Source organism: Deinococcus rhizophilus, from assembly GCF_030271215.1.
GTDB lineage: Bacteria > Deinococcota > Deinococci > Deinococcales > Deinococcaceae > Deinococcus > Deinococcus rhizophilus.
This window is the reverse complement of sequence record NZ_JASNGB010000008.1, coordinates 1-40,992: the sequence shown is the minus strand read 5'-3', so window position 1 is coordinate 40,992 and position 40,992 is coordinate 1. Positions and strand designations below refer to the sequence as shown.

General features: G+C 69.8%; 50 protein-coding genes and 1 pseudogene. 36 read left to right on the top strand and 15 right to left on the bottom strand.

The genetic code is table 11. From position 1 onward, the window contains the following. Positions 1–9 precede the first annotated feature (9 nt). Positions 10–2,346 (bottom strand): DNA methyltransferase, encoded by a 2,337-nt coding sequence (locus tag QOL99_RS02315; RefSeq protein WP_326522566.1) that lies wholly within the window; start codon positions 2,344–2,346, stop codon positions 10–12. Positions 2,347–2,685: 339 nt separating this feature from the next. On the opposite strand from QOL99_RS02315, the gene QOL99_RS02310 reads away from it, so the two are divergent. Next, positions 2,686–2,868, top strand: a complete 183-nt coding sequence (locus tag QOL99_RS02310) for a hypothetical protein (RefSeq protein ID WP_285521005.1) — start codon at positions 2,686–2,688, stop codon at positions 2,866–2,868. A gap of 52 nt (positions 2,869–2,920) precedes the next feature. Here QOL99_RS02310 and QOL99_RS02305 read toward each other — a convergent pair whose 3' ends face one another. Further along, positions 2,921–3,187 (bottom strand): hypothetical protein, encoded by a 267-nt coding sequence (locus QOL99_RS02305; protein WP_285521004.1) that lies wholly within the window; start codon positions 3,185–3,187, stop codon positions 2,921–2,923. A gap of 86 nt (positions 3,188–3,273) precedes the next feature. Here QOL99_RS02305 and QOL99_RS02300 point away from each other — a divergent pair, with 86 nt between their 5' ends. Beyond that, positions 3,274–3,570 (top strand): hypothetical protein, encoded by a 297-nt coding sequence (locus tag QOL99_RS02300; RefSeq protein ID WP_285521003.1) that lies wholly within the window; start codon positions 3,274–3,276, stop codon positions 3,568–3,570. Positions 3,571–3,944: 374 nt separating this feature from the next. Here the strand turns inward: QOL99_RS02300 and QOL99_RS02295 are convergent, their stop codons facing one another. Both QOL99_RS02295 and QOL99_RS02290 read right to left on the bottom strand, forming a co-directional pair. Next, on the bottom strand, positions 3,945–4,661 hold the full coding sequence (locus QOL99_RS02295) for a CAP domain-containing protein (protein ID WP_285521002.1): 717 nt from the start codon (positions 4,659–4,661) through the stop codon (positions 3,945–3,947). A 27-nt stretch (positions 4,662–4,688) separates the two neighbouring features. Continuing rightward, a complete protein-coding gene (locus QOL99_RS02290) occupies positions 4,689–5,234 on the bottom strand; it encodes a hypothetical protein (RefSeq protein ID WP_285521001.1) in 546 nt (181 codons plus the stop codon). A 61-nt stretch (positions 5,235–5,295) separates the two neighbouring features. Between QOL99_RS02290 and QOL99_RS02285 the strand changes: the two genes are divergently transcribed. Beyond that, entirely contained in the window at positions 5,296–7,398 is a 2,103-nt protein-coding gene (locus QOL99_RS02285) for a tetratricopeptide repeat protein (RefSeq protein ID WP_285521000.1), read from the top strand. Positions 7,399–7,430: 32 nt separating this feature from the next. On the opposite strand, the gene QOL99_RS02280 is transcribed toward QOL99_RS02285, so the two are convergent. The 4 genes from QOL99_RS02280 to QOL99_RS02265 all read right to left on the bottom strand — a co-directional run bounded on the left by QOL99_RS02280 (position 7,431) and on the right by QOL99_RS02265 (position 10,864). After that, positions 7,431–7,838: a hypothetical protein gene (locus tag QOL99_RS02280; protein ID WP_285520999.1), complete on the bottom strand. Its 408-nt coding sequence runs from the start codon at positions 7,836–7,838 to the stop codon at positions 7,431–7,433. A gap of 53 nt (positions 7,839–7,891) precedes the next feature. Further along, the gene (locus QOL99_RS02275) at positions 7,892–8,794 is read right to left on the bottom strand and encodes a tyrosine-type recombinase/integrase (RefSeq protein ID WP_285520998.1); all 903 of its coding nucleotides are present in this window, start codon (positions 8,792–8,794) and stop codon (positions 7,892–7,894) included. Positions 8,795–8,964: 170 nt separating this feature from the next. Then, entirely contained in the window at positions 8,965–10,134 is a 1,170-nt protein-coding gene (locus QOL99_RS02270) for a glutamate ligase domain-containing protein (protein WP_285520997.1), read from the bottom strand. Positions 10,135–10,159: 25 nt separating this feature from the next. Continuing rightward, positions 10,160–10,864 (bottom strand): creatininase family protein, encoded by a 705-nt coding sequence (locus QOL99_RS02265; protein ID WP_285520996.1) that lies wholly within the window; start codon positions 10,862–10,864, stop codon positions 10,160–10,162. 76 nt (positions 10,865–10,940) lie between these two features. Between QOL99_RS02265 and purE the strand changes: the two genes are divergently transcribed. Genes purE through QOL99_RS02250 form a run of 3 tightly spaced genes read left to right on the top strand, consistent with a single transcriptional unit; the run spans position 10,941 to position 13,116 of the window. Continuing rightward, positions 10,941–11,438, top strand: coding sequence for a 5-(carboxyamino)imidazole ribonucleotide mutase (gene purE, locus QOL99_RS02260; protein WP_285521007.1), 498 nt, complete (start codon positions 10,941–10,943; stop codon positions 11,436–11,438). Then, a complete protein-coding gene (gene purK, locus QOL99_RS02255) occupies positions 11,435–12,547 on the top strand; it encodes a 5-(carboxyamino)imidazole ribonucleotide synthase (protein ID WP_285520995.1) in 1,113 nt (370 codons plus the stop codon). Before purE ends, purK begins: the two co-directional genes overlap by 4 nt. Then, on the top strand, positions 12,544–13,116 hold the full coding sequence (locus QOL99_RS02250; RefSeq protein WP_285520994.1) for a GNAT family N-acetyltransferase: 573 nt from the start codon (positions 12,544–12,546) through the stop codon (positions 13,114–13,116). Before purK ends, QOL99_RS02250 begins: the two co-directional genes overlap by 4 nt. A gap of 6 nt (positions 13,117–13,122) precedes the next feature. Here QOL99_RS02250 and argB read toward each other — a convergent pair whose 3' ends face one another. Further along, on the bottom strand, positions 13,123–13,872 hold the full coding sequence (gene argB / locus QOL99_RS02245; RefSeq protein WP_285520993.1) for an acetylglutamate kinase: 750 nt from the start codon (positions 13,870–13,872) through the stop codon (positions 13,123–13,125). 45 nt (positions 13,873–13,917) lie between these two features. On the opposite strand from argB, the gene QOL99_RS02240 reads away from it, so the two are divergent. Then, positions 13,918–14,517 (top strand): NUDIX domain-containing protein, encoded by a 600-nt coding sequence (locus tag QOL99_RS02240; protein WP_285520992.1) that lies wholly within the window; start codon positions 13,918–13,920, stop codon positions 14,515–14,517. Continuing rightward, positions 14,514–15,134: an IMPACT family protein gene (locus QOL99_RS02235; protein WP_285520991.1), complete on the top strand. Its 621-nt coding sequence runs from the start codon at positions 14,514–14,516 to the stop codon at positions 15,132–15,134. Before QOL99_RS02240 ends, QOL99_RS02235 begins: the two co-directional genes overlap by 4 nt. 13 nt (positions 15,135–15,147) lie before the next feature. On the opposite strand, the gene QOL99_RS02230 is transcribed toward QOL99_RS02235, so the two are convergent. Then, the gene (locus QOL99_RS02230) at positions 15,148–15,339 is read right to left on the bottom strand and encodes a hypothetical protein (RefSeq protein WP_285520990.1); all 192 of its coding nucleotides are present in this window, start codon (positions 15,337–15,339) and stop codon (positions 15,148–15,150) included. 19 nt (positions 15,340–15,358) lie between these two features. Here QOL99_RS02230 and ispF point away from each other — a divergent pair, with 19 nt between their 5' ends. Further along, the gene (gene ispF, locus QOL99_RS02225; protein WP_285520989.1) at positions 15,359–15,853 is read left to right on the top strand and encodes a 2-C-methyl-D-erythritol 2,4-cyclodiphosphate synthase; all 495 of its coding nucleotides are present in this window, start codon (positions 15,359–15,361) and stop codon (positions 15,851–15,853) included. Further along, on the top strand, positions 15,843–16,322 hold the full coding sequence (locus QOL99_RS02220; RefSeq protein WP_407650134.1) for a tRNA (cytidine(34)-2'-O)-methyltransferase: 480 nt from the start codon (positions 15,843–15,845) through the stop codon (positions 16,320–16,322). Before ispF ends, QOL99_RS02220 begins: the two co-directional genes overlap by 11 nt. A 10-nt stretch (positions 16,323–16,332) precedes the next feature. Here the strand turns inward: QOL99_RS02220 and QOL99_RS02215 are convergent, their stop codons facing one another. Then, entirely contained in the window at positions 16,333–16,623 is a 291-nt protein-coding gene (locus tag QOL99_RS02215; protein WP_285520987.1) for a hypothetical protein, read from the bottom strand. Positions 16,624–16,714: 91 nt separating this feature from the next. Here QOL99_RS02215 and QOL99_RS02210 point away from each other — a divergent pair, with 91 nt between their 5' ends. The 6 genes from QOL99_RS02210 to prmC all read left to right on the top strand — a co-directional run bounded on the left by QOL99_RS02210 (position 16,715) and on the right by prmC (position 21,013). Continuing rightward, complete coding sequence (locus QOL99_RS02210; RefSeq protein WP_285520986.1) at positions 16,715–16,954, top strand: hypothetical protein; 240 nt, start codon at positions 16,715–16,717, stop codon at positions 16,952–16,954. Further along, positions 16,951–17,565 (top strand): DUF2087 domain-containing protein, encoded by a 615-nt coding sequence (locus tag QOL99_RS02205; RefSeq protein ID WP_285520985.1) that lies wholly within the window; start codon positions 16,951–16,953, stop codon positions 17,563–17,565. Before QOL99_RS02210 ends, QOL99_RS02205 begins: the two co-directional genes overlap by 4 nt. Positions 17,566–17,570: 5 nt before the next feature. Next, a complete protein-coding gene (locus tag QOL99_RS02200) occupies positions 17,571–18,806 on the top strand; it encodes an aminopeptidase (protein ID WP_285520984.1) in 1,236 nt (411 codons plus the stop codon). Between the two features lie 73 nt (positions 18,807–18,879). Beyond that, positions 18,880–19,467, top strand: a complete 588-nt coding sequence (locus tag QOL99_RS02195) for a peptidylprolyl isomerase (protein ID WP_285520983.1) — start codon at positions 18,880–18,882, stop codon at positions 19,465–19,467. 63 nt (positions 19,468–19,530) lie between these two features. Then, entirely contained in the window at positions 19,531–20,121 is a 591-nt protein-coding gene (locus tag QOL99_RS02190) for a Jag family protein (RefSeq protein ID WP_285520982.1), read from the top strand. Between the two features lie 16 nt (positions 20,122–20,137). Then, complete coding sequence (prmC, locus tag QOL99_RS02185; RefSeq protein ID WP_285520981.1) at positions 20,138–21,013, top strand: peptide chain release factor N(5)-glutamine methyltransferase; 876 nt, start codon at positions 20,138–20,140, stop codon at positions 21,011–21,013. On the opposite strand, the gene ribH is transcribed toward prmC, so the two are convergent. Next, positions 20,979–21,452, bottom strand: a complete 474-nt coding sequence (gene ribH, locus QOL99_RS02180; RefSeq protein ID WP_285520980.1) for a 6,7-dimethyl-8-ribityllumazine synthase — start codon at positions 21,450–21,452, stop codon at positions 20,979–20,981. The genes prmC and ribH overlap by 35 nt on opposite strands. Positions 21,453–21,640: 188 nt before the next feature. Here ribH and purC point away from each other — a divergent pair, with 188 nt between their 5' ends. The 10 genes from purC (at position 21,641) to QOL99_RS02130 (ending at position 29,837) form a co-directional block, all read left to right on the top strand. Beyond that, positions 21,641–22,357, top strand: a complete 717-nt coding sequence (purC, locus tag QOL99_RS02175) for a phosphoribosylaminoimidazolesuccinocarboxamide synthase (RefSeq protein ID WP_285520979.1) — start codon at positions 21,641–21,643, stop codon at positions 22,355–22,357. A 31-nt stretch (positions 22,358–22,388) separates the two neighbouring features. Next, positions 22,389–22,655 (top strand): phosphoribosylformylglycinamidine synthase subunit PurS, encoded by a 267-nt coding sequence (gene purS, locus QOL99_RS02170; RefSeq protein ID WP_285520978.1) that lies wholly within the window; start codon positions 22,389–22,391, stop codon positions 22,653–22,655. After that, positions 22,652–23,023, top strand: a complete 372-nt coding sequence (locus tag QOL99_RS02165) for a cupin domain-containing protein (protein WP_285520977.1) — start codon at positions 22,652–22,654, stop codon at positions 23,021–23,023. The genes purS and QOL99_RS02165 overlap by 4 nt, the downstream gene beginning before the upstream one ends. Further along, positions 23,020–23,691 (top strand): phosphoribosylformylglycinamidine synthase subunit PurQ, encoded by a 672-nt coding sequence (purQ, locus tag QOL99_RS02160; protein WP_285520976.1) that lies wholly within the window; start codon positions 23,020–23,022, stop codon positions 23,689–23,691. Before QOL99_RS02165 ends, purQ begins: the two co-directional genes overlap by 4 nt. Further along, entirely contained in the window at positions 23,688–25,943 is a 2,256-nt protein-coding gene (purL, locus tag QOL99_RS02155) for a phosphoribosylformylglycinamidine synthase subunit PurL (protein ID WP_285520975.1), read from the top strand. The genes purQ and purL overlap by 4 nt, the downstream gene beginning before the upstream one ends. Next, complete coding sequence (gene purF, locus QOL99_RS02150) at positions 25,940–27,358, top strand: amidophosphoribosyltransferase (protein ID WP_285520974.1); 1,419 nt, start codon at positions 25,940–25,942, stop codon at positions 27,356–27,358. The genes purL and purF overlap by 4 nt, the downstream gene beginning before the upstream one ends. A gap of 76 nt (positions 27,359–27,434) precedes the next feature. Continuing rightward, on the top strand, positions 27,435–28,970 hold the full coding sequence (locus QOL99_RS02145; RefSeq protein WP_285520973.1) for a hypothetical protein: 1,536 nt from the start codon (positions 27,435–27,437) through the stop codon (positions 28,968–28,970). Between the two features lie 66 nt (positions 28,971–29,036). Beyond that, on the top strand, positions 29,037–29,273 hold the full coding sequence (locus QOL99_RS02140) for a ribbon-helix-helix protein, CopG family (protein WP_285520972.1): 237 nt from the start codon (positions 29,037–29,039) through the stop codon (positions 29,271–29,273). After that, positions 29,267–29,611, top strand: a complete 345-nt coding sequence (locus tag QOL99_RS02135; RefSeq protein ID WP_285520971.1) for a type II toxin-antitoxin system PemK/MazF family toxin — start codon at positions 29,267–29,269, stop codon at positions 29,609–29,611. The genes QOL99_RS02140 and QOL99_RS02135 overlap by 7 nt, the downstream gene beginning before the upstream one ends. Positions 29,612–29,636: 25 nt before the next feature. Continuing rightward, a complete protein-coding gene (locus QOL99_RS02130; protein ID WP_285520970.1) occupies positions 29,637–29,837 on the top strand; it encodes a YwbE family protein in 201 nt (66 codons plus the stop codon). A 58-nt stretch (positions 29,838–29,895) separates the two neighbouring features. Here the strand turns inward: QOL99_RS02130 and QOL99_RS02125 are convergent, their stop codons facing one another. After that, positions 29,896–30,672: an SDR family oxidoreductase gene (locus tag QOL99_RS02125; RefSeq protein WP_285520969.1), complete on the bottom strand. Its 777-nt coding sequence runs from the start codon at positions 30,670–30,672 to the stop codon at positions 29,896–29,898. A 242-nt stretch (positions 30,673–30,914) separates the two neighbouring features. On the opposite strand from QOL99_RS02125, the gene QOL99_RS02120 reads away from it, so the two are divergent. Further along, entirely contained in the window at positions 30,915–31,832 is a 918-nt protein-coding gene (locus tag QOL99_RS02120) for a manganese catalase family protein (RefSeq protein ID WP_285520968.1), read from the top strand. A 71-nt stretch (positions 31,833–31,903) separates the two neighbouring features. Here QOL99_RS02120 and QOL99_RS02115 read toward each other — a convergent pair whose 3' ends face one another. Continuing rightward, positions 31,904–32,779: an SMP-30/gluconolactonase/LRE family protein gene (locus tag QOL99_RS02115; protein WP_285520967.1), complete on the bottom strand. Its 876-nt coding sequence runs from the start codon at positions 32,777–32,779 to the stop codon at positions 31,904–31,906. 168 nt (positions 32,780–32,947) lie between these two features. Between QOL99_RS02115 and QOL99_RS02110 the strand changes: the two genes are divergently transcribed. The 6 genes from QOL99_RS02110 (at position 32,948) to QOL99_RS02085 (ending at position 37,548) form a co-directional block, all read left to right on the top strand. Then, a complete protein-coding gene (locus QOL99_RS02110; protein WP_285520966.1) occupies positions 32,948–33,781 on the top strand; it encodes an AfsR/SARP family transcriptional regulator in 834 nt (277 codons plus the stop codon). A gap of 389 nt (positions 33,782–34,170) precedes the next feature. Beyond that, positions 34,171–34,611 (top strand): CBS domain-containing protein, encoded by a 441-nt coding sequence (locus tag QOL99_RS02105; protein WP_285520965.1) that lies wholly within the window; start codon positions 34,171–34,173, stop codon positions 34,609–34,611. Beyond that, the gene (locus tag QOL99_RS02100; RefSeq protein ID WP_285520964.1) at positions 34,608–34,784 is read left to right on the top strand and encodes a hypothetical protein; all 177 of its coding nucleotides are present in this window, start codon (positions 34,608–34,610) and stop codon (positions 34,782–34,784) included. Before QOL99_RS02105 ends, QOL99_RS02100 begins: the two co-directional genes overlap by 4 nt. A 1-nt stretch (position 34,785) precedes the next feature. Next, on the top strand, positions 34,786–35,367 hold the full coding sequence (locus QOL99_RS02095; RefSeq protein ID WP_285520963.1) for a cytochrome c oxidase subunit II: 582 nt from the start codon (positions 34,786–34,788) through the stop codon (positions 35,365–35,367). Positions 35,368–35,386: 19 nt separating this feature from the next. Then, complete coding sequence (locus QOL99_RS02090) at positions 35,387–37,129, top strand: b(o/a)3-type cytochrome-c oxidase subunit 1 (RefSeq protein ID WP_285520962.1); 1,743 nt, start codon at positions 35,387–35,389, stop codon at positions 37,127–37,129. Then, complete coding sequence (locus tag QOL99_RS02085) at positions 37,129–37,548, top strand: c-type cytochrome (RefSeq protein ID WP_285520961.1); 420 nt, start codon at positions 37,129–37,131, stop codon at positions 37,546–37,548. The genes QOL99_RS02090 and QOL99_RS02085 overlap by 1 nt, the downstream gene beginning before the upstream one ends. A gap of 89 nt (positions 37,549–37,637) precedes the next feature. On the opposite strand, the gene QOL99_RS02080 is transcribed toward QOL99_RS02085, so the two are convergent. Continuing rightward, a complete protein-coding gene (locus QOL99_RS02080; RefSeq protein ID WP_285520960.1) occupies positions 37,638–37,832 on the bottom strand; it encodes a hypothetical protein in 195 nt (64 codons plus the stop codon). Between the two features lie 73 nt (positions 37,833–37,905). Between QOL99_RS02080 and mutY the strand changes: the two genes are divergently transcribed. The 3 genes and pseudogenes from mutY to QOL99_RS02065 all read left to right on the top strand — a co-directional run. Further along, a complete protein-coding gene (gene mutY, locus QOL99_RS02075; protein ID WP_285520959.1) occupies positions 37,906–38,943 on the top strand; it encodes an A/G-specific adenine glycosylase in 1,038 nt (345 codons plus the stop codon). Between the two features lie 57 nt (positions 38,944–39,000). Next, a complete protein-coding gene (locus QOL99_RS02070) occupies positions 39,001–39,831 on the top strand; it encodes an isoprenyl transferase (protein WP_285520958.1) in 831 nt (276 codons plus the stop codon). Positions 39,832–40,059: 228 nt separating this feature from the next. Next, positions 40,060–40,992, top strand: a pseudogene (locus QOL99_RS02065) (HRDC domain-containing protein); the annotation flags it as partial.

Sequence of the window (40,992 nt, the reverse complement as noted above, 5' to 3'; positions counted from 1 at the left end):
CCTGAGTCTCTAGTCCTGACCGTCCAGTTTTCGGGGGGCACTCCAGTAGGTCGTATCCACATGGGGCCGCTGCGTGAAGAGGCTGGGGATCTCTGCGAACCTCTGAATGATGGGCGATTTGCTGCCCTCACGCGCCTCCTTGACCTTCCGCACGCGCTCCATGACACGGGGCAGCTTTTGCAACTCGGCGGGCGTGGCGCCCACCAGCCACAGGCACCAGCGCGTCTGGCCCCGCAGGAAATCCTGGGCGTCGAGCATCCGCTTGATGAACTTCGCCGCGCCCGGCTCGGCAGCTAGGAACCCGTCCAGCTCTGCCTGGCTGTGGAAAATTAAATGCCCTCCATCAACCGGTTTGTTGCCGTAGACCAGCGGCGGCACCCCTGGCACCAGCGGCTCGCGCTGCTTCCTGACGATGATTTCCGGCCCTTCGATGAGGTAGGGGCTGATTCTCTGGGCAGCGTGCTCCGTGGGCAGCCCCTTCGGACTGGCGTAGCTGAACAGCCGGCGCTGCGCCGGTGCCCTGCCAGCCGGCTCCAGCTGGATGATGACGCAATGCACGGCCGCCCGGCCGGGGGCCTCGTTCGTCCAGGCGAAGGTCTGGTGCGCTGCGGTGATGACGTTCTCGGAGTTCTCCAGCAGCTCAGTCCAGAGGGGCGGCACCTGCTCGCCCTGCGTGATGCTGTTGGTAGAGACCAGCGAAGCAGCGGCCCGCAGATGCGGCCCGGTCTTGTCCAAGTGCCGCAGCAGCTGGGCGCTTTTGAGATACCAGGCGGCCACGTAGTCCAGCACCCCGGCCTCCTTGTTGCCGGCAAACAGCGCCAGCATCTGCCGTTTCTGCTCTGGCGACATGAGGTAGCTGCCGATGAAAGGGGGGTTTCCCATGACGAATAGCGCGCCCAGATTGGGAGCGTCCTGAGCCAGACTCAGGTGCTCGGCCCAGTCCACCTCCAGGGCGTCCCCGTGCCGGATGTGGGCCGCCTGCGTCAGTGGCAGGTTGACGAAGTTCTGCCCCAGCAGGCGGCTGGCCTCAACGTTCATCTGGTGGTCTGCCAGCCACAGGGCAACCCTGGCAATCTGCGAGGGGAACTCGTCGTATTCGATGCCGTAGAACTGCTCGACGCTGACGCGCAGCCGGTAGGAGATGTCCAGCAGCACCTGGCCGCCGGCGCTGCGCCCCTCCAGGGCCAGTAGCTCCACCAGGGCGCCGAGTTCCAACCAGCGCAGCTCACGGTAGCCGACCAGAAGGAAATTGCCGGAGCCACAAGCCGGGTCGAGGAAGCGCAGGGTGGGCAGATAATCGAGGAACGCCTGGAGCCGGCGGCGGTCGCCGCGCGCGGCCTTGCGACGGGCTTGGAGGTCGTCGAGGAACAGCGGCCCCAGCGCCTTGAGAATGTTCTCCTCGCTGGTGTAGTGGGCGCCGAGGTTCCGGCGCTCCTCCGGGTCCATAACGGCCTGGAACATGCTGCCGAAAATGGCGGGGGACACGGCCCCCCAGTCGAGCGCCGAGGCGTCGAGCAGCATCTGGCGCATCTCCGGCGAGAACTCGGCCAGGTCCAGGCGCTCGCGGAACAGCTCGCCGTTGACATACGGGAACGCAGCCAGCCAGGCGGGCAGGCCAGCCTGCCGGCGCTCGCGGGGCGTGTCCAGTGTCTGGAACAGCCGGGCCAGGGTCGCGCCCAGGTCCTCGCCGTCGCTGCGGGTATGGTCGGCCAGCACGTCGTAGAACAGCCCGGACTCATCCCAGAGGCCGGTGTCATCGCCAAACAGCAGGAATAACATTCTGACCAGGAGCAATTCCAGGTCGTGGCCCTGATAGCCGCTCTTCTCCAGCAGGTCGTGAAGGCGCGCCATCTCCTGGGCAGCCTTCACGTTCACGGGGTCGCTGGGGACCTGGTGGCGCAGCTGCCGGCCGATCAGGAATGCGAAGTGCTCCACGCGCTGGGGCAGCTCGGAAAGAGAGAACTCCTGGGCCTCCCCGGTCGCCACCTCGTGAAGCCGGACGCGCTCGAAGTCTGACAGTGCTACCCAACGCGGGCGCTCGTGCGCCTCCAGGGCATCCACGTATTCCAGCGCCTGCACGGTCGCCTCGCCCAGGTCGCGGCCCTTGCTCTTGTGCTCGGCCATGAACGTGCCGGGCCACAGCAGGTCAATCCGGCCCCGGCCGCTGGCACTGCTCAGCCCGTCCACCCGGCGCTCGAAGCTCGCCACGCGCCGGCGGGTGATGCCGAACACCTGCAAGAACTCATTCCAGAACGTCTGGGCCTCCGCGTTCTCTTGAGTGGCGTCCTGCCACTCGCGGGCGAACCCGGCAGCGCGGGTGCGAATCTCATTCCAGCTCAGGTGCATACGGGTCACTCTGTCACGCCCTCAGCGCGTCCGCGTCCGAGTCTGCAGAGAGTTGCTGCCCGCCCTCGAACAACTGCGGCGGTGCGCAGTGCACGGCACCGAATCGTGTGTGCCTCAGCTGGGGCCAGGGCCTCTTTACCTCGAGAAGTCGCAGCGTGGTACACGCTGCGACCAAACCCGACCCTGGCTCCTGCCCCAGCCTGGGCTTGAGCGACCTGCGCCGGCGGGCAGACAGACGCGGCCCGGCATCTCTGTTCAGTGTCGTGCGCCATGCCCAGGCCGAACTTGAGGTTTTGATCGAGACGCTGGCCGGCACGGGTGCCATGGTGCAGCAATGGCTTGTCCGGAGAACTCGTCGACCAACTGGCCCGGCGCTTCTATGACGTCGAGATCCTGAAGAAGATGCATGGCTCGTTCAGCACCTTGGGCGGCAAGAAGAAGGGCCAGGGCACCCGCCTGACCCGGCAGGAGTCAGTGAACTCCTCTTCGTCATGCGGCCCCGGCAAGGCGCACTGGCGCTAGGGAACAAGAAGGGTCGCCTCGTGCGACTTGCCGAACCCGTGGCGTAACTTGCCTACGCCTCCAGCCCCATGACTGCCCCCATCGCCTCCACGTCTACTTCCGTCAGCTCACTCAGCACCCCCGCCGACGCAGGCAGTCCCGAGAGCCGGCGCGCCTGCCGGATGAGTGCCTGCTCGAACAGCTGGCGCATCGCGCGCCCGTTGCTGCCCGCCGTCTCGCCCCGGTCAGCCATCCCATGGACCTGGGTCCGCAGGATAGCCACGGCATTGGGCGTGAGCCGGTAGCCGTAGCGGGAGCAGAAGNCGCGCTTTCTGGGCATCTATGCCCACAACCCGGGGCACGCGCTGCTGACCTGCCGTGCGGCGGGCGGAGAACTGACCGGCCGGGTGCGTTCGCCTGGGCAGGGTGGTGTTCGCGCCGTACGGCGCGAACACCACCCTGCCCAGGCGAACGCACCCGGCCGGTCAGTTCTCCGCCCGCCGCACGGCAGGTCAGCAGCGCGTGCCCCGGGTTGTGGGCATAGATGCCCAGAAAGCGCGCGCCGAGGCTGCCGGCGTGCACGCAGCTGAGTTTGCGCTCGAGGTAGGCCGCGCCGATGTCCCGGCCCCGCACGAGCCTCATCTGCCCCTGCGCGTCATCCAGCAGTTCGCCGAGCGTCTCTCGGACCCCGGGGTCGCGCCACAGGTCGAGCGTTTCGGGTGAGCGCACCGCTGCGCGGCAGATCGCCTGACTGAGCGCCGAGAGGCCCAGGGCCTCCGCGTTGCCTGCTTCGGAAGTCAGCCTCAGCAGGGCCCCGGCCCCGTGAAGCCGGCGCAGGTGCTCGGGACTCTGTGACAGCGGCGCGCCGGACATCATCCAGGCGCGTTTCAGGGGCGTGGGAGCGAGCAGGGGCGGGCCCGCATGGACCTGCAGGCCGCGTGCGGGGGCGTGCAGGGGAAGGGGGCGGTCAGGGCTGGCGGCGTGAGGCAGGGGATTGGGCATGGGGGTCTTTCGTGTTGGGAGAGGGGGCAAGGCAGCTGCTCCGCCTTCCTGGGCGGGAAGGCGGAGCAGCGGGGGTGGGGACGGCGGTGGGGGGCCTACTTGCCAAACAGCTGGACCCAGGTGTTGGGGCCCAGGGAGACGCCTGGAGCGGGATAGCTGACCGTCGAGGGACCGGTGTGATAGCCCATGCCCATGGTGCGGTTTCCAGGCTCCATGATGCCTCGGCAGTGGCCAGGGCTCTCGATCCAGGCGTGCATCATGTCGGCGGCCTTGGAATAGCCGAAGCCAGCATTCTCCTGGCCCCAGGTGAAGGCGATGTTTTGACCGGTCAAGTCCCTGTAGGCGCGCTCGACCCGCTCTTTGGAGGTCGTCCCGTAGAAGTTCGGATGTGTCGGCTGGGTCTCAGCGTGTGCTTCATAGCCGTAGGTGCCGTTGTAGGTCGCGTGCTTCCTGGCCGCGTAGGCGAGCACGCCGTTGTAGGTCAGCTCGCTCAAGGTGCCTGGCGTGAAGGTGCCGTCGACGCAGGTGCCTTTCAGGGCCGGGACGCCGTTGATGGTTCCCTTGGTGCGCACCTCGTTGACAAACTGCATCAGGGCGACTTCCTGGGTGTTGGGCGAGACGTAGACGGTGCCCAGCTTGCTGCCGTCGCCGCTGCCCACAGCCGCGCCGACCTGGGGGATGAAGATGGCGGTGGGTGCGGGGGGCGCGGGCGGCGCAGGATTGGTGCCGCCGCCGGTGCCAGGTCCGCCGATGCCGCCGCCGCCGCAGGCTGCCAGGGCCAGCATGGGCAGGATGAAGAGGATCTTCTTCATGGGCGCTCCTTCGAACTCAACAGCAGGTCAGCGGCGGGGGGTAAGGGTCGCCGTGCAGGTCAGCGTGCCGTTCGCGCCAGCCTTGCAGTTGGTCATCACGGCGTTGTAGTTGCCCGTGTTGGCAGGGGCGGGAGTGGCCGTAGCGGCCTGTCCCTGAAGACGGATTGAAACGTTACTCAGGACGTGATCAAAGTAATTGAGACGTGCGACGGTGGAGATATTAACAGGGATAGTCATGTTGACTATTACATTGATGGGCAAGTCCTTGTATGCTACCTGTTCCTGATAACCGTTGGAGCTCTTTCCCGCTACGGTGATGGTTGAGCCTTTGACTTGCATCCCACCATTGAGAACAGCAATAACCCTGTCAGGCTGCCAACTGCCATCTCTTGTGCTGTCTGGCCCAACGTAAGTATCAGTAAAGCTACACCGAACTTCAGTGCTGCTCGCAGAAACTCGGACGCAGCCCTGGAAGGTAGCTCGCCAGTTATTGTTGCTGTAAGTCCAGGTTGACTGCGCTGCGGCTGTCCCAGTGAGAATCAAAGCTGTCAGCCCTAAAATGGTTTTCTTCATGTCCCACTCAGCGTAGGCACATCAGGGGGAAAAAGGGGGGAAAACCGGGTAGCCTCAGCCCATGCCCCCGGTAGAGGACGCGTCGGCGTTTGCAGCCCTGCCCGGCGCCCTCCAGCTTGCCCTGCTCCCCCTCGCCTTTGAGCGTGTGTGGCACCCTGTCCGGTCATTGCAGGTCGCGCCTGATCTCCCCGACGGCTGGTGGCAGGCCGTCATCACAACCCTGCATCTGACCCCGAGCCCAGACGGGACAGTAGAGGTGCCTGAGTCGCTACGAACCCAGCTCACCCAGCGATTGGCCACCGAACAGCCCCACGTCTACCGCGAAGCCGCCCGCCGCGCCAGCCGTGAGGCCCATCAGCAGGGCGACATCAGACGGGCTGTAGCACTCCTCCACGACATCGGGGACGCTGAGGCCGCCGACCTGCTGCTGGAGGACTGGCTCAGTGACCGCATCAACGCGAGCGAGCACGAACTCGCACAGCACACGATAGAGACCCTCCTTCCTCAACAGGTCGGACCCCGCGCACGCGCCGCCTACTGGATCAGCGTGATGGTCAGCGCCCCCCGTGAACAGGCCGCAACTGCCCGCCATGAGGTGCAGGCTGCCTATGATGCCGGCGAGCACAACCCACGCCTGCTGCACACGCTCAGCTACGCCCTGCAATATGACGGGCATTACGCGCTAGCCCTTCAAGTCGTCGAACAGGGCCTCAAAGCTGGGGCAACCGGCCTGGACCGGCTCCGGCTGACCCATCAGAAAAGCATGTGCCTGAGCTACCTCGCGCGGCACGAGGAACATCTCGCCGCAGCCCAGGATCTGTTGGAAGAGGCCCAGCGCCAGGGGAACGTCTCGTTTACCGCCTCGGCCCACGCGACCCTGGCCTATGCCCACGAGGACCTGGGCGACTGGGATACCGCCGAGGTCCACTATCAGCGGGGTGCCCAGCTGTTCCGCCGTATCTCGCAGACCCGGCTGCTTGCGACCCTGCTGAACAACTACGCGCAGTCTCTCGCCGGCCGAGGGCGTCCAGTGGAGGCGTTTCAACTGCTGGATGAGGCCGACGCCCTGCCCGAGACCACCCTGATCCACCACGCCTGGATTGCCCTCAGCCGGGCCATCGTGCAGCACCACTCCGGCCTGCACAGCGAGGCTCTCGTCACTGCGCGGCGTGCCTCCGAGCTCCTGGCAGAGGCTCATCTCCCCGGAGACGAACTCGTGGCCCTGCTGATCGAAGCCGAGCGGCTCGCTCTCGACGGACAGCTAGAGGAGGCCCAGCAGCGACTCCGCGAAGCCCAGGCAATGCGCTCTGACGACCCAGCCAACGTCGCCGCCTTGGATCTCACCGCCGCCGTGCTGGCCTACGTCACAGGACAGATAGAGAGGGCAAAGGCGCTGTTAGAAGCCAGTCTCACGCCCGACTTGCCAGCCTGGGATCAGGCACGAGCGCATGCCTACCTCGCGGCCATCGCGTACCGAGAAGGCCAGTCGCCTGACCTGGACGCACTGGCTCAGGCGCTCACCCTCACGGACGCTCCCCTGCTCACCGACGCCTTGGCTCTGCGGCCGTTTCTGAGTTGGCTCGGCACTCAGCCGGAGTGGGCGGAGCGGGTGACCCAGGTGTTTGCCCAGTCGCGCCCTGCTGGACAGATTCCACTGCGGCTGGAGCTGTTCGGCCCGATCGAGGTTCACGGCCCCAGCAGACGGGTCGCCTTCAAGACCAGGCGTGCGGCGGAATTGCTTGCCTTCCTGGCCCTGAACGGCCCAGCTCGACGTCGGGACCTTCTGGCAGGGCTGTGGGAAGGGATTCCGGACAAACTCACGGTCGACCTGTTCAAGAAGACACTGAAGCACCTGCGGGTGGCGCTGGATGAGCTGCTGCCACCCGAGGCTGATCCTGTCCCGGTCTCGAGCGGCATTTACAGCCTCCATCCCCTGCTAGAAATCCGCACGGCCTGGCTACCTGGGGGACTGTTCCCGGCTCCAGACGTGCGGCAGAGCGGGGAGCTGACCATCCGGGGCGCGTTCCTCGCCGATGCTCAGGGACCGTGGGCGGATGACCTGCGCGAGGAGGTGCACCAGCAGTTGCGGACCGCGTTGGCTGAGAGGGGGACGGCTGGGGATCCTACTGCGACGCGGCTCCTGGCTCAAGTGCGGGGGCTCTAGGCTCTCGACCAGCCGCGTGCGAGGGGGGCTACTCAGTTGAGCGGCAGCTTTCCGTCCCGTATCCGCTCCTCGCGTCTGACCTGCTCATCCGCTTCGACCAACATCCGCCACAGACCCTCGGGCGCAGGACGCACACGACCCTTGAACGACGCGATACACACGCACGGAGCTTTGTTGCCCACCATGCGAGGGATGTATGGCCGCACCAGCTCGGGGTCCACCCTCTTGAGCTGGTGCATCGCGTCAATAGCAGCATCCACATGCTCCTCGGACACCCCGTCTGGCGTCACCCCGAGCATGATCCACTCTCCCGGTTCGAGGGGCTCAGACGTAGGCAGATTCTCCAACACGGCGCTCGTGACTCCGTCCACGCGTTCGATCTGCTGAACCCACTGCTCTATCTGTGTTGCGTCCGGATCCTGCTGGTTGTTTGTTTCCATGCCCCACCTCCGTGTGCATGTCTCCGTGCCTTCTTCCTATCGGGGGCTGGGGGTCACAGCCGGTCCGCCGGGCTTGCGCGCAGGTGCTGAACCTGGATGTCGTTGGGCAGATACTTGACGTAGCGGCGGGTCATCGACAGGTCGGTGTGCCCCAGGATCTGCTGCAGCGAGAACATGTCTCCCCCGTTACGCAGGTATTGCACCGCGAAGCCGCGCCGCCACGCGTGAGGAGCCACGTGGTCCCTGGGCAGCCCAGCCTCCTCTGCCACCCGGTTGAGCAGCTGGCTAAGACCAGACTTGGTCAGGGGTGCCCCGCCGCGCGCGATGAACAGCGTGGGCACGTGAGGCAGCAGTGGCCGGCGTTCCAGCCGCTCGTATTTCGCCAGGGCCTTGGCACTCTTGATGCCCAGCGGCACCGTCCGCTGAGCGTCCACCTTCGAGGTCTCGGCGCGCACCCGCATGACACCGGCCGTCATGTCCACATCGTCCGAGTTCAGCCCGATGACCTCGCCCAGTCGGAGTCCTGTGTCATACATCAGCATCAGGATGGCGGTGTTCCTCGCCGGGAAGGGCATGCCCTGCACGGCCTTCAGGCAGCGGGAGACCTCATCTGGCTGGATGGCTGGCGGCACGTCGCCGCCGATCGATGGCAGCTTGAGCTTCAGCGTGGGGTCACGCGTGATCAGGTCCTCGTCGACGGCCCAGCGAAAGAGGGCCCTGAGACCCCGCATGAAGGCATGCACCGCGCCGGGCTTGAGATCCCGGGCCTGCATCGCCCCCTGGCACTCGATCAGGACCGCTCGCGTGACCAGCTCGGCTTTGGGATCCATCCCCTGCGACTGCATAAACCGTTCCAGGTCCAGCACGGCCTGCCGGTAGAACCTGACTGTCTCCGGTGAGCGCCGCAGCGCCCGCAGGTGCCGCGCGTGCATCTCGTGCAGCGTCATCAACTCCATGCCCACCCCCCTTGCCACTGGGGATTTGAGCAGTGAACGATTGTTGCCAATCGCTCACCTGGAACCGCGAAGAAAACAGCAAAAACCCGAGTCAGCACGTGCTCGGGCGAGGGCATCTTAAGAGTCAGCTGCTCTGCCAATTGAGCTAACGACCCAGAGCGGAAAGGAGTCTAACCGCCCGCCCGCCCGCTGTCAAGCAGGCCGCGCACCGCCCCCGCCAGATAGAGGCTGCCCGCCACCAGCAGCGTGCCGCCGGGCGGCGTCTGGGCCAGAGCCAGGGCCAGGGCCTCCGCCACGTTGGGCACGGCCGCGCCGCCGTAGTGGGCCCTCAACTCCTCCGGGGGGGCGGCCGGATCGCCGGGGGACGTGAAGACGCGGCTCGGGGCCAGCCCCAGCAAAGGCTCCAGCGTGGCCGCCGTGTCCTTGCGGGCCAGGCCGCCGAAGAGCAGCACGTCCGCGCCTCCTGGCAGACTGGCCGCGAGGGCCAGGGCCGCGTGGGGGTTATGCGCCCCGTCCACCCAGACGGTCTTGCCCCCGATCTCGAAGCGTTCCAGGCGGGCGGGAAAGGTGGCGTTCAGGGCGGCCTCCACGCCCTCCGGGTGCCCCAGCGTTCGCAGGGTGACCGCCGCGAGAGCCGCGTTGGCGTGCTGGTGCGGCCCGGGCAGGCGAGGCGGATGCGGCAGGGCGAAAAGCTCGGGGTGGGTGTCGGGCGTGAGGAGGGGGGCGCCAACTTCTCCTGACACCTCGCGCACGACCCCCAGGGCCTCGCCCGTCGCGGTGGTCAGGAAAGGCACGCCGGGCCGCGCGGCTCCCGCCTTGTCGCGGGCGATGTCCGCCAGGGTCGGCCCCAGGGTGGCGACGTGGTCCAGCGCCACGTTCGTCAGCGCCACGGCCCGCACGTCCGTCAGCGCCGCCATCGCGTCGGAGGCTCCGCCCACTCCAGCTTCCATCACGGCGATCTCCACCCCGTCTTGGGCGAAAACCTGACACGCCAGCGCCAGGGTGAGGTCGAAGAAGGCCGCGTCCGGCACGTGGACCTTCGCCCATTCGATAAAGGCGGCGGTGCGGGCGGGGTCCAGTTCCTCTCCTCCCACCCGGACGCGTTCCTCGTAGCGCTGGAGGTGCGGGCTGGTGAAGCGGCCCACGCGAACCCCGGCGGCCAGCAGCCCAGCCTCCAGCATCGCGCAGGTGCTGCCCTTGCCGTTGGTGCCGACGACCCGCACCGCACCGAAGACGGCGTCGGGGTGCCCCAGGCGGTCCAGCAGCGCCCGCGCTCCCCCCGGTCCCCGCTCGCGGCCCGCGCGGGTGCGGGCATACAGCCAGTCGTAGTCGGGCCTCATGGGGGGAGGGTAGCGCCCGTGCCGGTCAGGGGGCCCAGCCCCCTTCCAGCAGGTCGCGCGTCTCCCGCACCGCCTCCCGCCAGATCGCCTCCATCTCGGCGTCGGGGCGCTGCGGCAGGCCGCCGAAGTTGCCGTCGCCCAGCAGCGCCCGCACCTCTGCCGGGGGAAGCTGCCGCATCCGGGCGAGGTCCACCACCGGCTTGCGCTCGGCAGAAACGCTCACATCCTCCAGCCGGGTCCAGGGGAAGTTCTCCATCCAGCTCGCGTGGCTGGCAAGGGGGTCGGTGGCCTGCACCGCCGCCCAGGTGCGCGGGGCGTTCCACCAGTTGTGCCACTGCACCCGCGCGTCCGGGTGCCGTGCGAGCCATTCGCCCAGCCAGCCCTGGCCGGGGCTGTTGCCGCCGTGCCCGTTCACGATCAGCAGGCGCCGGAAGCCCTGCGCGTGCAGCCCGGACAGCAGGTCGTCCAGCAGGGCGAGGTAGGTGCTCACCCGCAGGCTGACGGTGCCGGGGTACGCCGTGAAGGTCGGCGTGATGCCGTAGGGCAAGGCGGGGAAGACCGGAATGCCGAGGGGGTCGGCAGCCTCCACGCTCACCCGCTCGGCCAGCAGGCTGTCGGTGGCGAGGCTGAGGCGGGCGTGCTGCTCGGTGCAGCCCAGCGGGAGCACGGCGCGGTCGTCGCGGCGGAGGTAAGCTTCCACACCCTCCCAGTTCAGGTCCTGTACGCGCATGGGGCAGGATAGGCCGGATACCATGCCTCCCGTGACGGACCTTCCGGCGACAGGCGAGACGGGGCAGCGGCCCCGCGTGGGCGTGGTGATGGGGTCGCGCAGCGACTTCGGGACGATGGAGGGAGCGCTGGAGCTGCTCGCCCGGCTGGGGGTGCCCTACGAGGTCCGGGTGCTCTCGGCGCACCGCACGCCGGGGCTGCTGGCATCCTACGCGGCGCGGGCCGAGCGCCTGAACCTGGGCTGCATCATCGCCGGGGCGGGGGGCGCGGCGCACCTGCCGGGGATGCTGGCGGCCTTCACGCGGGTGCCGGTGCTGGGGGTGCCGGTGCAGAGCCGGGCGCTGTCGGGCAAAGACAGCCTCCTGAGCATCGTGCAGATGCCCGCCGGGGTGCCCGTGGCGACCTTTGCCATCGGGGAGGCGGGGGCGAGGAACGCGGCCCTGTTCGCCGCGGCGCTGCTCGCCACCACCGACGAGGGGGTGCGGGCGCGGCTGGACGCCTTCCGCGCGGCGCAGACGCAGGCGGTGCTGGACAACCCCCACTTCGACGGCCATCCGCAGGCGGGGGCACAGTGAGCGCTCCGGGCCGGACCCTGGGCATCCTGGGCGGCGGGCAGCTCGCGCAGATGCTGGCCCTGGCCGCCCTGCCCCTCGGCGTGCGCTGCGTCGTGCTGGAACCCGACCCCCAGGCCCCCGCCCGGCTGTGCGCCGAGCACCTCCAGGCCCCCTACACCGATCCCGCCGGGCTGGAGCGGCTGGCCGCCTGCGACGCGGTGACCCTGGAGTTCGAGAATGTGCCCGTGGAGGCCCTCGCCGCGCTGGAGGGCCGCGTTCCGGTGCGGCCCGGCGGCGCCGTGCTGGCCCGCTCCAGGCACCGCGCCCGCGAGAAGGAGGCGTTGCGGGCGGCAGGGGTGCCCACCGCGCCCTTCGTGGAGGTGCGCGGGGAAGATGATCTCGCCGGGGCGCTGGAGGCCGTGGGCGGGCGGGGCCTGCTGAAGACCTCCGAACTCGGCTACGACGGCAAGGGGCAGCGCCGGGTGGGCAGCGGGGCGGAACTGCGGGCGGCCTGGGCCGAGCTGGGGAGCGTGCCCGGCGTGCTGGAGGGACTGGTGCCCTTCGAACGCGAGGTCAGCCTCGCGGTGGCCCGCAACGCGGCGGGCGAGGTGGCGTTCGGGCCGCTCGTCGAGAACGTCCACCGGGACGGAATCCTACGGACGAGCGTCTGGCCCGCCGCCGTGCCCGCCGGGACCGAAGCGCAGGCCCGCGCCCTGGCCGGAGCAGTGGCCGGGGCCTGGGGCCTGGAAGGGCTGCTGACCCTGGAGTTCTTCGCGCTGCCGGGCGGTGAGCTGCTGGCGAACGAGGTCGCCCCACGTGTCCACAACTCCGGGCACCTCACCCAGGACGGGGGCGGGGTCAGCCAGTTCGGGGCGCAGGTGCGGGCGGTGCTGGGCCTGGGGCTGACCGACTGGGCCCCCCTCCACCCCACGGCGATGGTGAACGTGGTGGGCACCCCAGGCGGACGGGAGCCCGACTGGGCGGCGGTGGACGCGCTGCCGGGCACCCGCGTCCACCTCTACCACAAGGCCACCCGGCCGGGGCGCAAGGTGGGACACGTGAACCTCGTCGCGCCGGATGGGGACACGCTGCGCGACCGGCTGGCGCAGCTGGAGGCGCTGATTCCGTGAAGCCTCCGATTCTCCCCAGCGAACTGCGAACTCCCCGCCTGCTCCTGCGCCCGCCCCACCCGGGCGACGCCCCGGCGGTTCACGCCGCGATTCAGGCGTCCCTCCCCGAGCTGCGGCGCTGGATGGTCTGGGCGCAGGACCCACCGGACCTCGCCGGGACGGTGGAGAACCTGACCCGTGCGGCCGAAGCGTATGCGGCGGGCGAGAACCTGCGGCTGCACGTCTGGAGCGCGGACGGGCGCGAACTGATCGGCAGCAGCGGCTACCACGCGCTGGACTGGCGCGTCCCCCGGGGCGAGATCGGGTACTGGATCGCCACGCCGCACGCCGGGCAGGGCTACGCGACCGAGGTGGCCCGTGCCCTGACCGACTTCGCCCTGCGCCCGCAGGAGGACGGCGGCCTGGGCTTTCGCCGCCTGGAACTCCGCACGGACGCCCGCAACGAGCGCAGCGCCCGCATTCCCCGCGCCCTGGGCTATGCGCTGGACGCGACCCTGAAGAACGACGACGTGGCGGCCGATGACCCCACGCAACTGCGGGACACGCTGATCTTCAGCCGGGTCCGCTGAGGCCGCTCAGGGCGTCAGCCGCGTGCCCGCCTCGCCCCGCACGGCCGCCGCGAGCACGCCCTCCCGCATCCCGCTGGCGATCACCGCGAAGGGGGCTCCGGCCTCCAGCGCCTCCAGCGCCGCCCGCACCTTGGGAATCATGCCGCCCGCGATCCAGCCCTCCGCGATCCCGGTCTCCGCCTCGGCGCGGGTGAGGTGCCCGGCGAGGCTCCCCGGATCGGGGTAGGCCCGGTAGATGCCGTCCACATCGGTCAGGAAGACGATGCCCTCGCCCAGCGCCCCGGCGACTGCCCCCGCCGCCGTGTCCGCGTTGACGTTCAGCGCCCCGCCGTCCGGCCCGACCGCCACGCAGCCCACCACCGGGGTGAGTCCGGCCCCGAGTAAAGTCCGCAGCAGGTCAGCATTCACCCCGGTCACCCGGCCCACCCGCCCCAGCGCGGGGTCGAGCACCTCGGCCCGCAGCAGTTCGCTGTCGCGGCCCATCAGGCCGACCGCGCCGCCGATCTCCTGGCTGAGCTGCTTGCCCAGCTGGCCCAGGGCCATCTCCACCACGTCCATCGCTTCCGGCGAGGTGACCCGCAGCCCGGCCCGGAACTCGGAGGGAATCCCGCGTGCCCCCAGCTCGCGCTCGATGGCCGGGCCGCCCCCGTGGACGACCACGACGGGTACCTCGGCGCGGAGGGCCGCGATCTCGCGGGCGACGGCGCGGCGCAGTTCGGGGCTTTTCATGGCGTTGCCGCCGTACTTGACGATCACGCGGAGCAGTCTAGCGGGGCCGGGCCTCTGCGCTAGCCTCTGGCCATGATCCCCGAACCGCCGGAACACCCCAACTGGGCCGCGCTCGTGCCCGGCGGGGTGCAACCCTGGAAGACGCTGTCGTCGCGCGTGCTGGTAGACGGCTTCCGGGTGGTGCTCGAAGACCGGGTGCAGACCCCCTCGGGCGCGGAGGTGCGCTACCAGTACCGCCCGCGCGGTCCCCGCGCCACCTTCGTGCTGCCGGTGACGCCGGAGGGCGAGGCCGTGCTGATCCGGCAGTTCCGCTACCCACTGGGGGCGACCGTCTGGGAGGTCGTGGCCGGGGGCGTCGAGCGCGGCGAGGATCTGCTGGAGGCCGCCCGGCGCGAACTCGCCGAGGAGGTGGGCGGCGTGGCGGGGGAATGGGTCGCGCTGCCCGGCTTCTACCCGCAGCCCAGCATCAGCGGGGTGGTCTTCTACTCGATGCTGGCGCTGGGCGTGCGGCTGGGCGACACCGCCCACGAGGAGGGCGAGGTCATCGAGCGGGTGACGCTGCCCCTCCCGGAGGTCTACCGGATGCTGGAGGCGGGCGAGATTCACGACGGCCCCAGCAGCCTGACCCTGTGGCACGCGCGGCGGCATCTGGTGGAGCGCGGCCTGCTGTGACCGAACTCCCCGCGCCCTTCACCACCCTCGCGGGGCCGCACCGCCACGACGCGGTCGTCGAGAACAGCGAATTCCTGGCCTTCGCAGAGCGGGCCGACACCCCGGAGGAGGCCCTCGCGCAGCTCTCGGCCCTGCGGGAACGTTACCCGGATGCCACCCACCACTGCTGGGCCTACCGCATCGGGGCGCTGTACCGCTTCAGCGACGACGGCGAGCCGGGCGGGACGGCGGGTGCCCCGATCCTGCGGGCGACCGAGGGGCAGGGGGTGGACCACGTGATGGTCGTCGTCGTGCGCTTCTACGGCGGCGTCAAGCTGGGGACGGGCGGGCTGGTCCGCGCCTACGGGGGCACCGCCGCCGAATGCCTGCGCACCGCCCCCCGGCTGGAGGTGCGGCCCCGGCAACCGCTGAGGGTGCGGGTGCCCTTCGAGCACCTCAGCGTGCTGTATCACCTGCTGGGCACCTTCGACACCGTGCGCGGCGAGGAGACCTATACCGCTTCCGGCGTGGAACTGACCGTGGAGGTCTACCCCCAGGACGCGGCGGCGTTCGCGGCGGCGTTACGGGACGGCACGCGGGGAGCGGGAGAGGTGGAGGAGGCAGGGGCGCGGGGCTGACCCGAAGCCGCTCTTACGGGATGGTCAGGCCGAGCAGGTAGGAAAGGACGCCCATCAACACGGCCGGGACCCCACATACCGCGCTGGCGATCACCAGGCTCCTCCGGCGGGTCCGGTCCGCCAGACCGCCGAGGACAACGCTGCCCAGGAGCAAGACCAGGGCAACGGGCACAGTGAGATTGAGCAGCATATAGGGCTGGGACATCCTCGCCTAAGCTACTCCCATGACCCTCCCCTCTCCCCTTCCCTACCGCATCGGCTACGGCGAGGACGCACACCGGCTGGAGGCAGGCCGTCTCCTGGTGCTGGGCGGCGTCCCCATTCCGCACGCGGCGCGCGGCGCGGTGGCCCACTCGGACGGGGACGCCGTGCTGCACGCGGTCGCGGACGCCCTGCTCTCGGGCCTCGCGCTGGGGGATATCGGGCACTACTACCCGGACACGGCCGCCGAGCACGCGGGGCTGGATTCGCGGGTAATTCTCCAGGACAGCCTCGCGCTGGTGCGGGAGTGGAAGTACCGCCCGGCGAATGTGGCCCTGGTGGTCACCCTCGACCGCCCCAAGCTGGGGCCGCTGCGGGCCGAGATCGCCCGCACGGTGGCGGGGCTGCTGGGCCTCCCCGAAACGGAGGTCGGCGTGAGCTTCAAGACCTCCGAGGGGCTGGCCCCGGACCACGTGCAGGTCCGCGTGACCGCGCTGCTGGTGCGCGATGGGGACTGAACCGCCCGTGGGTGACCCCCTCCTCCACGTCGTGCTGTTCGAGCCGGAAAAGGCCGGGAATGTCGGCAACGTGGCCCGCACCTGCGCTGTCCTCGGGGCCGAGCTGCACCTGATCCGGCCCTTCGGCTTCCACCTGCACGACCGCGAGTTTCGCCGCGCGGTGATGGACTATCTGGAGGGCGTGACGCTGCACGAACACGCGAACTGGACGGCGTATCAGGCCAGCCTGCCCGCACAGGCGCGGGTGTGGGCCTTTTCCACCCACGCCGAGACGCTGCACACGCGGGCGGGCTTTCAGCGGGGTGACCACCTGCTGTTCGGCCCGGAGTCACGCGGCCTCCCCTCCTGGCTGCGGGAGGGCCTGCCCACGCTCAAGCTGCCCCAGCCCGGCGGGGGCCGCAGCCTGAACCTGGCGGTGGCGGCGGGAATAGCGGCGTTCGAGGCAGGGCGGCAGATCGAGGGGTGGTGAGGCAGGGGACCTAGCGGCGCTGGCCCAACCTGCGGCGGGCCGCGAGCCATACCACCAGTCCGGCGGCTCCCAGCGCCGCCCCCAGCGGCAGGGTCAGCAGCATCAGCCACCCCATCACGAACAGCGTGGACAGCAGGCCCCCCACGTCCACCCCGGCGACTACGCAGGGATAACTTCCGGCCTCGTCCAGTCGGCAGCCAAAGGCCCCCGCCACCACCGAGGCGATCAGCACCCCCAGCAGCGGCCCGAAGGTCAGGAGCGCCCACAGCAGGGCAGCCAGAATGGGCAGGCGGCGGCGCATGAACCAGCGTACCGGAGGCAGAACCGCTAGGCCATCTGTCTTATTTCGATAAGTCTCGAAACGTCTTAGATTGGGTTCGAGAGGAGTCGAAATGGAACAGGAGCAGATGAACGCGCAGGCCCATATGAACACCCAGTACCGCCGCATTCTGGACGGCCTGCTCACGAATGCCGAGCGGGACGTGCGCCTGGCACGGGCGGAGGGGGACCGGGGGGGGCAGGCCAGGGCGCAGGCCCGGCTGGACACCCTGCGGGCTGCCCTGGAGATCTACGCCGCGTCTCACCTCGTCGCGCACGGGGAGCGGCCCTGGCCCCGGGAGGTGGCCCGGTGAGGGCCTCCGCGAACGATCAGGCCGCCCTCTTCCGCGCCCTGTCCCACCCCGCCCGGGTGACCCTGCTGCGGCTGACCTGGGAAGAGGCCCTGTCCGGCGAGACGCTGGCCCGGCTGCTGAACCTCGCGCCCGCCACGGTCAGCCACCACCTCTCGCACCTGACCGAGGCCGGACTGATGACCGTGCGGCCCGACGGCCACCACCGCCTGTTCGGAGCGAACCGCCCCGCCCTCGACCTCACGCTGAGCGCCCTGGTGCGCGGCGAGGCGGCCCCGCCTGCCCCCGAGGACCCCTACCGGGCGCGGGTGCTGCGGGCCTTCATGCGGGACGGCAAGCTCACCCGGATTCCCGCCCAGCGCAAGAAACGCGACGTGATCCTCCGCGAACTCGCCGCCCTGTTCGAGCCGGGGCGCACCTACAGCGAGCGCGAGGTGAGTGACGCGCTGGCCGAGTACCACCCCGACTTCTTCACCCTGCGCCGCGAACTGATCGGGCTGGGCCTGCTCGCGCGCGAAAAGGGCGTGTACTGGCGGGTCACGCAAGGAGCCGCGCCGCGCACGCCCCAGATGGCCGACGACCTCACGCTGAGGCTGCCGGGGGCCGTAGAGTGACGCCCATGACCCTTTCCTTCGACGACAAACTGGCCCGCTACGCCGAACTCCTCGTGCGGACGGGCGTGAATCTGCCCGCGGGCGGCAAGCTGCTGGTGCAGGCACCCCTCGAGGCCGCGCCCCTGGTACGGCTGGTGACGCGCTCGGCTTACCGGGCGGGGGCGCTTGACGTGCGCGTGAACTACAACGACGCGCACCTCGGGCTGGCCCTGTTCGAGGACGGCAGCGACGAGGCCGTGGATTTCCTGCCCGACTGGCACGCGGCCCAGCGCGAGGCGATGGTCGCGGACGGCTACGCCTCGATCGGCATCGTGGGCGAGGACCCCTCGCTGCTCGCGGGCGTGGACCCCTCGCGCATCGCCCGGCGCTCCAAGCTGCTGGCACAGGCGATGAAGGCCGTCTCGGAGGCGACCGGCGGTTTTCAGGTCAACTGGACCGTCGCCGCGATGAGCACCCCCGCCTGGGCCGCCCGCGTCTACCCGGAGCTGCCCGAGGCCGAGGCCGTCGCCCGGCTGTGGGACGACATCTTCGCGGTCACGCGGGCCGACCATACGGACCCGGTGGCTGCCTGGGACGCGCACCTCGCGCGGCTGGAGCGCCTGACCGCCCTCCTGAACGCGAAGCAGTACGCGGCGATTCACCTGCGCTCCGAACTGGGCACCGACCTCACCGTGGGGCTGGCGGAACACCACATCTGGCAGGGCGGCGCGGAGACGGCGAAAAACGGCGTGCGCGGCGTGCCCAACCTCCCCACCGACGAGGTCTTCACGGCGCCTCACCGCGAGCGGGTGGACGGCGTGGCGGTGGCCTCCAAGCCGCTCTCGGCGCGTGGGCAACTGATCGAGGGCATCCGGGTGCGCTTCGAGGGGGGCCGCGCGGTGGAGGTCAGCGCCGGGAAGGGCGAGGAGACCCTGCGAGGCCTGATCGACACCGACGAGGGCGCGGCCCGCCTGGGCGAGATCGCCCTGGTCCCGGCCAGCGCCCCCGTGTCGCGGACGGGCACCCTCTTCCTGAACACCCTCTTCGACGAGAACGCGGCCTCGCACATCGCCCTGGGGCGCTGCTACCCCACCAACGTGCAGCACGGCGAGAACCCCGAGGCCCTGCTCGCGGCGGGCGGCAACGACAGCCTGATCCACGTGGACTGGATGATCGGCACCGCCGGGACCGACGTGGACGGCGTGACGCAGGGTGGGGACCGCGAGCCGCTGATGCGCGGGGGGGAGTGGGTGGTGGAGTGAAGAGCCTCGCGGTGGGGCTGGCCCTTCCTGGCGACTGGGGGCGGGCGACGGGCAACCCGTTACAATGCCCCCCATGAGCGACTACACCGCCGACGGGTTCCAGGCCACGCCCTACCTGAGCGACGAGCGCAAGACCAGCTTCTCCCAGCTGCCCGAACTCGGAGACGGCATCGAGCCGGGCAAGAGCTACCGCGCCGTCATGGAGACGAGCAAGGGCCGCCTCGTGATCGACCTGTTCGCGGACGACGCGCCCGTCACCGTGAACTCCTTCGCGTACCTGATCCGGCACCACTACTACGACGGGATCAAGTTTCACCGCGTGATCGACGGCTTCATGGCGCAGGGCGGGGACCCCACGGGCACGGGCACGGGCGGCCCCGGCTACACCTTCGACGACGAGATCAACACCCAGCGCCACGACGCCAAGGGCGTGCTGAGCATGGCGAACGCGGGCACGCGCATGGGCCAGGGCACCAACGGCTCGCAGTTTTTCATCACCTTCGGGCCGACCCCGCACCTCGACGGGCGGCACACGGTCTTTGGGCGCGTGGTGGAGGGGCTCGACGTCCTTGACCGCCTCACCCGCATCCAGCCCGGTATGCCCGGCACGCCCGACGTGATCGAGCGGGCCTACCTCGTGGAGAAGAACGCGGAAGGCTGAACGCGGCAGATGGGCAGGGGGCAGAGGCGGCGGCTTCTGCCCCCTGCTCTGTACACTGCTCTCATGGACAACCGCACGAACCTCGACGACTACCTCGCCGGGCTGGGCATCGCGGGCGCGGACGAGACGGAGGCGCCCCCGCCCGCGCCGGAGGTGACCGCTGGTCCCGTCCCCGCGCCCGAGCCCACCGACGAGGACCCCCGCGCGGTGCTGGAGCGCTTTCTGGGTGGCCTCACCGCCCGCGTCGACCCCGACCTCGCGGTCACGGTGCGCGAGGGCGAGGGCGCCCTGGAGGCCGAGATCACCGGCGAGAGCGCCGGGCGGCTCGCGGGCCGCGACGGGCGCACGCTGGGGGCCATCGAGGTGCTGGCCTACACGGTGCTCGCCAAGCAGGCGGGCCGCACCGACCTGCGGGTGCGGGTGGACGTGGGGGGCTTCCGCAAGCGGCAGGCCGACACGCTGGCCAAACTCGCCGAGCGCCTCGCCGTGCAGGTCGCCAAGAGCGGCGAACCCCACGAACTCCAGCCCATGCCCGCCGCCGACCGCCGGGTGCTGCACATCGCCCTCAAGGAACATCCCGACGTGACCACCGAGTCGGTGGGCGAGGGCCCGGCGCGGCGCCTGATCATCAAGCCGAGAAGCTACGGGGAATGAGGCGGGGGCCGTCCGCGTGCCGACCCTTCACACTCTGCTGACCGGGGCCCGCGAGCGGCTGCGCGAGGCGGGCGTCCCCTCCCCGGAGGCGGACGCCCGCGCCCTGGTCACGCACGCGCTGGGGCTGACCGGAGCCGCGCTGCTGACCCGCGCGGGGGAGGCGGTGCCGGACGAGGGCGCCGCGCGGCTGCGGGCGCTGCTGGAACGCCGAATCGCGCGGGTGCCCCTCCAGCACCTGCTGGGTGAGGTGGAGTGGGGTGGCGTGCGGCTGCGGACCGACGGGCGGGCGCTGGTGCCGAGGCCGGAAACCGAGTGGTTGCTGCACCTCGCGCTGGAGGCGCTGCGCCCCCTGGCGGCTCCCCGCGTGCTGGACGTGGGCACGGGGACGGGTGCCCTCGCGCTGGGGCTGAAGGCGGCCCGGCCAGACGCACACGTCACCGCGACCGACCTCAGCCCACAGGCGCTGACGCTGGCCCGCGAGAATGCCGTGCTCAACGGGTTGGACGTGGCCTTCGTGGAGGGCAGCCTGCTCGCGGGGTTGCCCGGTCCCTTCGACCTGATCGTGAGCAACCCGCCCTACCTCCCCGACGGGGACCGCGCCGGAGCCGACCCCGAGGTCAGGTTTGATCCCGACCTCGCCCTCTACGCGGGACCGGACGGGCTGGACGTGGCGCGGCCTCTGGCGGCGGAAGCGCAAGCGGCCCTGACTGCAGGCGGCGCCTTGCTGCTGGAACTCGACCCGCGCAATGCCCCCACGCTGGCCGGGGAGTTGCGGGCTGCGGGCTGGGAGGCCGAGGTGCTGCCCGACCTAGCTGGGCGGGAACGCTTCGTGCGGGCCACTCCCCCGCCGCCCGGAATCAGGCCCGCTCGGGAATCTGGCGCAGCAGGTTGACGGTCTCGATCATGGCGAGGACGGCCTCGCCGCCCTTGTTGCCGGCCTTCGTTCCGGAGCGCTCGATCGCCTGCTCGGTGGTGTCGGTGGTCAGCACCCCGAAGGCGATGGGCACGCCCGTGTGCAGCATCGAGTTCAGGATGCCGTTCGTGGCCGCGCCCGCCACGAAATCGTAGTGGTCGGTCGCCCCCCGGATCACCGCCCCCAGGCACACCACCGCGTCGTAGCGCCCGCTCTCGGCCAGCCGCCGGGCGACCAGCGGCACCTCGAAGGAGCCGGGCACCAGGTAGTGGTCGAGGTCGGCGCTGTCGCCGCCGTGCTGCACGAAGGCCGTCTGCGCCCCCTCCACCAGCCGGTCCACCAGAAAATGGTTCCAGCGCGTGCTGACGATGGCGAACTTGAGCCCGGTCGCGATCAGGGTGGCTTCGGTGCGGTTCATGGGGGGCATTGTGCCGTGTCCGAGCGGCTGGGACGCCTGACCCGCGCGGCTTAACACGGTGTTAAGGTGGAGCACGGCAGCCCCCCGGCTGCGTTCCCTCTCCCTCTCTCTTCCACCCGCGTCCCGCGAGACGCCCCACGCCCCCCAGCGTGGTAAGCCCGCCCGAGAGGCGGCGATGGAGGCCCCACATGAAGCTTGAGCAGCGTTACGAGGGCAAGGCCAAGCGGGTCTACGCCACCGCCAACCCCCACGAGTACGTCGTGGAGTACAAGGACGACGCGACCGCCTTCAACGGGGTGAAAAAGGCCCAGGTCGCGGGCAAGGGCGAGATCAACAACGCGATCACGGCGCACCTCTACCCCCTGCTGGAAGGGGCCGGGATTCCAACACACTTTCTGGAGCGGCTCTCGGAGCGCGAGCAGCGGGTGCGGGCGGTGGAGATCATCCCCGTCGAGGTGATCGTGCGCAACGTGGCTGCCGGGAGCTTTTGCAAGCGGCTGGGGCTGGAGGAGGGGACAGAGTTGGCCCGCCCGGTCGTCGAATACTGCTACAAGAGTGACGCGCTGGGTGACCCCCTGATCAACACCGACACGGCGGTGGCGCTGGGCTGGGCGACCGAGGAGGAGCTGACGCGCCTCCGCGAGCTGGCGCTGAAGGTCCGCGATTTCCTCACGCCTTATTTCACCGCTCGCGGCATTCGCCTGATCGACTTCAAGCTGGAATTCGGCCGCACCCACGACGGTCAGGTCGTGCTGGCCGACGAGATCAGCCCCGACACCTGCCGCTTCTGGGACGCGGCGACCGGAGAGAAGCTCGACAAGGACCGCTTCCGCCGCGACCTCGGCGGCGTCGAGGATGCCTACGCCGAGATGCTGCACCGCGTAACTGCCCCCGCCCACGGCTGATCCTCGCCCCCTTTTCCACGGAGTGTGTTGCATGCCCACCTACCACGCCAAAGTGTTCGTGACCCTCAAGCCCTCCATCCTCGATCCGCAGGGGCGCACCGTCGAGCGGGCGCTGTCGCATCTGGACCACACCAACGTCTCGGGCGTGCGGGTGGGCAAGCTGATCGAGCTGACGGTCACGGGCGAGCGTCCCGAGGTCGAGGCCCAGCTCGCCGCCATCACGCGGGACGTGCTGAGCAACCCCGTGATGGAGGACGCCCGCTGGGAACTGGCCGAGCCTGATCCGGTGGGCGCATGACCCACCCCGAGACGGTGAATCTGGAGGAGAAGTTCGGCCGCTTTACCGAGGCGTGGAGTCCCAGGATCGTCGGGGAGCTGAACGGCCAGCAGGTCAAGCTCGCCAGGTTCCGGGGCGAGTTCCTCTGGCACGCCCACGAGCACGAGGACGAGCTGTTCCTCGTCGTACGCGGGACGATGCGGATGGGCTTCCGAGACGGCGACGTGCTGGTGCGGGAGGGCGAGTTCCTGATCGTGCCGCGCGGCGTGGAGCACTGCCCCGCTGCCGAGGGCGACGAGACGTGGGTGATGCTGCTGGAACCCGCCTCGACCGTGAACACCGGCACGGCGGGCGGCGAGCGCACTGTGACCGACCTGGAGCGCCTGTGAGGACCGCCGTCATCCAGTTCCCCGGCTCCAACTGCGACGCCGACGCCCTGCACGCCGCCCGCCTGACCCTGGACCCGGACGCGCGGTTCGTGTGGCACACCGAGGCTGGGCTGCCCGAGGGCACCGAGCTGGTGTTCCTGCCCGGCGGCTTCTCCTACGGCGACCACCTGCGCTCCGGGGCGATCGCGGCCCGCAGCCCGATCATGGCGGCGGTCAAGGCTCACGCCGAGCGCGGCGGCTATGTGCTGGGCGTGTGCAACGGCTTTCAGGTCCTCACGGAGGCGGGGCTGCTGCCGGGAGCCCTGTCGCGCAACCGCGACCTGCACTTCCACTGCGCTCCGGTTCACCTGCGGGTGGAGAATGCGCACACGGCCTTTACGGGAGCGTATGAGCCGGGCCAGACCATCGAAATCCCCATCGCGCACGGCGAGGGCAACTACTACGCCGATCCGGAAACGGTGGCGCGGCTGGAAACCGAGGGACGCGTCGTCTTCCGTTATGTGGACAACCCTAACGGCTCGCTGAACGACATCGCCGGAATCGTCAACGAGCGCGGGAACGTGCTGGGCATGATGCCCCACCCCGAGCGGGCGGTGGAGCTGCTGCTGGGCGGCGAGGACGGGCGGGGGATGTTCGAGAGCCTGCGGGCCGCAAAGGTGACGACATGACGACGACTTCCTCCCTCCGTTCCCGGGCCGCCACCTTCGGCCTGACTGCCGAGGAATACGACCTCCTCGTGTCCGGCATCGGGCGCGAGCCCAACGCGCTGGAAGCCGCCATCGTGGGCGCGATGTGGTCCGAACACTGCGGCTACAAGAACTCGCGGCCCCTCTTTTCCGCCTTTCCCACGACCGGGCCGCAGGTCCTCCAGGGTCCCGGCGAGAACGCGGGCGTGGTGGACATCGGGGAGGGGTGGGGCGTGGCCTTCAAGATGGAGAGCCACAACCACCCCTCCGCCGTCGAACCCGTGCAGGGCGCCGCGACGGGTGTGGGCGGCATCCTGCGCGACATCTTCGCGATGGGCGCGCGGCCTTTCGCGGTGCTGGACTCGCTGCGCTTCGGGAATCCCGACTCGCCCCGCACCCGCTTTCTGCTCAACGGCGTGGTGGAGGGCATCAGCCATTACGGCAACGCGATCGGGGTGCCCACCGTGGGCGGCGAGGTGACCTTTCACCCCAGCTATCAGGAGAACCCGCTGGTGAACGTGATGGCCCTGGGCCTGCTGCGCCACGAGGACCTGGCGAAGGGGACGATGGGCGAGGTCGGCAACCAGATTGTCTATGTGGGGTCCAAGACCGGGCGTGACGGGCTGGGCGGCGCGGTGTTCGCCTCCGCCGACCTCAGCGACGCCTCGCAGGCCGACCGCCCCGCCGTGCAGGTGGGCGACCCCTTCATGGAAAAGCTGCTGCTGGAGGCCACGCTGGAGGCCATCGAGTCCGGGCTGGTCGCGGGCGTGCAGGACATGGGCGCCGCCGGGCTGGTCAGTTCGACGTGCGAGATGGCCTACCGCGCGGGGCTGGGCATCACCATGAACCTCGACCTCGTGCCCACCCGCGAGTCGGGCATGGTCCCGATGGAACTGTGCCTGTCCGAGTCGCAGGAGCGCATGATTCTGGTGCCGGTGCCGGGGCGCGAGCAGGAATTGCTGGACCTCCTCGCCAAGTGGGAACTCGACGTGGTGACGATTGGCGAGGTGGAGGCGCACGACCGCTACCGCCTGACCTGGAGGGGCGAGGTGGTGTGCGACCTGCCCGTCGCCCTGCTGAACGAGGCGCCCAGGTACACCCGCGAGGGCGTGGAACTCGACGAAATCCGGGCGAGGCGCGAGCGCGACCTCAGCGGCGTGCCCGTGCCCGGCGACCTCGGCGCGGTGCTGGTGGACCTGCTCTCGCACCCCACCATCGCCTCCAAGCGGCCCATCTTCGAACGGTACGACCATCAGGTCATGACGAACACGGTGGTCGTGCCGGGCGCCGCCGACGCCGCCGTCATGCGGGTGAAGGGCAGCGGCATGGGCGTGGCCGCGACCTCGGACTGCAACCCCCGCTTCGTGTATCTGGACCCCTACACCGGGGCCGCCGCCGCCGTCGCGGAAGCCGCCCGCAACCTCGCTTGCGTGGGGGCCACCCCGCTGGCGATCACGGACAACCTCAACTTCGGCAACCCACACGAGCCGGGCGTGTACTACCAGCTTGGGCAGGCAGTCCAGGGCATCGCGGACGCCTGCCGGGCGCTGAACACCCCGGTGACGGGCGGCAACGTCAGCCTCTACAACCAGTACACCGAGGCCAGGGAAGACGGACAGAGCCACAAGGTCGCCATCCACCCCACGCCCACTATCGGCATGGTGGGCGTGCTCCCCGACGTGACCGTGCGGGCGACGCTGGACCTCAAGGCCGGGCCGCACACCCTCTACCTGCTGGGCGAGCACGCGACCACCATCGGCGCCTCGCAGTACCTCGAAACGGTGCATGGGCTGGAGGCGGGGCGGGTGCCGGGGCTGGACCTGGAGCTGGAGGCGAAGGTCATCGCGGGCACGCTCGCCCTGATCCGCGCGGGCCTGACGACGACCGCCCACGACGCCTCGGAGGGTGGGCTGGCGGTGGCCCTTGCGGAGATGGCGATCGCGGGCGGGCAGGGCCTGACGGTCACGCTGACCGCGCCGGAGAGTGTGCGCCCCGACGCCCTGCTGTTCGGAGAGGCGCACAGCCGCGTGATCGTGGCGGTGCCGGTCGGCCACGAACAGGCCGCGCAGGACGTGCTGGAGGGCCTGGGCGTGCCCTTCACGGCGCTGGGCGAGAGCCTGCCCGGCAGTGACCGGGTCACCATTGCGCTGAGCGGGGCGAACGTACAGTTGAGCGTGACCCTCGACACGCTGAAGCACGCCTTTGAGACGCCGCTGCGGGAGATCCTGGGATGATCTTCGACCCGGCCACCGACAAGCCGCAGGACGAGTGCGGCGTCTTCGGGCTGTACTCGCCGCAGCCCAACGACCTCGCGTGGCTGACCTACCTGGGCCTCTTTGCCCTGCAACACCGGGGGCAGGAGGCGGCGGGCATGTGCGTCAGCGACGGGGACAAGTTCCATGTGGACAAGGACCTGGGACTGGTCACGCAGGTCTTCGACGAGCGGCGGCTCGACGGCCTGCGTCTGCCCAACGCCCGCGTGAGCATCGGCCACGTGCGCTACTCGACCACCGGCTCGAACCTGCGCTTCAACGCCCAGCCGCTGACCACCCGCACGAACAAGGGCATCCTGGGCCTCGCGCACAACGGCAACTTCGTGAACGCCCGCGAGGTCCGGGGCGGGATGCTGATGGAAGGGGCGCTGTTCCAGACCACCAACGACTCCGAGGTCATGCTCAACCTGATCGCCCGCGAGTCGCATATGGACCTGATCGCCGCGACCGCCAGCGCGATGAAGGAACTCAAGGGCGGCTACGCCTGCGTGCTGATGAGCCGGACGCAACTGCTGGGCTTCCGCGACCCCCACGGGGTCCGGCCCCTGGTGATCGGCCAGCGCGAGGACGGGGCGTGGGCGCTGGCCTCCGAGCCATGCGCGCTGTACGCGGTGGGCGCCAGACTCATCCGCGACGTGCAGCCCGGCGAACTGGTCTGGATCGACCGGGACGGCCTGCACTCGCTGATGGTCGAGCCCAAGCGCCCCACCCCCTGCTCCTTCGAGTGGATCTACTTCGCCCGCAGCGACGGCGAACTCGACGGGGTGGATATCCACGAGAGCCGCCTCCGCATGGGCGCCCAGCTCGCCCGTGAATACCCGATTGAGGCCGATATCGTGGTGCCCGTCCCCGACTCCGGCATCGGCGCGGCCATCGGGTACGCCCGCGAGAGCGGCATCCTCTTCGACTACGGCCTGTACAAGAACCCCTACGCGGGCCGCACCTTCATCGCCCCCACCCAGGAGGCGCGGGAGCTGAAGGTCAAGATGAAGCTCTCGCCCACCAGCGCGGTGCGGGGCCGCCGGGTCATCCTGGTGGACGACTCCATCGTGCGCGGCACCACCAGCCGCCAGATCGTGAACCTGCTGCGCGAGGCGGGGGCCACCGAGGTTCATTTCCGGGTGTCCAGCCCGCCCATCACGCACCCGTGCTTCTACGGCATCGACACCGCCGCCCGCAAGGAACTTGTCGCCAGCACCCACAGCGTCGAGGAAATCCGGGCGCTGATCGGCGCGGATACCCTCGCCTTTATCAGCGAGCGCGGGTTGCGGGAGGCCATCGGCGGCTCCGGCCTGTGCGGGGCGTGCTTTACCGGGGACTATCCAGCGGGGACACCGCTGCTGAATGATGTGGACAAGCTGGCGCTGGAGGTGTGACCCCCCAGACAACGTCGCCGTTAGACTGACCTATCTCACAGGGCAGTTTTTCTTACGCCATTGGCCAGGAGGGCTTATGTCCGGCAAGCTCAATCTCTACACCTTCGAGCTGTACGTCCAGACTTACGGCGGTCAACTCGCCCTGGACTATTTCAAGGACCTCAGCGATTTTGCAGAACGCGCTGATCTTTTAGAACCGTTTCTGGGTGTGGGTAACTGGATCGTGGCCCACCTGGAGACTGAGGAAGGCGAGGAGGTGGCGTGGGAAAACGTCACCTTGCACGCAGATGACGTGAAGTACATCGGGGCGGTCAGGGACGCGGCCAGAGGTCTCCCCTGCGGCACAGCCGAGGAAGCCCGGCAACTGCTGCTCTCGCTGGTCAACTCCGGCACCGTACGGCTGTCCGAGGAACCGGGGGACGTTCTGGAACTGGATCATGCCTTTGCTGATCTTCCGCTCCTCAGCCTCGGCCTCTATCTGGCGCACCCCGATGTTTTCGTGCCCTACGGCTTCGTGGGGCGGTACTACCTGCTCAGTCGGATCGCCGAGGAGTTCGGAATCGCCCTGCCACCCGTGCCCCCCAAGCAAAATCGCCTGGAACGGTGGCTGTACTACGGCCAGGTTTGCGCGGCCTTGCAGGAGTTTCGGCAGACTTACGACCTCACGCCGCCGGGACTCCTGGCCTTCCTCTATGACTTTGCGCCCAACTACGTCACCGATGACCTAAATGACGACCTCCCCCATCCCCGGCAAGCCTGGCTCCTGATCGGCGGGGTGGACAACGGTGACCTGGACTGGATGGAGGAACAGGCGGCTGTGGAGCAGGCCAACTGGCAGGGCAATCTGGACATGCGACGGGGCGACGTCTGCATCATGTATGTCCGGAGTCCCGTCAGCGCGACCCATTCGCTGTGGCGTGTGGTTGTGGACGCCTACGAGGACCCCTTTTTTCACTACAAACACACGGTGCAGATTGGTCAGCCTCTGCGCCTGCCTGCCCTGCACTTCCGGGACATCGCCGCTGATTCCGTGCTGGGTCAGAACCGCTACGTCAAGGCCAACTTACAGGGGGCGAGCGGTAAGGCGCTGAGCCGCGCCGAATACCACCGTTTTCTCGACCTGATGGCCGCCCGAGGTCCCTTGCCTGAAGGCGTCCCCAGCTTCCCGGAGGCTGAGGCCATTAACTTGGCCGCCCTCGCCAGCGAGCGCGACGTGGAGGTCAAGCTGGTTGAGCCGCTTCTGCACCGTGCGGGACTGGAAGCGCAGGACTGGTTACGGCAGTTGCCAGTGCGGATGGGGCGTGGAGAGCGGGTCTACCCGGACTACGCTATCGGCCTGACGGGTAAGGCCCCTGAGCAGCGGGTGCGGGCACTGGTGGAGGTGAAATACCGGGTGGGCGGCGAACGGGCCTGGCGCGACGCCTTCCTACAGGCCAAATCCTATGGCCTGCGGCTGGGGGCATCCGTCATCCTGACTGCCGCAGCGGAAGGCGTGCGCGTCTACGAACGCCGCAATGACGACTTCGATTTCGCGCAAGGCACCGAGTTGACCTGGGCGGAGTTGCAGGAAGGTGAGCGGCTGCGCTGGCTAAGTCGCCTGTTAAGTGGCTGATCAGTCACCATCAGCACCTCCTACATACCAGACAGGCCGGGGGTATAACTAAGTTATACTACCCCTGTGAAAACCGCCATCTCCCTCGACGACCAGACCTTCGCCCAGGCCGAGGCGCTCGCGCAGAAGCTCCGTCTCACCCGCAGTGAGCTGTACCGGGCCGCCCTACGTGAGTATCTGGCCCGGCACAGCGGCGAGGACGTGACGGCAGCACTTGACCGCATCTACGGGTCAGGCGGTGGGCAGGATGACGCCGTGAGGCGCGAGACTGCCCGCCGGACCTTCGAGGCCAACGAATGGTGATCTCGCGGGGCGAACTCTGGTGGGCCGACCTCGGGGAACCTGTGGGCAGCCGCCCGGCTCTTATTCGCCCGGTGCTGGTGATACAGGCCGACAGCTTCAACCGCAGCCGCATCGCCACAGTGATCGCTGCCGTCCTGACCAGCAACCTCGCCCTGGCAGACGCGCCGGGAAATGTCCTTCTGGAAGCGCACCGTACCCGGCTTCAGAAGGACAGCGTGGTGAACGTCTCGGCACTGGTGACGCTCAACAAGGCCGAACTCACCGAACGGGTTTCCGAACTCAGCGTCACGGCCATGCAGGAGATAGACGCCGGGCTGCGGTTGGTGCTGGGTCTGTAGTTCCTGCCTCCCCTATCCTCCCCCCATGCCCCCCACCCGTTCCCAGATTCGCCCCGGCCTCACCGTGGACATCGTGCAGAAGCAGGACCAGCCCAGCGGAAAGCTCACGCGCGGGGTGGTCGCAGCCCTGCTGACCAACTCGTCCACCCACCCGCACGGCATCAAGGTGCGGCTGACCTCCGGGCAGGTGGGCCGGGTACAGGCGGTGGTCACGGCCGGGGAATAGGCGGCAAGCAACCGGGAGCCGCAGACCACCGCCCCAGCTCCCGGCCCCGTGCCCCCGATCAGCGCAGCAGCGACGCCCCGCCGTCCACGTAGATCTCGACGCCCGAGACGTGGCGGCTGAGGTCCGACGCGAGGAACAGGCAGGTATCGGCCACGTCCACCGGTTCGCCCTCTCCCTCGTTCAGCGCGGGGCTGCCCTCGGGCAGCTCGACCTCGATGCCCAGCTTCTCGGTGTCCCGGTGTTCGGTGCGCTCCTCGATGTTGGTGTGGATCAGGCCCGGGCACACCGCGTTGCAGCGGATTCCGTCGCGGCCGAGTTCCAGCGCGATCATCCTGGTAAAGGCGACCTGCCCCGCCTTGGAGGTGCTGTACGCGCTCGCGCCGGGGCTGGAGAAGGTGCGGTTGCCGTTCACGCTGCTCGTCACGATGATGCTGCCGCCGCCCGCCCGCTTGAGATGCGGCACTGCGAAGTGAACCGTGAGGTAGGTGCCCCGCAGGTTGATGGCGATGGTCTGGTCCCATTCCTCTGGCTGAAGCTCGTCGATGGGTGCCCACACCCCGTTGATCCCCGCGTTGGCGAACACGATGTCGAGCCGACCGAACTCGCGCACCCCGGTCTCGACCGCCTCCCGTACCGAATCGGCGTCGGACACGTCGCAGTGGACGTAGAGGGCCTGCCCGCCCCCGCCGGTGATCTCGTCCAGAACCTGCTGGCCCTCCCCGTCCTGCACGTCGGCCAGAATCACGCGGGCGCCCTCCTGCGCGAACCGCCGCGCCGTGCCCGCCCCGATGCCGCTCGCCGCGCCCGTGATCAGGGCCACCTTGCCGTCCAACATGCCCATAGTGCACCTCCTGTCGTCGGCGGCACCCTACCCCCATGCCAGGGCCGTGCCGCTGATAGACGGGTTAAGGCGGGTTGCCGCAGCCTGCCGGGTCAGGCCCGCGAAGGGCCGCTCCCCTTGTGGCGGCCTTCATACGGTGGGGTGGGTCACGCCTGCGGCCGGGGCCGCCCGGTCAGATGGGACGGTCCGCCCGCCTTTCCCCGCTCCACGTCCCAGTGCCCCAGGAGGCGTTCTCCATGTTCCTACGTATCGACAAGCTGCAGTTCGATCTCCCGCTGCCCAAGGAAGCCAACCCCAACGGCGCCGCCGCCGTGCAGGAACTGATGGGCGGGCGCTTCGGCGAGATGTCCACCCTGATGAACTACATGACCCAGTCGTTCAACTTCCGGGGCAAGGACACGCTGCGGCCCTACTACGAGCTGATCGCCAACATCGCCGCCGAGGAACTGGGGCACGTCGAGCTGGTCGCCGCGACCATCAACAGCCTGCTCGCCGGGCCGGACGTGAAGGATCAGGAGGCCCCGGTGGACCCCACCACCCACCCCTTCTCCTTTGCCCAGGACGTGCGCTATTCCAAGCACTTCATCGCGGCGGGGCCGGGGGCCATGATCGCCGACTCGCACGGCAAGGCGTGGACGGGCGACTACGTGTACTCCAGCGGAAACCTGATGCTGGACCTGACCCACAATTTCTTTCTGGAGGGCGCGGCGCGGCACAACAAGCTGCGCGTCTACGAGATGGTGGACGACCCCACCGCCAAGGCGCTGGTCGGTTACCTGCTCGTGCGCGGCGGCGTGCACCAGATCGCCTACGCCAAGGCGCTGGAGTCGCTGACAGGCGTGAACATGGAAAAGATGCTGCCCATGCCCAACATCCCCACGGCGCTGATTCCCGAATCCAAGCGGATCATCGACCAGGGCATCCACCGCAAGCTCTACCGCTTCAGCGACACCGACTTCACCCAGCTGGGCACCATCTGGCAGGGCACCCACCCCGAGGACGGCTCGGAGGTCTTCGTGGACGAGTACACCTCCATCGAGGGCGGCAAGAACGTGGACGGCGGCCACGACTCAGGGGCCTTCTCGCCCGAGTGGGACATGGGCGAGATCATGGAGATCGCCAGGAAGCTGCACGACAAGGCCCGGTTGCGCTGAGGCGAGCCGGGAAGCACGAGCACGGAGGGACGGAGCGAGATGCCCCGTCCCTCCCACGTTGAAAGGCCGTGTCAGCCCAGGCCCCGCACCCGCGTCGCCACGTGGTACAGCCCCGTGCTCGCCGTGATGTACAGGTCCGTCCCCTCCGGCCCCCCGAAGCACAGGTTGGCGACCGTCTCGGGCACGGCGATCCGGCCGAGTTCTTCCCCCTGGGGCGACAGCACATGCACGCCGTCCCCGGCGCTGCTCCATACGCGTCCGGCCTCGTCCACCCGCAACCCGTCGGTCTTGCCGGGGCGCACAGTGGCCCAGACGCGGTCATAGGTCGCCTCGCCGTCCGGGGTCACCCGGTAGGCATGGATGTGGCCGTCGTTCTTGCCGGTGTCGGCCAGCAGCAGCAGCCCCGGCGTCAGGAAGGCCAGGCCGTTGGGCATCCGGCGGTCGCGGATGGGCGCGGTGAGCGTGCCGCCGGGCGCGAGGCGGTAGACGAAGTTGCCGGGCTGCTCGCGCTCGCCGCCGTAACCTTCTTCCGGCTTGTCGATCCCGTAGGTGGGGTCGGTGAACCACAGGCTGCCGTCCGGGTGCAGGGCCACGTCGTTGGGGCTGCTCAGCTTGCGGCCCCCGAACTGGTCGGCCAGGACGGACCACTCGCCGCCTTCCTCCTGCCGCAGCAGCGCCCGCCTCCCGTGCGAGCAGGCGACCAACCGGCCCGCCGCGTCCAGGCAATGCCCGTTCTGGTGGTCGCTGGGGTGCAGTTCCTCCTCCAGCTTTCCGGCGTCGGTCCAGCGCCAGGTGCGGTTCTGGCGCACGTCGCTGAAGACCACGGCGGCGCGGCGGGGCAGGTAGGTTGGTCCCTCGGCCCAGGTGAAGCCGCCTGCCAGCCGGGTCAGCCCGGCGCCGGGGGGAAACAGGTCGGGGAACTCCGGTCGGGTCGCGTGAAAGGTCATGGGGCCATGCTGCGCGGGGCAGGCGCGGCGGGCCAAGCCGGGTGTCTTCACATTGGGCGGGGTGATACAGTCGCGGTGTTGCCCCCGGGACCTGTTCGCTCTATGACCCCGAGGGGACACCTGACCTGTTCCCGGAGCGCATCCTGTTCGTGAAGGGAGTCACGAGTGATGACGAGCCCACGTTCTGCCCCCCCCGCCCTGCACCTGCGCACGCTCGGTGACGCGCTGGTCACCGTGAATGGACAGCCGCTGGTCTGGCCCGCCCGCAGCGCCGAGGAACTGCTGTGGTACCTGCACGCCCATCCGGACGGGGCCTACCGCGCCGACCTGCTGGCCGACCTGTGGGGGGTGGACGACACTCCGGCAGCGGCCAACCGCTTCCGGGTGGCGCTGCACCGCCTGCGGACCACCCTGGGCCGCCCCGACGCGGTGGCCGAGGTGCGCGGGCGCTACCTGCTGCATCCCGAACTGGTGGCCGCGAGTGACACGGCGATCTTGCAGGGCGGGATGGAAGCCGCCGCCCAGGCCAGGGACGATGCGGAACGCGAGGAGGCGCTGCGCCGGGCGCTGGCGTGCGTGGACGGCGAGTACCTGCCGCAGATTCGCGCCGACTGGGTCGAGGAAGCGCGGCTGTACTGGCGCTCCCTGCGGGTGCGGGCCTACGTGGCGCTCTCGACGCTGCACTGCCTGCGCCGCGAGTGCCCGCTCGCCGTGCAGGCGCTGGGGCAGGCGGTGGGGTCCGATCCCTATATCGGGGAAGACCATCACCAGCGGCTGATGACCTGCCTGGCCCAGACGCGGGGGAAGTTCGAGGCGGTCGAGCATTACCGCCGCTACCGCCGCTTCCTGCGCGACGAGGTGGGCGACACGCCCATGCCCGACACGGTGCTGCTGGCCGAGCGCCTCAAGGCCGGGGAACTGCTGTGCCGCGAGGCCGAGGAGGCCGAGCAGCAGCGCCGCGCTCCGCTGCTGAGTGCGCTGCGCGGTCCTGACGTGCACTGATCGGTCCTCCGGACAGTCCTGCCTGCTCCGAACGAAGCTCCTGAAGCTGTTCTGGAACATACCGTGCAGGACGCGACAAGCCTCTCTCCCCTTGCCGGAGAAGGGGGGTGGACGGCAATGCCGTCCCAGTGCGGGAATGCCCCACCGAGCCATGAAGCTGTCCGCGCCATTGATGAGAACCCGCACTGAGCCTGCACTGGGCCTGCACTGGGCCTGCACTGGGCCTGCACTGGGCCTGAACTGGGCCTGAACTGGGCCTGAACTGGGCCTGCACCGGGCCTGAACTGACCCCGCCCCCCGCCCACGCCCCCCGCGACCGGGCGCCGCTGCCTGGGCGGTAATGACCCCGTAATGCCTTCCCGGCACCCTCCACGCAAGGAGGTGTTGCCTTGCTTGTTTCGGAACTGATGGCCCATCCCCCCGTCTGCGCCGCGCCGGACCTGAGTGTTCCGGACGCGGCCCACCTTCTTCGCCAGCACGGGATTCGCCGCCTGCCCGTGGTGGACGGCGGGGCGCTGGTCGGCATCGTGACCGACCGCGACCTGCGCGAGACCATGCCCGGCCGGGTGACCACCCTGAGCATGTGGGAGGCAACCACGCAGCTCGCCGGGATTCGCGTCTCCGACGTGATGCGCCGCAGCGTGATCACCACCTCCCCCGGCGCCGACGCCCGCGACGTGGCCCGCACCCTGCTGGAGCGGCGCATCGGCGGGATGCCGGTGGTGGGAGAGCGCGGCGAGGTGGTCGGCATGGTCACGGTGACCGACCTGCTGCGCGACTACGCCGGGAACGCCCCGACCCCCCCCCACTCCCAGGAGCAGCCTGCATGACCAAACCCCCTGTCAGACCCCACCAGCCCCCACGGGCCCAGGACGCGGCCCACGACCCCCATTCCCGCCCCGGCGTGGTTCCCATCGGCACGCTGATGGTGATCGCCGTGCTGATGCTCACCCTGATCTGGTTATGGATGCTGGTCCTGGGCATTCAGCAGGGACGGGGCTGAGATGGCCCCCCCCGATGCGCCCGCGCCCCGGCTGGAGCACCACACCCTGGAGCGCTACGAGAATGTCTGGTTCGGCATCGCCGTCGTGTTGTCGGTGCTGCTCTTTGTCTCGGCCATCGCCAGTTTCCTCAGCGGCACCTACACCGTGATCGAGGGCACGGGCGGCGGCGGCCACCACATCACCGGGGTGGACAACGGCCGCCTCGATCCGCGCAACCTCGCCGCCACGCCCTTCGCCGAGCCGGGCCTGCGCGAGAACGCCGACGGCACGCTGGAAGCCTTTGTGGTCGCCCGGGCGTTCGCGTTCCAGCCTGCCGCCATGCGGGTTCCCGCCGGGCGCCCGGTGACCATCCACATCACCTCGGCCGACGTGATGCACGGCTATCAGGTCGAGGGCACCAACATCAACGCGACGGCGATTCCCGGGCAGGTGGCGAGCTTTACCACGACCTTCCGGCGCCCCGGCACCCTCAGCCTGATCTGCAACGAGTACTGCGGCACCGGCCACCACAACATGATCAACACCGTCGTGGTGGAGGCCCCGGAGACGCAGGCCGGACCCCAGGACGGAACCCAGCCTTGACCCCCAATGGAGTAACCCTGTGACGATCTCTCCACGCCCGGCCACGCCACTCATTTACCCCATCCGCGAGGTCCCGGCCGTCAGCGACGCGGCCTACCTCGCTTCCCTGAAAAAGGTCACCCAGTACTACATCGTGACCGCCTTTCTGGCCCTCTTTATCGGGGTGCTGATCGGCCCGCTGCAGGCGCTGAACTACGGCGGCGTCAACGTCTACGACATTCCCATCGTCAAGGCGCTGCTGGGGTCGTACTACCAGGGCCTCTCGCTGCACGGGGTGCTGAACGCGCTGGTGTTCACGCAGTTCTTCATCTCGGGCTGGATGCTCTACCTCCCGGTGCGCGACCTCGGGATGCGCATCAACATGCGCTTTGCGTGGTTCACCTACGCCCTGATGACCCTGGGCCTGCTGATGGCCGCCGTGCCTCTGCTCACGGGCGGCGCCACGCTGCTGTACACCTTCTACCCGCCCATGCAGGGCGACGCCCTGTTCTATATCGGCGCGGCGATCATGGTGGGCTCCAGCCTGCTGGTCGTCGGGCAGGTTGTGAATACGTGGCTGCGCTGGAAGCGCGAGAACCCCGGCCGGGTCACGCCGCTGGTCGCCTTTATGAGTGTGGCAACCTGGATGATGTGGGCGGTCGCCTCGCTGGGCATCGTCGTGGAAGTCGTGGCCCTGCTGATTCCCTGGTCGCTGGGGCTGGTGGGCGGCGTGGACCCGCTGATTTCCAAGACGCTGTTCTGGTGGACCGGGCACGCCATCGTGTACTTCTGGGTGCTGCCCGCCTACATCTCGTGGTACGCCTTCTTGCCCCGGCACGCGGGCGGGCGCACCGTGTCCGAGCCGCTGACCCGGCTGGTGTTCGTGGTCTTCTTGCTCAACAGCGTGCCGGTCGGGATTCACCACCAGTACGCCGACCCCAACATCTCCAACCTCTGGAAGAACATCCACATGTTCCTGACCTTCCTGATCGCGGTGCCCAGCCTGCTGACCGCCTTCAGCGTGGGGGCCTCGCTGGAAGACGCCGCCCGCGCCCGTGGCGGCCGGGGCCTGTTCGGCTGGACCCTCAAGCTGCCCTGGGGCAACGCGATTTTCAGCGCCCAGGTCCTGGCGATGATCTCCTTTATCGCGGGCGGCGCGGGCGGCATCGTGAACGCCAGCTCGACCTTCTCGGGCGTGGTGCACAACACCGCCTGGATTCCGGGGCACTTTCACATCACGGTGGGCACGGCGACCACGCTGACCTTTATGGGCATCGCCCTGTGGCTGATTCCGCACCTGACCGGCAAACGGCTGCCCTCCATGCGCCTGGCCTCGTGGTCGGTGTGGACCTGGTTTATCGGCATGATGGTCTTTGCGCTGGGGATGCACTGGCAGGGGCTGTACGGGGTGCCCCGGCGCTCGCAGGTCAGCGCGGCGGGCGTGGAGGCTTTCAATAACCTGCCCATCGCCCTGCCCACCCTGCTGACCGCGATCAGCGGCGTGATCCTGCTGGTCAGCGCCATCCTATATTTCTACGTGCTGTTCCGGATGCTGCTCTCGGGGCGGGTGGACAACGGCGAGACGGCCACGCCCATCCCCTACTCGGAGGCGATCAGCCCGGCCGGGGAGAACCTGGCGACGGCGGGCAAGCTGGTCCGGGCCACCGAACCGCTGATGGCGCTGTGGCTGGTCGCGCTGGTGCTGGTGCTGCTGATGTACGGCCCGGTGCTGGCGCGGATGTTCGCCAACATGCAACTCGTTCCCGGATGGAGGCTCTACTGATGTCGGGCGACGGATTCAGCCGCCGGGAAATCACCTCGGCCGTGGTGTTCACGGTTCTGGCCGTTGCCATCGGCTTCGGGTCCTACCGCGCCGGGGTGGGCATGGCGCACGAGACGGGTGGGGGCGCCATCGTCACGGCGGCGGCGGGCGACACCACCGTCAACGGGCAGGCCCTCTACGCCAGCAGTTGCGGGGGCTGCCACGGGGCGCAGGCCCAGGGCGGGGTCGGTCCCGGTCTGGCCCAGAGCGCCGCGTGGTCGGGACCCGACTTCGCCGCCTCCGTGCTGCACGGCGAGGCCCCCGGAGGCCGCGTTCTGGCCCCGGTCATGCCCCGCTTCGCCGAGACGGGCCTGAACGGGGAGGAGGCCACCCCGGAGCGCATCGCGGCGATTCATACCTACGTGAAGAGTTTGCAGTAGGGAGTCGCCAGCGGCCAGTCGCCAGAAAAAAACACAGAAGAAGCGGACGTTCCTGCGGGGGCGTCCGCTTCTCTGTTCACTGGAAATGCCTAGTGTGGGGTGGCGTAGATGTACCACGCCGCCAGCATTAGCCAGAGCAGGGCCACCGCGAGCGTCAGACCACCCAGCGCCAGCAGCACGGCCGCGAGGGGCCGCCACGCCTCGTCCCGCCGCGCCTCACGCCGGGCCAGCCCACCCAGCCCCAGCAAGAGCAGGGCGAGGAGAGGAAGCGTCAGCGGGGTCACCTGGTCCCAGGATAGGACGGCAACAGGCACCCCCGCTGCGGTCTTGCCGTGAACCCGCCGCTATCCTCCCCCGGTGACGCCCGCCTCCGCCGACTTCCCCGCCCTGCGCCGAGCGCTCCTGACGTGGTTCGACGCACGGGGCCGCGACCTGCCGTGGCGGGCCGGGCCGGAGGGCAGGCGCGATCCCTACCGGGTGTGGGTGTCGGAGGTGCTGCTTCAGCAGACGCAGGTGGTGCGGGGCCGGGTGTATTTCGAGCGGTTTCTGACTGCCTTTCCCACGGTAGAAGCCCTGGCCGCCGCGCCCGTGGAGGCGGTGCTGAAAGCCTGGGAGGGCTGCGGGTACTACGCCCGGGCCCGCAACCTGCACCGGGCGGCGGGGACGGTGGCGCGGGAGGGCTGGCCGCAGGACTACGCGGGCTGGCGGGCGCTGCCGGGGGTGGGGCCGTACACGGCGGCGGCGATCAGCAGCCTCGCGCACGGGGAGGCGCGGGCGGTGAACGACGGCAACGTGCGGCGGGTCCTCGCGCGGCTGTGGGGCGAGCGGCAGCCCACAGAGCCCTGGGTACAGGCCCGCGCCGACGGGTTACTGGACCCTGCCCGCCCCGGCGCCTGGAACGAGGCGGTGATGGACCTCGGCGCGACCGTCTGCATCCCGAAGGCGCCGAAGTGCCCCGAATGTCCGGTCGCGGCGTGGTGCGTGGCGCGGGCCTCGGGCGATCCGGCGGGTTTCCCGGCTCCCAAGGTGCGGGCGGCGGTGCGCGAGGTGCGGGCGGTGGCGCTGCTGATCGGGGACCCGGAACGGGCCGTGCTGGAGCGGCGCGGGGGCTCACTGCTGGGCGGTTTGATGGGCCTGCCCACCGAGGAGGTGCGGGCAGGCGAGGCAGAGGCTGATGCCCTCGCCCGGTTGAGCGCCCGCCTGGGGGCCGTGGTCATGGGCGAGCTGGGCGAGGTCACCCACACCATGACCCACCGCCGGGTGCGGCTGACCGTGTACGCGGCGGCGGGCGGCCCGGCCCCGGTCCCGGTGGCAGCCGAGGCCCTCTCGCGGCTGGACCACAAGGCGCTGAGGCTGCATCGGCGGCGGGCGGAGTCGCTGTTTGCCCTGGGTTGACCTCCCCCTTTGGAGGGACCCCGCCCCCGCAGCCCAGACGCTAGACTGACGCCCGACATGAGCCGCCCTGCCCTCCACACCGCGCTGCGCACCGCCCAGAAGGTCCGGGACGCGGGGCGGGGGGCGCTGCTGTGGGGCTACGAGCAGCGGCTCGCGCGCGAGGTCCGGGCACACGGCAAGCTGCCCCGGCACCTGGGGCTGATTCTGGACGGCAACCGCCGCTACGCCCGCGCCGCCGGGATGCAGCGCGAACTGGGGCATTCCTTCGGGGCGGACAAGGCGCACGAGGTCTTGCAGTGGTGCCTGGAACTGGGCATTCCGGCGGCGACCATCTGGGTGCTGTCCACCGACAACACCAGCCGCGACCCCGGCGAACTCGCGCACATCCTGGGCCTGCTGGAGCGCGAGGCGCGGAACCTCGCCACCGACCCGCGCATCCACGCCAACCGGGTGCGGGTGCGGGCCATCGGGCAGCACAGCGCGTTCCCGCCCCATGTGCTCGACGCCCTGCGCGAGCTGGAGGAAAAGACCGCCGGGTACGACGGCATGAGCCTGAACATCGCCGTGGGCTACGGGGGCCGCGAGGAGATCGTGGACGCGATCAAGTGCCACCTCTCGCGCCGGGCCGCCGAGGGTGCCGGGTTGCAGGACGTGATCGCGGAACTGGAACCCGACCACATCAGCGCCCACCTGTACACGGCGGGCACGCCCGACCCCGACTTCATCATCCGCACCAGCGGCGAGATTCGCCTCAGCGGGTTCATGCTGTGGCAGAGCGTGTATTCGGAGTTCTACTTCTGCGACGTGTACTGGCCGGGCTTCCGCCGGGTGGACTTCCTGCGGGCGCTGCGCGATTTTCAGGGGCGGGACCGGCGCTTCGGGCGCTAGAGCATTTGCCATAAGAAGGCGGTGGGTTTCCGCATGCGTTGGCCGAGCAGAGCGAGCGAATGGGACAGGAACATTGGGCAGAAGGGAGGCACCTGGGGCGCCGTTCCCCGGGGGCCGTCAGTCTGTCCAATGCGCTAGAGCTGCCCACCTGTCCCCGCGCGGCCCCGGCCTTGGCCTCCCCTCCATCCGGGGGCCGCGCACGCGGCGCGGTGCGGCACAATGGGCAGCATGACTGCTGACTTCCCCTCTTCCCCCGCTCGCCCCGACGCCCGGCTGGTGGCCCTGCACGCCGAGCGCGGCGATCCCCACGCGCGGCTGGCCGGAGCACTGGCCGATCTGGAAGGTGCCGGGTGGGGCCTGACCCTGGCGGGCGAGGCAGCACTGGCCCGGCAACTCGGGGCGCTGCTGGGACCCGGCACCGTGCGGGTGGACGAGCGCCTGGGCGTCAGCCGGGCGGCGCTGGCGAACTTCGGACTGGCGGCCGCGACCCTGGACGCCGACTGGACCGGGGCGCGGGCCGTGTGGCTGGCCGAACCCGACGAGCGGCTGCTGCGCCGCGCCGAGGGGGTAGGCGTGCCGGTGATCGTGGACGCGACCCTGGCCCCCGGCGGCGGCTGGTTCGCCCAGGGCGCGGCCCACGTGGTCTACCGGAATGCCGCGACCCTGACCGGCTTCGGGGACACCGACCTCGCGCTGCTGTTCGGACAGGGCGAAGCGCCCACCCCGGCCGCGCCCGCCCCCTCGGATACGGCCGTCGCCCTCGCGCTGCGGGACGTGGCGACCCTGCCGCTGCGGCTGGCGCGGGTGGCCCGCACGGTGGTGTCCCTGGCCGAGCGGCTGGGAGGCGGCGCCCTGCCCTTCGGCCCCACCGCGCTGCTGCTGCCCCCCGACAGCGCCCCCGACACCCCCTGGACCCCCGGCGGCGTGCTGGCCGCGACCCGCAGTGTGGACGGCGGCGTGGTGCTCACGCCGGGCCTGCAGGACACCGAGACCGTCCTCGCGCTGCTGCGCGGCGAGGTCCCCGCCCCGGCCCCCGCCGCACGCGAGGAGGACAGGGGCAGGGCCGAGGACCGCCGCCCCGAGCGCGAGAACGAGTCCCGCTTTCGCCGGGACCGCGACCGTTCTCGCCGTGACCGGGGGGAGCGGCCCGGCCAGCCGACC

Bases quoted from the DNA above. Each gene is read 5' to 3' on its own strand.
- QOL99_RS02195 (WP_285520983.1), top strand. From the start codon at position 18,880: ATGAGCGACTACACCGCCGACGGGTTCCAGGCCACGCCCTACCTGAGC.
- QOL99_RS02210 (WP_285520986.1), top strand. From the start codon at position 16,715: ATGGAACAGGAGCAGATGAACGCGCAGGCCCATATGAACACCCAGTAC.
- QOL99_RS02315 (WP_326522566.1), bottom strand. From the start codon at position 2,346: ATGCACCTGAGCTGGAATGAGATTCGCACCCGCGCTGCCGGGTTCGCC.
- purS (WP_285520978.1), top strand. From the start codon at position 22,389: ATGCCCACCTACCACGCCAAAGTGTTCGTGACCCTCAAGCCCTCCATC.
- QOL99_RS02085 (WP_285520961.1), top strand. From the start codon at position 37,129: ATGTCGGGCGACGGATTCAGCCGCCGGGAAATCACCTCGGCCGTGGTG.
- QOL99_RS02295 (WP_285521002.1), bottom strand. From the start codon at position 4,661: ATGAAGAAGATCCTCTTCATCCTGCCCATGCTGGCCCTGGCAGCCTGC.
- QOL99_RS02285 (WP_285521000.1), top strand. From the start codon at position 5,296: ATGCCCCCGGTAGAGGACGCGTCGGCGTTTGCAGCCCTGCCCGGCGCC.
- QOL99_RS02220 (WP_407650134.1), top strand. From the start codon at position 15,843: ATGGGGACTGAACCGCCCGTGGGTGACCCCCTCCTCCACGTCGTGCTG.
- QOL99_RS02165 (WP_285520977.1), top strand. From the start codon at position 22,652: ATGACCCACCCCGAGACGGTGAATCTGGAGGAGAAGTTCGGCCGCTTT.
- QOL99_RS02070 (WP_285520958.1), top strand. From the start codon at position 39,001: ATGAGCCGCCCTGCCCTCCACACCGCGCTGCGCACCGCCCAGAAGGTC.
- QOL99_RS02130 (WP_285520970.1), top strand. From the start codon at position 29,637: ATGCCCCCCACCCGTTCCCAGATTCGCCCCGGCCTCACCGTGGACATC.
- QOL99_RS02190 (WP_285520982.1), top strand. From the start codon at position 19,531: ATGGACAACCGCACGAACCTCGACGACTACCTCGCCGGGCTGGGCATC.
- QOL99_RS02100 (WP_285520964.1), top strand. From the start codon at position 34,608: ATGACCAAACCCCCTGTCAGACCCCACCAGCCCCCACGGGCCCAGGAC.
- QOL99_RS02095 (WP_285520963.1), top strand. From the start codon at position 34,786: ATGGCCCCCCCCGATGCGCCCGCGCCCCGGCTGGAGCACCACACCCTG.
- QOL99_RS02120 (WP_285520968.1), top strand. From the start codon at position 30,915: ATGTTCCTACGTATCGACAAGCTGCAGTTCGATCTCCCGCTGCCCAAG.
- purF (WP_285520974.1), top strand. From the start codon at position 25,940: ATGATCTTCGACCCGGCCACCGACAAGCCGCAGGACGAGTGCGGCGTC.
- QOL99_RS02145 (WP_285520973.1), top strand. From the start codon at position 27,435: ATGTCCGGCAAGCTCAATCTCTACACCTTCGAGCTGTACGTCCAGACT.
- ispF (WP_285520989.1), top strand. From the start codon at position 15,359: ATGACCCTCCCCTCTCCCCTTCCCTACCGCATCGGCTACGGCGAGGAC.
- QOL99_RS02280 (WP_285520999.1), bottom strand. From the start codon at position 7,838: ATGGAAACAAACAACCAGCAGGATCCGGACGCAACACAGATAGAGCAG.
- QOL99_RS02135 (WP_285520971.1), top strand. From the start codon at position 29,267: ATGGTGATCTCGCGGGGCGAACTCTGGTGGGCCGACCTCGGGGAACCT.
- QOL99_RS02200 (WP_285520984.1), top strand. From the start codon at position 17,571: ATGACCCTTTCCTTCGACGACAAACTGGCCCGCTACGCCGAACTCCTC.
- QOL99_RS02110 (WP_285520966.1), top strand. From the start codon at position 32,948: ATGACGAGCCCACGTTCTGCCCCCCCCGCCCTGCACCTGCGCACGCTC.
- QOL99_RS02115 (WP_285520967.1), bottom strand. From the start codon at position 32,779: ATGACCTTTCACGCGACCCGACCGGAGTTCCCCGACCTGTTTCCCCCC.
- QOL99_RS02215 (WP_285520987.1), bottom strand. From the start codon at position 16,623: ATGCGCCGCCGCCTGCCCATTCTGGCTGCCCTGCTGTGGGCGCTCCTG.
- QOL99_RS02125 (WP_285520969.1), bottom strand. From the start codon at position 30,672: ATGTTGGACGGCAAGGTGGCCCTGATCACGGGCGCGGCGAGCGGCATC.
- QOL99_RS02290 (WP_285521001.1), bottom strand. From the start codon at position 5,234: ATGAAGAAAACCATTTTAGGGCTGACAGCTTTGATTCTCACTGGGACA.
- purC (WP_285520979.1), top strand. From the start codon at position 21,641: ATGAAGCTTGAGCAGCGTTACGAGGGCAAGGCCAAGCGGGTCTACGCC.
- QOL99_RS02265 (WP_285520996.1), bottom strand. From the start codon at position 10,864: ATGCGCGTACAGGACCTGAACTGGGAGGGTGTGGAAGCTTACCTCCGC.
- ribH (WP_285520980.1), bottom strand. From the start codon at position 21,452: ATGAACCGCACCGAAGCCACCCTGATCGCGACCGGGCTCAAGTTCGCC.
- QOL99_RS02270 (WP_285520997.1), bottom strand. From the start codon at position 10,134: ATGAGGCCCGACTACGACTGGCTGTATGCCCGCACCCGCGCGGGCCGC.
- purL (WP_285520975.1), top strand. From the start codon at position 23,688: ATGACGACGACTTCCTCCCTCCGTTCCCGGGCCGCCACCTTCGGCCTG.
- QOL99_RS02240 (WP_285520992.1), top strand. From the start codon at position 13,918: ATGATCCCCGAACCGCCGGAACACCCCAACTGGGCCGCGCTCGTGCCC.
- QOL99_RS02230 (WP_285520990.1), bottom strand. From the start codon at position 15,339: ATGTCCCAGCCCTATATGCTGCTCAATCTCACTGTGCCCGTTGCCCTG.
- QOL99_RS02275 (WP_285520998.1), bottom strand. From the start codon at position 8,794: ATGGAGTTGATGACGCTGCACGAGATGCACGCGCGGCACCTGCGGGCG.